The following is a 57,205-nucleotide window of genomic DNA, read 5'->3' as shown; positions in this document are numbered from 1 at the left end:
CGCCGGTGGCGCCAACAACAACAACACCAATGTGTTCGACCTGGGTGTCGACTACAGCATCTCAGACAGCCTGCGCCTGGTCAGCAGCGTGTTGCAATCGCGTTATGAGTTCGTCGGCAGCAGCACCAAGGGCCGCTTGACGCAATTCAACCTGGGGCTGGATTATGCATTCTCGAAACGTACCGATCTGTACAGCTACGTAGCCAATCTGCGGGCCTCGGACATGTACAACCCGGGCATCACCGGCGGCGCGCCCGGTGCGGATAACTCGCAAACAGCGTTCACAGTCGGCTTGCGCCACAAGTTCTAAGCTGATGTAGCACAGCGCGGGCCGGGCTGGCACAAGCAGTTCCGGCCTGCGCATCAAAAAAAAGCCGATTATTCTACAAAACGGTAGACGGAGATCAGCATGACGGGCAACACGAGTAACACGGACGACCAAAAACAAGATGCACATGGCAAAAGCAGGATGCTGCATCCGGTTGCGATGATGCTGTTGATCATGCTGGTTGCCATCGGCCTGACCTATATCCTGGATTCGGGACAATTCCAGCGCCACGCCAAGCTGGTGATCCCCGGCACCTACCAACTGATCGCCAAAGAGCGCGACCTGGCAGCGTTGCTTGCCGCCAGTCCGGGAACCAGCAGCGCCGAACGTGCCTATCCCGCCAGCCTGTTCTCGGCGATGGCGGCGATTCCGGCCGGCCTGGCCAAGAGCGCGCCGCTGGTATTCATGATCATGTTCATCGGCGGCATGTTCGGCGTGCTGCGCAAGAGCGGCGCACTGGATGCCGGTATCGACCGGCTACTGGTGCGCACCGGCGGCAACGTCTATCTGCTGACGCCGGTCTTGATGCTGGCGATTGCCGCCGGCAGCACGTTCCTCGGTTTGATCTCGGAATACCTGGTGATCATCCCGATGATGCTGATCCTGGCGCAGCGTCTTGGTCTCGGCCCGTTGTACGCCACCGCATTAGTGGCGATCGCTGCAAAAATCGGCTATCTGGCCTCGGTCACCAATCCGCTGGCGCTGGTGATCGCCCAGCCGATAGTGCAAGTACCTTTGTTGAGCGGCGCCGGCTTGCGGCTGTTTGTGTTTGTCTTGTTCCTGGCGATCGGTATCGCCTATTTGCTGCTGTATGTGAAGCGCACCGGTTACAGCGTTCCGGCTGAGTTGAGCAAGGACAGCCGCCTGTCGCTGTCGCATCGCTTTGTGCTGATGGTAGTTGGCGCCAGCGTCGTCGTGCTGGTGATTGGTACCAGCACCTGGAAATGGGGCGACATCCAGCTTGGCGCTTTCTACATTTTCGAAGGCATCATCATCGCCATCGTCGCCGGCATGTCGGTACGCACCGCATGCGATGCGTTTGTCGAAGGCATGAAGGGCATGATGCTGGCGGGTTTGCTGATCGGCCTGGCGAAAGCCATCGAGATCGTCCTGCATGACAGCCTGGTGCTGGACACCGTGATCTATCACCTGGCGTCTATCGTCGAAGGACGCAGCAAGATCTTTGCTGCAGAAGGCATGATCCTGGTGCAGATGCTGCTTGACGTGCTGATCCCGTCGACCTCCGGCAAAGCCGCGATCAGCATGCCGATCCTGGGCCCGATCGGCCATCTGTCCGGCGTCAGCGGCCAAAGCGTGGTGCTGGCATTTTTGTTCGGCAACGGCCTGACCAACATGATCACGCCGACTTCCGGCATGTTGCTGGCCTATCTGGCGACCGGCAAAGTCGGTTACGGCAGCTGGATCCGTTTCATTTTCCCGTTGTTCGCCATTTTTACGCTACTGGCGATGGCGGTCATGGCGTTTGGGGTATTTAGCGGCTATTGATAGCGGTTATTGATTGACCGCTGGCCGACCGGGCCGTTTTTCACAGAACACAGAAGTTTCAAGGATCACCATGATGCAAGACGCGTATTTTCTCACCGCACCCGATGACGACAAGCGAATTCCGTTGATATTCGATTCACCGCATAGCAGCCGCTTTTGCCCGTCCGACATGCAAGCCATCGCCCCGGAAGCGGCGTTGATGTCGGGCTGGGATGCCTATGTCGATGAGCTATGGAGCGGCGCATCGCAATTTGGCGCAAGCTTGCTGGCGGCGCGCGTGCACCGCAGCTATATCGATTTCAACCGCGCCCGTAGCGACATCGATCCGGAACTGCTCGACCAGCCCTGGCCTGAAGCGCTGAAGGTATCGGAAAAAAGCAAGGCCGGCATGGGTTTGATCCGGCGTTACGCCTTGCCCGGCGTGCAGATGTACGACCGCAAGCTGAGCATCGCCGAAGTACAGCATCGCATCAAACGCTATTACGATCCATACCATGCGCAACTGCAGCAACTGATCAGCGCCGCACACGCCCGCTTCGGCCAGGTTTGGCATATCGATTGCCATTCGATGAAATCGGTCGGCAATGCCATGAATATCGATAACGGCGCGCGCCGTCCGGATTTTGTGCTGGGCGACCGCGACGGCAGCGCCGCCGATCCGGCCTTCACCGAATGGGTCGCGCAGCAGTTGCAGGGGCAAGGTTACGTAGTCAAGATCAACGACCCCTATCGCGGCGCCGAACTGGTGCGCGCCTATAGCGATCCGCAACGCGGGCGATACAGTATCCAGATCGAAATCAACCGCGCTTTATACATGGATGAGCAAAGCCTGGAACGCAGCGCCGGGTTTGCCGCGCTTCAGCACAACCTGACGCAACTCGCCGGGCAGATGTCGAGGTATATTAGCGGCAAATTAACCTGAATAGAATCTGGATAGCATGGCCGACTATACCGTTGCCGCAGTAGATGAAGCATTGGCGCTGCTCTTGCTGGTCGCGCAAAGCCCGGGGCATGGCGTGACCGAACTGTCGGTCATGTCCGGCAATACCAAGGCGCGCACCTTCCGCTTGCTGTACACGCTGGAACAGCGCGGCCTGTTGCATCGCGAAGGCGACACGCCGACTTATCACCTGGGTTACAAAGCGCTGTACCTCGGCGTCGCCGCCCAGGAGCAGGTGAACCTGGTGCGGGTGGCGCGCAGCCATTTGCGCGATATCGGCGGCATCTGTAATGAAAACGTCCAGGTGCGGGTGCGGGATGGTTTGGAAACCGTGTGCGTGGCGCGTTGGGAATCGACCCAGGCGGTGCGGGTCCACACTGATGTCGGCAACCGGCGGCCGTTGTATGCGGGCGCCTCCGGCAAGGTGTTGCTGGCGCATGCGCCGCCGCAGGTTCAGCAAGCGCTGTTCGAAAGTGCACTGACCCGCATCACCGACAATACGATCATCGACCGCACATTGCTGGAACAGGAGCTGCAGCAAGTGCTGGCACAAGGTTACAGCGTTTCCTACGGTGAAAGATCCAGCGGCGCGGTGGCAATTGCGGCGCCGATCATGGATGCCGATGGCGTGGTGATTGCAGCTTTGGGCATCGCCGGCCCGGCCAGCCGCATCACGGCCGATAAACTGCAGGGTCTGATTGACCTGGTAGTGCAGCGTGCGGGCGATCTGTCGCTGGGTTTGGGGTATGCCTACCGCTAATCGGCCACGGTGACGTGTTCAGTTGTCTTCGGCAATATAGCGAGAAACCCCGCTCACCAAAGCGTCAAACACGATCCGGCAGCGCTCGCTGGAGCGCAAATCCTCATGCATCACGATCCAGGTTTCGAGTTCGCTTGTGACTGCTTGCGGCAGCACCGGCAACAACTCCGGATTGCGTTTGACCAGCGCCACCTGGCACATGCCGATGCCATAGCCGGCGCGTATCGCCGCCAGTTGTGCCAGCTGGTTGTCGGTAAATAGCGAGAACATATCGCGCGTCAGCGGCAGGCCGCGCTTTTGCATGTTGCGGATGTAACTGGTTTCCTGGTCGAAGCCGATCAGCGCATGGTTCTTCAGGTCGGCAATGCTGGCCGGCATGCCGTATTGCTCCAGATAACGCCGGTGCGCGTACAGGCCGAGCGGAATGGCGCCAACCCGGCGCGCGATCAGGGCGGCCTGGCTGGGCTGCACCATGCGGATCGCAATATCGGCGTCACGTTGCAACAGATCCTGGGTCCGGTTCGACAACACCAATTCAATCTTGATGGCGGGATGCGCCTCGCGCAGCGTTGTCAGGATCGGTGGCAAGACTTCTACCCCGACCACATCCGATACCGTAATGCGCACCGTGCCATGACTGCTGGCGCTGGCGTCGGTCGATGCTCGCCGCAGGGCATTGGCGGTGGCGCGCAGGTTTTCCGCAAACGGACGCAAGGTCAGCGCGGTATCGGTGGCCGCCAGCCCGGTTTGCGAACGCGTGAACAATTTGACGCCCAACGCCTGTTCCAGCGCCTCTACCTGACGGCCGACGGTGGGCTGCGTCAATCCCAGGCGCCGGGCGCCGCCGGACAGCGAGCCTTCTTCCATCACTGCCAGGAAAGCGCGGTACAGATCCCATCCAGGTTCTTGTGTGGTCATACAAATATGTATAGCGGCTATGTTGAGATAGCTAATTTTAAACTAAGGGCAGCACTGTTACGCTGGATTCCGTCGGGTTAATCAATCTACGGAGGTAATTTTCATGAAACAGAAAATAGCGCTGGTATTAGGAGCAACAGGCGGCATTGGCAATGCCATGGCAAGAACATTGATGCAACGCGGCTGGCAGGTGCGCGCCCTGCATCGGCGCGCCGATCAGATGGTAGCCAAGGACCGCAGCAGCAACCTCGGCCACGGCATCGTCTGGCGGCAGGGCGATGCGATGAATGAGCAGGACGTGGTCGCCGCCGCCGACGGTGCGGATCTCATCGTGCATGCGGTCAATCCGCCGGGATACCGCAACTGGGCGCAGCTGGTGATGCCGATGATAGAAAACAGCATCGCCGCAGCGCGTGTCAGCGGCGCCCGCATCGTCTTGCCTGGCACCGTCTATAACTACGGCCCTGACGTTTTGCCGACGTTGAGCGAGACCTCGCCGCAGAATCCAGCCACCCGCAAGGGCGCGATCCGGGTCCAAATGGAGCGGCGGCTGCAACTTGCCAGCCAAAGCGGAGTGCGTGCGCTGGTGGTGCGCGCCGGCGATTTTTTCGGGCCGCATATGGCCAATGCCTGGTTTTCGCAAGGACTGGTCAAGCCGGACCAGCCGGTCACTGCAGTCAGCTATCCCGGCAAACGCGGCATCGGCCACCAATGGGCTTATCTGCCGGATGTCGCCGAGACCATGATGCAATTGATCGAGCACGAAGACGCGCTGGCTGATTTCGATACCTTCCACATGAATGGCCACTGGGATGCCGACGGTACGCAAATGGTTGCCGCCATCGGCCGCGTGACAGGGCAGCCGGGCCTCAAGGCAAAAAGCTTTCCCTGGTGGCTGCTGCCGCTGGCTTCGCCCTTTGTACCGGTATTGCGTGAATTGCGCGAGGTCAGCTACCTATGGCGACAGCCGGTGCGGCTGGATAACCGCCGTCTGCTCAAATTGCTTGGCAGCGAGCCGCACACAGCGCTTGACGACGCCGTCAAGGCCACATTGACGGGCATCGGATGCCTAGGGCCTGTTAACCTATGATTTGGGAGATGCGTTCAAGCCAAAACGTGTGTTGGCAAGGCGCGTGGTGTAGCTGGGGCTAGTGCCCCAGCAAGCCATGCAACGCGGCCAGCGCACGTTTTGGCTTGAACCCTCCGGGAACGGCTGCAGGCGTCGCATGCCGTTGTTGCAACTCCTTGCCGTAGCACCGCTACGTCGCGTCGCTGCGCCTAGGCACGCAACGCCTGCCGCGCGTTCGCACTCCCGAATCATAGGTTAACAGGCCCTAAAGCATAACCGGCGAACAATAATATATTTTGCCGTGATCCAGCCTTAGCAAATCGTGTCGGGGGATAATGCGTACTGCAATTGATTCATAAACGGCCGCTATCGCAATTATTGTAATAATTGCAATATGCAGCCATCATTATTGGAAGTAACGCATTTTGAAGACGACAAGAACCAAACGCTGGAGCGGCAAGATGGACTCCCTGACGACGGCCTATTTGAAGGAAGTCATGGGCAAGATGGAAGTGTACGGCGACCGCGTGCAATTCGGACTGACCAGCCCGGGACCGTGCCCGTATTATCAGCTTACTAATAGCGCCGAAAAGAAAATGGCATTCGACAGCAATAGCCATTTATTGCATCCGAAGGAAGATGAGTTTGTCGGCCCCAACGCCACGCCGGTATTCACCCTCGAACAAATCAAGGCGGCGATTGCTGCCGGCGGTTTCCGGTCGGTTGGCGTCACGCGCGTCAGCTCCGCCGGCGGTCGCGTCGTCAGCCGTAGCGGTGGTACCCGCGGTGGTGCGGTAGCGATGAAAGCCAAGGATTTGATCGATGCCGCCCGCTACGACTATTTCCGTAATAATCGCCAGATGCTACCCGACGGCATAGGTGAGCATACGGCAGAAATCACCGAGCTGATGCTCAAAGGCAGTTCAGCCGAAGATGCATTCGGCGAAGTCGTCAAACGGCATTTCTGATTGCAATTGCTGGGTAGGGTGGGCAAGTTTTTTGCCCACGCGTGACCTCACACCACGTACAGACCTGGTGAGGCACCGGATGGGTCCGCTCTCCGGATATCACGGTAACGCGTGGGCAAAAAACTTGCCCACCCTACGTCTTTCTTGTTTTTACCGTTGTTTATCAGGCCACTTCGTAATACGCCAGGAACATATCCACCGCCGAATCCAGCACCTGCTTTTGCTGCGCTGCCGGTAACGGCGGCTGGCCCAGTGTAACCTGGGGCCAGAACGCAAAGGCTTTCAGCAGGCTTTGCAGCTGATGCGCCGCGATTGCGGGATCGGCCGGTTTCAGCTTGCCGGCTGCCTGGGCCGCGCTGATCCAGGTGCTGACGCCTTCTTCCCGCTCGCCCATTTTGGCGACCATGTCCTGAGTCCGCTCCGGCGAGTGGATGGCGGCAGCAATCGCAACCCGCGCCAGGTCGAGGAAATTGCTGTCGCTAAGCATGTCCATCTTGGTTTGCATCAGCGCACGCAACTGCGCGCGCAGCGGCTTATCATGACGATAGGCCAGGGCGCCTTGTTCCGCAGTGGCCTGCCACAGGCGCGCCAGGATTTCGGCGAACAATTCCTCCTTGCCGGGGAAATGGTTGTACACCGTGCGCTTTGAAACCTCCGCCCGCGCGGCGATCTTGTCCATGCTGGTGGTTTCAAAACCGTGGGCGCGGAATTCCGCAATCGCGGCCTGGATGATGGCCTCGCGTTTGCGGTCGGTAAGACGTTGGACTGTGGTCATGATCTGCTTCAGGATGACGGATAACTGAATTTTACACCAGGCAGTTTACTTCTGAATAAATAGAAACTACACTGTGCAGTGTACTAATTTGACCGTAATGCTGGCAACGGCGGTTGGCAACAGCGGTCGGCGGCGCAACAAGCACAACAGGCAATACAACAAGATCGGGACCTGCAATGAAAGTAATCCTATTTGGCGCCAGCGGCATGGTCGGACAAGGCGTGCTGCGCGAGTGCCAGCTTGATGCCGGCGTTGACACCGTGTTGGCAGTCGGCCGCAGCGCCGCCGCAAACGTGTCCGGCAAATTGCGCGAACTGGTGATCCCGGACCTGACGCAGATTGCGGCATGCGCCGGATCGTTGCAAGGTTACGACGCATGTTTCTTCTGCCTCGGCGTATCGGCGGCCGGCATGTCGGAAGCACGCTACAGCGAACTCACCTACGATCTCACACTGACCGTTGCCAAGGTGCTGGCGGCGCAGAATCCAGGCATGACCTTCATCTATGTCTCAGGCGCCGGCACCGATTCCAGCGAGCACGGCAGCAGCATGTGGGCCAGAGTCAAAGGCCGCACCGAAAACGCCTTGCTGCACCTGCCGATCAAGGCCGCCTTCATGTTCCGTCCCGGCGTCATCCAGCCGCTGCACGGCGCACGCTCCAAGACCCGCTCATACCGCCTGTTCTATCTGCTTGCCGCGCCGTTGCTGCCGCTGGTCCGGCGGCTGTTCCCGAAACACGTCACCACCACTGAACAGATGGGACGTGCCATGATCAAACTGGCGCGGCAGGGTGGTCCCAAGCAAGTGCTTGAAGCGGCGGACATCAACGCCGTCTAGCTTTTTGCGCCGGTAGTAAGCCTAAGCGCTCAAGCCAGGCCATTACGGCCATGCCGCAGAAAAGCCGGCCGCTGCCCCAGTCCTCCCGTTCGAACGGCAAGCCCAGTTCATCGCATGTCCAAAGCACTTTACGGACATTGATTGACGCTGCCTTGCCCAATATTTTCAACATGAAAATCCTCTTTTCCTATCGCTAAACCTGGTTTTTGTGCTAAAGATACGGCCGACTGCAAACGAAATTTTAAAAGCAATTTGTCTCAAACGCGCGTTTGCGGTAGTCTACATCGCCGATTCCAAGCAAATACGGTGCTAGAATTTGCAACTCACCACTTTTTTTGAGGATTTAACGAAATGAACAAAACCGAATTGATCGACGCCATTGCCACCGATTGCGAAATCTCGAAAGCCGCTGCACAGCGCGCTTTGGAATCCGTCGTAGACAACGTGATCAAGGCCGTGACTAAAGGTAATACTGTTCAGTTGATTGGATTTGGTTCGTTCTCTTCCGGCAAACGTGCTGCACGCGTCGGTCGCAATCCACGCACCGGCGAAGCAATCAAGATTGCTGCAGCCAAGACCGTCAAGTTCACAGCTGGTAAAGCATTCAAAGATGCAGTGAACAAAAAGAAGAAATGATGTAATGAAAGCCCCTTGAAGAAATTCAGGGGCTTTTTTTTCGTCGGAAGAATTCCTGACGCCCAATATCACTACCCGCCGTCACGGCCTGCCATGCCCGCCTCCACCCCACCTCGATCACCAGTTCGCAGCCACCTTGCCCAGACCACTAACCGCTCCACACCTGATTTGAGGTCCATGTCAGTTGCGGTTTAAGTATCCGTCGCGTAACATTAAATTCGCTGGCCGTCACCGCTTTGCTGCAAAGCCGCAAGCCGTCATGACTCCCGGTTCAAAGCTGCGTTTTGTCGTTTTTCGGAGCGATAATCGGAGCGATAATTGGATCGATAAGCACGGTTGAAGCGAGCATCTGACAAAAAATCCCTCTCGATAGACCTGCGATCGAGGGAGAAGTGATTAAATAAGTTCGAAACGGCTGCTAACGAAGCGGCCTGTACTTTTTACCGCATGGCGAAACTATGATCCGACAATGCCTTGGTTGCTTGATGCTTGCGGTGTGCGGCCTTGGCAGCGCATTTGCAGCCGGTCCCGACTGCTCGCGTCCCTTTACGCTCGCATTGCACGATCACGGTCTGCTTTATTCCGTCGACACCGATACCGGCATCGACAAGGATTTCGCCGACGAGCTGATCCGCCGCAGCGGCTGCAAAGTCAGCGTCAGCCTGATGTCGCGTGCCCGCATCTGGCAATTGATCGAGTCCGGCGCGCTCGATTTCAGCCTGTCCGGCATCACCAATGCCGAGCGCAACCGGTTCGCGGGCTTTGCCTGGTACTTCACCAACAAATACTATTTGTTGGTGCGCAAGGACTCCGGCATGCGCAAACTGTCCGATTTCGAACATAGCGACAGCTTTCAGCTTGGCGTCATCCGGAGTTTCCGTTACAGTGAATCCGCCAACCACCTGGTCGACAAGCTGACTGCCGCCAGCCGCGTCAACCAGGCCAATGGCCTGGCTCCGCTGTACCAGGCGCTGCTCCTCAGCCGGATTCAGGGCATGATCATAGAGCCCTTCGATTATCCGGCCCTGGAGGAAAAGAAGATCCGCGACATCACCACCGTCATCGAATTCAACGATCCCGCGATACCGCACGGACTCATCATGTCGAACAAGGCGCTGACGGCAGCCGAGCAGGATAAGTGGCGCGCATTGGTGAACGAGATGCGTGCAGACGGCACCGTCCGCCGTATCTTCGAGAAATACTTCAGCCCCGCCTTCGCCGCCCCCATGGTCGATTTCCAGGCGCCACCGTGAACTGGCCACGCCCGATCCTGCTACCCCTGCTTCCCTTGTTTGTCCTGGTCGCTGCGCTTGGCGTTACCTGGGCGGTCTGGGATCACGAACAACAAGCTTCGCAAAAAGAGCTGCTGTCCCAGTTCGACATTTCCCTGCGCGAGACTGTCAGCCGGGTTGAGCTGCGTATGGAGACCTACGAGCAGATGCTGCGCGGTGTGCAGAGTCTGTACACCGTCACCGGCGAGTTGGATCGCGACAGTTTTCGCGACTACGTCGGCTCGCTCAATCTGGATGCCAATTATTCCGGGATCCAGTCTATCGGCGTAGGCAAATGGGTGCCGGCGGCGAATAAAGATAGCCATGTCGTCGCCATGCACCGGATCGGCTTCACCGATTACTCGGTGCGACCGGATGGACAGCGCGAAAACTACGTTCCCATCATTCAACGTGAACCTTACGTCGGCCGCAATCGTGGCCCTCTTGGTTTCGACGCCTGGTCCGATCCCGTGCGGCGGAATGCCATGGAGAAGGCGCGCGACTCAGGCAGTCCTGCGATTTCCGGGAAGGTCCGGCTGGTCGTCGATATCGAGGCAGATGCGCGGCCCGGCTTCATCATGTACCTGCCAATTTATACCCGGGGCCAGCCGCATGACAGTGTCGCCGAACGTCGCGCCCACCTGGCCGGCTGGATCTACGCATCTTTCCATATGAGCGACGTGATGGCCAGCCTTTACGGCGAGCTGCCGCCCGGCCTGGCCTTTGCCATTTACGACGGCGTCGCACCATCCGTCACAACGCTTACCTACCTCTCGCCCTCTGAACCCGGGCGGAGCCTGCCGGCTGTCATTTCGGCTAATGAGTATCTGGTCATCGCCGGGCACAACTGGACGCTTTCCATGAGCGCCACGGACGACTTCAGAGGACGCTTCAGGCGTAACGCCCAGTTGCCTATTGCGCTCACCGGCATCGGCCTCAGCCTGCTGTTGGCGCTGCTCTCCTGGTTATTGGTGACCGGCCGCAGCCGCGCCATGCAACTGGCCGCCACCATGACCACTGAGTTACGCGAGAGCGAGGAGAAATTCCGCGCAATCGCGGACTGCATGGTCAACTGGGAAGTCTGGTGGGGGCTGGATGGCATGCCGCGCTGGATCAATCCGTCCGTCAAGGAATACACCGGCTATACGGTGGCAGAGTGCATGGCAATGCCCGACCTGGCCGCCACACTGATTCATCCTGACGATATGCCTCGCGTGGGGCCCGAATTCCAGAAAGCGCTACAGGGGCTGCGTGGCGACGATCTGGAATTTCGCAGCGTGCGCAAGGATGGTTCGGTGTTCTGGCTATCCATTTCCTGGGCCCCGATTTGCGATGCCAAGGGCGCTTTCACCGGCTTTCGCACCAGTGGCCGCGACATCACCGAGCGCAAACAGGCCGAGGCTGAACTGCGTATCGCGGCGGTCGCTTTCGATTCGCGCGAAGGCATGATGGTCACCGATGCAGAGTGCAGGATCCTGCGCATCAACAGTGCTTTCACCGACAGCACCGGTTACACGGCGGCGGAGGTTGTCGGCCAGACCCCGCGCATGCTGCAATCGGGCCGCCACGACCCGGCTTTTTATCGCGAGATGTGGGATGCCATTCACAACAGCGGCGGCTGGCAGGGAGAGATATGGGATCGCCGCAAGAATGGCGAAGTGTATCCGAAATGGCTGACGATCTCGGCCGTGACGGGAGACGACGGGGTTGTCACCCACTATATCGGCACCCATCACGACATCACCGAGCGCAAGATTTCGGAAGAAAGAATCAAGGAACTGGCTTTCTTCGATGCTCTTACCCATTTGCCCAACCGCACCCTGCTGCTGGATCGCCTGACGCAGGCGCTTACGGTGAGCGCCCGTAATGAGACCTGCGGCGCGCTGCTATTCGTCGACCTCGATCATTTCAAGACCCTGAACGATACTCTCGGCCATGACCAGGGTGATCTGCTGTTGCTGCAAGCGGCGCAACGTCTTGCTGCCAGCGTGCGTGAAGTCGATACGGTGGCGCGGGTAGGCGGCGACGAGTTCGTGGTTGTGTTGGGAAGCTTGAGTGAAAGTCCGCAAGAGGCTGCCAGCCAGACCGAAGCCGTAGGTGAAAAAATCCTTGCCGTACTCAGCGGCGGGTATCAGCTCGACGATATCGAATACCGTTGCACCGCAAGTATCGGCGCCACCTTGTTCCGGGGACATCAGACATCGATTGACGAACTCCTGAAACAGGCCGACCTCGCCATGTACAAGGCCAAGGAAACCGGGCGCAACGCGCTGCGCTTTTTCGATCCTGCGATGCAGACTGTGGTGCTGGCGCGCGCCACGCTGGAGGTGGGACTGCGCAAGGCGATCGAGGATAAGCAGTTCTTGCTGCATTACCAGGCCCAGGTAGTCGACGGCGGCCGCGTCACGGGTGTCGAGGCGTTGGTGCGCTGGCAGCATCCGCAGCGCGGCATAGTGTTTCCTGCCGATTTCATTCCCATGGCTGAAGAAACCGGATTGATTCTTCCACTGGGCAACTGGGTGCTGGAAACCGCTTGCAGCCAACTGGCGGCATGGGCAACCCGCCCGGAAATGACCCATCTCACAGTGGCCGTGAATATCAGCGCGCAGCAGTTCCGCGAACCTGATTTTGTCGACAAGGTACTGGCGGTAATCAGCCAGACCGGCGCCAATCCGAGCCGGCTGAAACTGGAGCTGACGGAAAGCCTGTTGGTGGACAACATGCAAGACATCATCCAAAAAATGGTTGCGCTCAAAATCAACGGTGTGTTTTTTTCGCTGGACGATTTCGGCACCGGATATTCCTCGCTGGCTTATTTGAAGCGCTTGCCGCTGGACCAGTTGAAGATCGACCATTCGTTCGTGCGCGACATCCTGTTCGATGCCAACGACGCAGCCATCGCCAGGACCATCCTGGCGTTAGCCAAGAGCCTTGGCCTGGAGGTCATCGCCGAAGGAGTCGAGACTATGGCGCAGCGGGATTTCCTGGCGAGTGCCGGATGCCACGCCTATCAGGGTAATTATTTTTGCCGGCCGCTGCCGATCGAGGGTTTTGAAGAGTTCGCGCGTGAGGCCGGATTGCTGCCGATGGCCGCCAGCATGCGCGCGCAAGAGGGGACGGCATGACCGTAAATTTCATTGACACCCTTCCACCACTCGCGCTATGGTCGGCGACGCATAAATTCTTTTCCTCCCTGCATTCTCCCGCAATAAAAGGATTCCATGAACGATACGCCACTGACTTTTTCCCGCCGTGAGATGCTGCTGAGCGCACTGTCCGCCGCCGCTGTTGTTACGCTACCCCGCATCGCCTTGGCCCAGACTCAGATTCAGACCAAAGAAACACTTCCTGCCGACGTCCGTTTTTCAACCTTGCTGGCCGACTTTGCAGAAGAAATCCTGCGCCTGTCGCCGACCTCGGCTACTTCGCTGGGACTCGATTCCGGCGCCCGCCTCGCGCTCAAATCGCGTCTGCCGGATGCTTCACCTGCCGGCCGGGCTGCGTGGGCTGAACAGGTGAAATCGATGCTGGCCCGCATGGCGACGCTGGACCGCGCCAAGCTTAGCGCGAACGCACAAATCCGTTACGACAGCGTGCGTTATGCGGCGAACGAAGGGGTGGACGGCCTGCGTTTTTCGTATGGTGGCGCGGCCAGCGGTTTCTATGGCGGCACGCAACCATTCCCGGTCACCCAACAGGATGGCGCGGTGCTTTCCGTGCCCGAGTTTCTCGACTCGCAGCACAAAATCGCCAACGCTGCCGATGCCGAAGCCTATCTTGAACGCATGACAGCGATGGCCCGTGTGCTCGACCAGGAAAGCGCGCGCATCGCCGAGCAGGCCGCCAAAGGCATCATGCCGCCCGACTTCATTGCACACGCCGCGCTCAACCAGCTGCGGAATTATCGCAAAACCCCGGCCGCGACGCAGAAGTTGGTCACCTCGATTGCCGGACGCACCAAAAAACTCGGCATCGCCGGTGATTGGGAAACACGCGCGACCAAGCTGGTCAATACGCTGGTATATCCGGCGCTCGACCGCCAGATCGACACCTTCGCCAAGGCTACCGCCAAAGCCACCGATATCGCCGGCGTGCACCGCCTGCCCGATGGCGCGGCGTATTACGAATGGGCGCTGAAGCTGGGCACGACGACCACCCGCAGCGCCGCAGAAATCCACGCGATCGGATTAGAGCAGAACAAGATGCTGCAAGCCCGCATCGACGCCATCCTCAAAGCGCAAGGGATCACCCAGGGCACGGTCGGCGAACGTCTGCTGGCTCTGTCGAAAGATCCCAAACGCTTCTATGCCGACAATGACCGGGGGCGCGAGCAACTGATCGCCTATTGCAATGAGCGGGTTGCCATAGTCCGCGCGCTGATGCCGAAAATTTCGCATCTGGGCCTGAAAGCGCCTTTGGTGATCAAGCGCGTGCCGCCCGATATCGAAGCCGGCGCCGCGCTCGGTTATATGAATTTTGCTGCGCTGGATGGATCGCGGCCGGCGATTTATTACATCAACCTGAAATCGACCACGCTGTGGCCGAAGTCCGAAATCGCCACGCTGACCGCGCACGAAGGTATCCCCGGTCATACCTGGCAGGGCGCGTATCTGGCCGAACACCATGCCGATATGCCATTGATTACTTCAATGATGGGTTTCAACGCTTTCATCGAAGGCTGGGCACTGTATGCCGAGCAGCTGGTCGATGAATTCGGCGTGTATGCGGATGATCCGTTCAGTCAGATCGGCTATCTCCAGGCGCAGCAGTTCCGCGCCTGCCGCCTTGTTGTCGATACCGGCCTGCATGCGATGAAATGGACACGGCAGCAGGCAATCCGTTTTATGGTCGAAAACAGCGGGCGCGGCGTTGCCGCCATGACCAGCGAAGTCGACCGCTACTGCGCGTCGCCGGGACAGGCCTGCGGCTACAAGATGGGGCACAACGAAATCCTGCGCCAGCGCGAACGGGCGAAAGTGGCGTTGGGCGGCCGGTTCGATCTGGCAGGTTTCAATGATGCTTTGGTGAAAAGCGGCGGCGTGCCGTTGGCGGTGCTGCCGACGGTGGTTGACGGTTACATTGCCGGGGTGCGAGCGATATAGGTGCATCGGCGTCAATCACCGTCAAGAGAAGATCTGCGCAGCGATAGGAAAATGAAAAATGAAATATGAAAAAACCGCTAGCCGGTAATCAAGAACGGCGGGATACGCACCGATCATCACGATTGCTGCCGCCCCGGCCGTCATCGGCGGCCATGTCGCCCGAAGATGCCGTTGTCAAAAAACAGGCGCGAGAACAGAAGGACGCGCGGGTTCGCGGCGTCACGTCAATACAGGAAATGCGTGAGGCGATCAAGCGTGCGGGTCGCGACCTGCCTGTCATTTCCGCAGTACCACGCCTGGACATGCTCGATGCTGCTGCATTCCGCATGCGTGCAGCAAAAGGCCTGCCATTCGTCATCACCGGGCTCGTCGGCAAGTGGCCACTGTCCGCTCTTACGCCACAAGCGCTGCGCGACCGCTTTGGCGAACTGCACGTGCGGGCGAGGGTTGGCGACTATATCAATACCGCTTTCGCGCCTGACCGGGCGATGCAGGATATGTCTCTGTTGGCGTACCTTGAGCTCGTCGCAAATGACACGCAGGAGCTGCCGCCATATCTGGGCAATCTCGAATTACGTGAATTGAATACGTTGTGCCACTGGCCCGCCTATTTTAATAAAATGGGGCCGCCGCGCTTTTGGCTTGGCCCGGCAGGAACGGTGACGCCGCTGCATTGCGACTATGACGATAATATTTTTGCGCAGATCTGGGGCACCAAGCGTATTTTCCTGTCGCCGCCTCACCACGACGAATTCCTTTACCCTCGCGAGGCGAACGCCATCTTGTTCGGCTCTCCGTTTAACCCGGAGGCGCCGGATTTCGAGAAATTTCCGCTTGCCCGCCAGGCAGCAATGATCGAATGCATCATGCAACCAGGTGAGCTCCTGTATGTGCCGGCGGGGTGGTATCACCAGGTTCGTTCGCTGACCTTTTCGCTTTCGGCGAACCGATGGGCCAGGGCGTTGCCGTTGGCATTGAACGGGGATGCTTCGCTGAAGGCTGGCTAGGTTGACGGAATCCGGCTGTTTTCGGCCAGAAACGGTCACTCCGAGTAAATCATGCACCACCAGTGGATAAGGAAATTAAGGAAATGGCGAACCCTGGTTCGCCATTTTCATTTAATAACGTTCGAGCCAGTGCGCGTACGGTGCCGGTAGCGTCCACGAAGCACGCTCAACGCCCAGCTCTTTTGCAGCGGCATAGGTCCAATGAGGATTGACCAAATGGCTTCTTCCCACCATGACGACGTCGAGTTGCCGCTCTTTGACTACGCGCTCGGCAATCTCCGGTGTGCCGAAGCCCCATGCCGAAGATACAGGCACATCCGCTTCGCGACGAACGCGTTCAGTAATCGCCCCCAAGAAAGCCGGCCCCCACGGAATCGAGGTTTCAGCAATTGTAAAACCGATGCTGACACTAATCATGTCCATGCCAGCGGCTTTGAAATCGCGCACAAGGCCAATCGACTCGAGCAGTGTTTCCTCGTCACGTCCATCGTATTCAATAACGCCAAAGCGTACAGTTAGCGGCAGATTTTCTGGCCAAACTTCACGCACTGCCTTCAACGTCTCGAGCAGGAAGCGTGCGCGGTTCTCGACGCTACCGCCATAGATGTCATCACGATGATTCGAATGTGCGGAAAAGAAGGTCTGTGCCAGATAGCCATGCGCGAAATGGAGTTCCAGCCATTCAAACCCGACATCACGCGCCCGCTTGGCTGCATCAACAAAATTCTGACGCACGCGAGCGATGTCATCCAATGTCATCGCACGGGGGAGTTTGGGCAAGCCTTTTCCATACGCAACTGCTGAAGGAGCAATCGTCTGCCAACCACGCTCATCGTTCTCAGCGATATGGTCGTCTCCTTCCCAAGGCCGGTTGGCGCTCGCCTTTCTGCCCGCGTGGGCAATTTGAATTCCAGGTACTGACCCCGCTGCCTTGATGGCCTGCACAACAGGAACAAACGCTTGTGCCAAATCATCGTTCCAGATGCCGGTACAACCCGGTGTGATGCGTCCTTCCGGAGAAATGGCAGTTGCTTCAACGACAACAAGTCCGGCACCGCCACGCGCCATATTTGTGTAGTGCGACTGATGCCAGTCATTGATTAGTCCATCGACCGCCATGTATTGGCACATTGGCGGGACAGCAATACGATTGCGCAGGGTAACGCCTTTAAGCTTGAATGGTTGAAACAGGGCAGACATGGATGACCTTTACGAAAGTGGAGTATTTATTCGTTAGTTCGAAGATATACGAACAATAGAATAATTATAATCCAAAGTGTATGATGGTGCTCATGCGCCCATTCAAACATCCTGCCGCTAGTGAGTTTTCCCTCGAACGTGTGCTGTACGCGTTGAGCGATTCCATTCGGCTCGACATCGTTCGACATCTTGCTCGCGTTGAGGCAGCAACCTGCGGTGAGCTGGACGGAGGACGTCCCAAGTCCACTGTCTCTCACCATTTCAAGGTGCTGCGTGAAGCTGGATTGGTGTTCACGGAGAGCAGCGGCACGAATCATATGAATACACTACGACGTGCGGACGTTGAAAGTCGCTTTCCAGGCTTGTTGTCGGCGATATTGGCACAGCAAACTTCTTGAGGGCCTTTGCCATACAAAAGGCGAATGTCTGAAGATGGAAGTAGATGGTTGAATCCACGGTCGAATTCGGGCTTTCGCGAATGACCGAGTCCGGCCAACTCCTGTCATTCGCGTGCCCTTCGAATCTGATTTTGTTTTGGTAAATTTTTTGTGGCGGCAGATACCAGCTATATTGACGTCACGGTTAAGGTTTGACGGGCGCGACGGTCAATTCACATCAGCATGCAGATGCTGTAACTAATATTAAGAGAGGAGACTGGCGTGAACAAAGGGAGTGGTCATTTAGCTTTTCTGGTCGGAGCAGGGATTGCTGTTTTTGGTGCATTAATTCACTGGGTGGCACCATTTTTAGGACCCGATTGGTATGCCTTCCTTCATGCACCAAAGTGGGTTGTTGATTCCGCACGTAACGGAACAATGGCTGCGCCAGTTGGTGCGGTGGTGATTGGGTTTTTGATGTTCACTTGCGCATCGTATGCATTTTCTGGAGCAGGACTGATTCGGCGGCTGCCATTTGTGAAGACAGGATTAGCAGTAATCTCGACAATTTGCTTGCTCAGAAGCCTACTGTTGGTTCCGTATTTGGTAACGGTGCCGAAAATGTTGAGTGCATTCGATATTGTTGGCTCGTTAGTTTGGTTTGTGGCGGGAGTGATGTTCTCAGTCGGTGCCTTTAAAAACTGGCACCTTCTTAGCCGCAATATCGGCTACCGGTCCAGCCCTTGAGCTTGCGCGTTGAATGACCGGTTGCAGGACTTGCGAATGTCGCTTGTGGGTCGTTTACTGCCTGTCGCAACGCGCACCAGCACCTGCAATAGGGTAGACGGCAGGCCGCAACCTGCCCGTCGAATGCTTGTGCATGCACTCCGTAGTCCGTGTGTAGGGTCAGTCAGATTTCGCGATAAAGCCGACGAAATTTGACTCTGCCCCTAATGCCGTTAAGTCAAGGTTACCGGTTATAGCGCTTGGCAGGTCATTCCCGCGAACGCGGGAATCCATTTTATCCACCATACTCTGCAACATGGATCCCCGCGTTCGCAGGGATGACGGAGTGACCGCATTGGTCCATCTAAAGAATACCGTTCGTGGCTTAACTTAACGGCATTGGACTCTGCCCCTAATTAAATCTGACCCTAACTAACTGCGCGGGGTTGTTTTTGACGTTGTCGCTAGGTGAGGCAGACGGCTTCGACATTATTACCGTCCGGGTCGATCAGGAATGCGCCGTAATAAGTCGGACTGTAGTCGGTGCGCAGGCCCGGTTTGCCGTTGTCGCGTCCTCCTGCCTTTAAGCCGGCCGCATGAAAACCGTCGACCTGCTTGTGCCCCGAAGCGCTAAAAGCGACATGGGTGGTTCCGGCCGGCGTATCGGCAGATGCATACAACCAAAGTGCCGGCTGGTCCGGTGGCCCGAAGCCGGCATAATCGTCACCCTGCGACACCAGGACATGCCCCAGGTCTTTCAACGCTGCCTGGTAGAAACGCACGCTGGCATCCAGGTTCTTCACTTTCAATCCGATATGGTCGAACATGATGATCTCCTTGTCATTGCATCCACATAGGTATGGATACGTCAGGTAGCCATCATTTCAGATCGAATCCAATTTTTCTTGGAAAATCTTGCGCTCGCCACGGGCGGCGCGCTGGAAATATTTTGGCGACACGCCTGCGGCACGGTGGAAGGTGCGCACAAAGTTGGACAAATCGTTGAATCCTACGTCGTAAGCAGTGTCCGTGACGGAGCAGCCATCGGCCAGCAAGCGGGCGGCATGGCGTAACCGCGAACGCAGCAGGTACTGGTGTGGCGTGACGTTTAGCGCGCGGCTGAAGAGCCGCAGGAAATGAAAAGGACTCATGCCGGCTTCGATGGCAATCCGTTCGAGGTCGATATCCTCATGCGCATGCGCGGTGATCCACATTGCCGCATTGACCGCGCGGCGACGGTCTTGAGTTGTTGTCGACAATATCGCCGGCTGCTTGCCGGAGGCAAGCGCAACGAAACGTGCTGCCAGCAGCAATCCGATTTCATCCAGCCCGACGTCGCTGCGCCCCTCCGCCGCGGCTTGCCCCAGCTCACCCAGCATGCCGAGAGCGGCCAGCGGCGGCAAGGCGCCGGTGCGCCATGTCGATTCCCGGGCGCCGAGCGATTCGACACATTGCGGCGTAAATTGAAAAGACAAACACTCATCACCGCAAACATGGTGCTCATGCGTGCAGCAGAATTCATCGCCGGCGTATCCGATCATCACCGATCCAGGCACCAGTTCATGCTGCTTGCCACGATAGCGCAAGCCAAAGCTGCCACGTCGCACATAGGAAACCGAATGATTGCGATGCAACTCGGCGATCGGCTTGTCGGCCGGGCTGGCGTCGCAACGATAATCGATCACGGTGATCGATGCGGTTTGCGAAAGAATGATGGTATTCACCTAGCTTAGTTTATACCGATTAAAAATTTGGACAACTTGTCGGGGGCATTGAATTTAATCCTCTCATTGACTTCAAGTTAAGTTGAAGTTTTACACTGCTATCCGGTCATCTAAACCTATTCCACAACGTAACCGGAGCGAACCGATGTCGACTACCCATGTCATTGAAAACAACAAGTTACTCGTCCGAAGACTGTATGAAGATTGCATCAACCGGGGCAACCTGGCGTTATTGACAGAGCTGATCTCCGACGAATTTGTCGGCAGTCCCGGCGCGCAGGGCGCAGCTGAATTTGGCAAAGGCATCGCCGCGGTGCGCAACGGCTTTCCTGATGTGCAATTCGAAGTTGAAGATTTGATCGCCGAGGGTGACCGCGTCGCGGTCAGGTGGACGTTTCGGGGAACCCATGGCGGACCGTTTGCAGGGAGGGCGGCAAGCCATGTCCCGGTGACGCTGCGCATGCGCATGACCATGAGCGATCCTGAAGCCGCATGCGAATGCGCACAAATGGGTCTCGGGATTGCCTGGGTCAGCATGCCGAACGCCCTGCCGTTCCTGCAAAACAAAACCTTGATACGTGTTTTACCGGATTGGTATGTCGATGGCGGCACATTGTCGCTTTACTTCGCGGCCCAAAAACTGTTGCCAGCCAAGACCTGGGTATTTGTCGACTATGTGGTGGAGCATTTCCGGACGCAGGAACTGGCCAGGCATTTTTCGGCGTTCTAAAATATTTTAGCGATCCGCGTTATCCAACAGTTCCGTCAATACATCCGCTGCATTCGCAATCTGCGCCCCGCGCGCCACCATATCCACCAAAAATTCCCGATACTGCCGTTCGAACCCGCTCACCGGACTCATGCAATCCGTCACCAGCACCAGCTTTGCCATATGCTGTGGGCCCAAAATATGCTGCGGGCCGAAATAGTCGGCGATGTGTTCGGTGGTAGCTTTCACGCAATGGCTGCCGGCTTCGCCGGTGATGTAGATAAGGTCGGCCGTTGCCAGGCTGCTTAGAAAGGACTGGTTCGACTGCGTCAGCACATCATCGGGATCGGGGACTTCGGCCTGTACCGCGGAATAGTGCTCGGTCCACGGATTGCTGCCTTTGCTGATCTTGTTGACGCTGCGCAGGGTGTCTTCTTCCCAGCGGTTGTAGGCGCGCCGTACATCGGCGTGGACATTGTGGCCCCATGAGCCGATCTCGCAATGGACCGGCCACACCATCAACTGATAACGCCCCGCCGCTTCCAGTTGATCCAGGTAGTGCAGCACCCGCGGCAGTGCTGCCGGCATGCGTGGCAGATAACTGCCGGTGCGTACATCTGCTGCCGAAATCTGCGTAAACGGCGTGACCTCGCCACCCGTCGCGCTTATCCAGAATCCGGGGTGGGCGATATCGAGCCGGTGATGCGAATCGAGTGTGATGCTGATGTCGCTGATGCCTGCGCCGCCACGATTGATCAGGTCCGCCACGCGCAGCATGTCGCCGTGGGCGCCAGCTACTGGTAGCGCGGGTTTTGACTTGCCGGCATCGGCCGGATCGGCCGGCAGGTAGTCGGCAGGCAGATCACAAAAATCGTTTTGCGGATCGATGATCAACAGGTGTAGATTGCGGCGCATCCGTTTCTCCTTGCTGCCTGCCCGATGGTGGTTTTTTGCTTAAAGCGCTGCCAGCATGGTTTTCAGTGCGTCCTGTGTTGCCGGATCGCTCAAACCCAGATTGCCTTTGGTTTCCAGCAAATGGGCGCGGGAGGCTGCTGGCCAGCCGAAGGCGTCGTCGTCAAGCGCCAGCCAGCTGGTCGGCTTGCGGCGTTCGACATCGCGCAAGATCTGCATGCCGCGCGGCATGGTGTCGAATTCCGCCGGCGTCAGTTTGGGGTGATGGAAGGTGGAGCCGATTACGCGTTCGCGTAGGCTCTCGGTGAGTTCCTGCCGGGTGGCGTCGAAACCCAGCGCCCTGACCCAGCTGGTGGAGAGGACGATTTTGACGTCTGGATAGGGGGCCAGCAGTTCCTCCAGAATCGGCATCCATTCAAAGAATGACCGGTCCGGCGTCGCAATGTAGAGGCCGCGCTTGCGGTTGCGGATGACTTTGTCGTCGTGCAACACGCCGTTGTAGTCCAGATAGAGAATTTTCATAAAGTGTCGAACTAAGTGTCGAATTAAGGGGCGTATTAAGCGTTAATTATCAAGGTTGAATCGAGATATCCGTCTCGAATTGGAGCAAAAGCTTGCAAATCAGGTATTTGCAGGAGTGGTGCCATTAGACCACCAAGTTTACTCCAAGGGAATCGCCAGGCCTGCCGACCGGCAAAACGGCGCACCGCCAGCAGGCTTAAACCACTGCAGATATACTCGAAAACCGCAAGCTGAACAAGGAAGTCGCTGTGATCCCAATTTCAATTCTGGACCTGGTCCGTATCCGCCAAGGTAGCGATGCGCGCACCGCGCTCGACCATGCGCGCGATCTGGCGTTGCACGCCGAGGGCTGGAACTATCGCCGTTTCTGGATGGCAGAACATCACAACATGCGCGGCATCGCCAGCGCCGCTACGTCGGTGGCGATAGGCCATGTGGCGGCCGGCACCAGCACCATACGGGTGGGCGCCGGCGGCGTCATGTTGCCGAACCATTCGCCGCTGGTGATTGCCGAGCAGTTCGGCACGCTGGCCTCGCTGTTTCCCGGCCGTATCGATCTCGGCCTGGGGCGCGCACCCGGCACCGACCAGATCACCACACGGGCGCTGCGGCGCGATCCGGCCAGCGCCGAGTCGTTTCCGCAAGACGTGCTGGAACTGCAAGCTTTCCTGGCGCCTGCCGCGCCGGACCAGCGCATTGTCGCCGTGCCGGGCCACGGCACCAACGTGCCGCTGTGGATCCTGGGATCGAGTACTTTCGGCTCGCGCCTGGCCGCCGAGCTTGGCCTGCCGTACGCCTTCGCTTCACATTTCGCCCCGGATTCGCTGGAGATGGCGCTGCAGCTGTATCGCGCCCAATTCAGACCGTCCGCGCAGCAGGCCAGGCCGCATGCGATGGTGGGCGTCAACATCGTCGCCGCCGATACCGATGCCGAGGCGCGCCGCCTGGCGACTACCCAGCAAATGTCGTTCACCGACATGCACCGTGGCGTGCGCGGCCTGAGCAAGCCGCCTATCGACGATATCGAAACCTATTGGTCGCCGCTGGAAAAGGCGCAGGCTTCGCACATGCTGGCGTGTTCGATCATCGGCTCGCCGGAAACCGTGCGCGAGGGACTGGAAAGATTCCTGTTGCGCACCGGCGCCGATGAATTGATGATTGTTTCGGATGTGTTCGAGCACAAGGCTCGCTTGCACTCCTATGAAATCATCGCTGACGTTGCGCGTAGCGTGGAACCGCTGCAGATGTCGATTTAGCGTGCTGTTTTCCTATTTGCCTTCGCCCTGCCAGCTCTTGGAAAGCACGTCTGTCCTGGGGCGCGATGTCTGGGTAAAGCGTGACGATTTATTGCACGCGGAGGTATCGGGGAATAAATTCCGCAAACTCAAATATCCGCTGCTTGCCTTGCAACAGCGGAGGCCGACGTTGGTGACCATGGGCGGCCCGTGGTCCAATCATTTGCACGCGCTGGCCCATGCCGGTGCTTTGGGCGGCTGGCCGACCATAGGATTGGTGCGCGGTGCGGCGGGAGTGGAAAGCGCCACGCTGGACGATTGCCGCCGTCTGGGCATGCAAATCCAGTTTGTATCGCGCGACGACTATCGCCAGTTGCGTGACGACCCGCAAGCCTGGCGCCGGCATATAGCCGTTGCCGACGACAGCCATCTCTGGCTGCCCGAAGGCGGCAGCGCGCCGGCAGCTTTGCGCGGCGTCGCCGAACTGGTCGGCGAGCTGCCCTTCATTCCGGAAGTGATCATGGTCGCCTGCGGCACCGGCGCCACCTTGGCCGGCATCCTGGCGGGTTTGCAGGGGCGGGGGCGCGTGATCGGCATCGTGGTTCTCAAGAACGCCGGCTATTTGCATCAGGAGATTGCCCGCTTGCTGCAAGAGGCGGGTTATCCAGCCTACCAAAATTACGAACTGATCACGGATGCACATCATGGTGGTTATGGCAAAGCCCCGCCAGAGTTGCGCCAGTTCTGCCGTGAGTTTTCACAAGAATTCGAGGTTCAGATAGAACCGGTCTACACCGGCAAGCTATTCCATGCCCTCAGAAACATGCAGCAGGCACATGCTTTCCGCGCAGATGAGCGCGTGCTCGCTGTGCATACCGGAGGGATGCAAGGAGCGCGCGGATTTGTCGATTGAAAACCAGCCTGGCCATGTCATCCGTGCTGACTCTGCTAAGTAATTAATGCTGCTTAATTGCTTTGATTAGACAGTGGCCATGTCGTCCCCGCGAACGCGGGGATCCATTTTAAGTGTGCAAGATGGATTCCCGCGTTCGCGGGAATGACGGGGTCGCCTAGACGGGGTCGCCTAGACGGGGTCGCCAATGACGAAATTAAATTTATTACCCATGATTACCTATCTGCATTCAATAAATCGCATCCTGGCGAGCAGGTCCGCGTGGCGGCATGGCATCGAGATAACCGATGTCGCGCAGCAGATGGTCGCTCAGTTCATGCGCATTCAGCACATATTTTGGCTGCGCCTCCGCTGCTGGTGTAGCGGTCAGGCGTTGCTGCCACCAGCCGGCAGCGTTCCTGGCTGCTTGTAAAACGCCGCCCAGCAAGCTTTGCGAACGTGGCAATGTTGTAACGATTTGGTCCGGTGTCGATACGCAGTTCATGGCAACCTCACAAGTTGGTTATCGGGAATGTTTCGGGAATGTTTGAAGCACTTTCAATACTGGTCAGAATATCCAACCAAGCGCACTTAGGGAAACGACTTGTTCTAACCATATTGGTAAGTTATGCTTACCAGCATGAGCCGACTTCCACTTCATACCCTCCCCGTCTTTCGTACCGCTGCACGCCTGCAGAATTTGCGCGCCACTGCGGTAGAAATGCATTTGACCCATAGCGCCGTCAGCCAGCAGATCGGCGTGCTGGAACAGCAGCTCGGTTTTGCCTTGTTTGAGCGGCGCGGCCGGCGCATTGTGTTGAATGAGGCAGGCCAGGCGCTGCTCTGCAGTGTCGAGTCGGCGCTGGCGCAGTTGGACGTTGGCGTGCTGGCCGCCGCCGCGACGGCAATCGGTACTGCGCAACGGCTGCGGCTGACGGTGATGCCGTCTTTTTTGCAGCGCTGGCTGCTGCCGCGCATGCAGCGCTGGCGCGAGCGCCATCCCGACATTGCTATAGAGCTGCACTCGTCGCAGCAATTGATCGATTTGCAGCGCGACGGTTTTCACGCGGCGCTGCGGCAAGGGCGCGGCGGCTGGCCCGGGTTGAGCGACGAACGTCTGTTTGACAGCCCGTTGGTGGTAGTGGCATCGCCGGCCACCGCGCGCCGCTTGCAGGGCAGTGGTGCTGCTGCCCTGATGCACGAAGCGCTGCTGGGCGACGCCGACTTATGGGATCGCTGGTTCAGTGAAGCCGGCCTGACGGTAAGGACCAATCCGGTAGCTAGCTTCAACGACGCCGGCCTGATGCTGCAAGCCGCCGAGCAAGGCCTGGGGATAGCAATGGGGCGCGAGTTCATGGTGGCCGAGGCCTTGCGCGATGGTTTGCTGGTGCAACTCTCAGAACAACGGCTGGCGCCGGACGCCGATTTCGCTTCTTACTTTCTGGTATATCCGCCTGCTCTGCGCGACTGGGCGCCGCTGCAAGCTTTGCGCAACTGGCTGCATGACGAAGTGCGCGCATTGCAGGAACCGCATGCGCCGCCAGCCGCCATCGTCGCGTCGGTGGACGTGCCTGCGCCGAAAAAGGCATCTGCACGCAAGAAAGCACCGTAGAGGCGCTAAAAGCGGCAAGTGTGCGCTGTTTGCGGCCGGATTTTTTGCTGGAGCTGGTTTCAAGCAACTTATTGTGCTGAATCCGGGGTGTGCCGGTCACATCGTTGCAAACGGTGGTTAGAATTGCAGCTGACGCCGATTTCCCCATATCCATGCTGCCGCCCGACCACATAAAACGCCTTTCCTGTCCCAAGTGCCTGCGTCCGCAGCGCACCTGCATTTGCCATTGGATTACGCCGACAGAGAACGCCGTCGAAGTGCTGATCATGCAGCACCCTTTGGAAGTCGGCAATGCAAAAGGCAGCGTTCGTTTGCTCGAGCTGAGTTTGCAGCGCAGTGAAGTGATCGTCGGCGAGGTCTTTGCGGAGCCGGCCATGCAGGCGTTGCTCCAAACGCCGGGAGCTAAATACACCATTCTGCTGTACCCGGACAGTCCTGAAGACAAAGGCCTGAACCTGGCAACGCCACCGCAGCTGGACCCGGCGCTTTTGCGCGATCCTGCGCAAGTGCGTTTGATTGTGCTGGACGGCACCTGGCGCAAGAGCCGGAAAATGCTTTATCTCAATCCCTTGCTGCAGCAATTGCCGCGGTTGTCGCTGAGCAACACGCCGACATCGCGCTACATGATCCGCAAAGCCCATAGCCCGGGGCAACTATCCACGCTGGAAGCAACTTGTTATGCATTGATGCAACTTGAGCAAAACGAGGGAAAGTACCAGCCTCTGCTGACAGCGTTCAGTGGTTTTGTCGCGCAGCAGGCAGCGTATCGTTGATATGAAGTCGATGTCAGCTGAGATTTATCCAAAATTGCGAAAAATATAAACACCAAAAATCGCCAACTAAACGCCAGTGACAACCGACTGCGCCCGAAGTCAGCCGCGATTTTTTGGATAGCAAGAACCAGAATGTCTTACGTGAGCAAGATCTGCAACGGATTCTGACAACAGCCCGCCAGCGTAAAAGCGTGGACAAATATGCCTACCTTGCCAGCGTCGCCGAGATTGCGGAGAACGATTACAACCTCAACATCCCACGTTATGTCGACACCTTCGAGGAAGAAGCCGAAATCGACATGCAGGCCGTGCGCGCCGAGCGCGAACAGCTCAAGGCCGAACTAGCGCAGTTAGAGGTAAAAATGGCGGGCTATCTAAAGGAGCTGGGTTATGAGTGAGCCAATGGAGGATGCTCAGTCAAATCGCGGCGAACTAGTGCTGTATGCAACGGAAGACGGACAGGCGCAGTTTTATCTGCACGCCGAAGGCGGTACTGTATGGCTGACGCAAGCAGAACTTGCCACCCTGTTCCAGACCACGACGCAAAACATTACGCAGCATGTCAAGGCGATCTACCTGGAAGGACAGCTTGCTGAAGAGGCAACTTGTAAGTATTACTTACAAGTTCAGCCAGAAGGCCAGCGCCAGGTCAAACGCACTGTCAAATCTTATAATCTCGATCTGATCCTTGCAGTCGGCTATCGCGTGCGCTCGCCGCGTGGCACCCAGTTCCGGCAGTGGGCCACCACCCATCTCAAGGAATATCTGGTCAAGGGCTTTGTCATTGATGATGCCAGGCTTAAGGAACCGGATGGTTGGGATTATTTCGATGAACTGCTGCAGCGCATCCGCGACATTCGCGTATTGAACCCGCAATTGGTGAAAGCGCCGCGACTTTGCATCGATTACGTGATTTTCCATGAGTTGTGTCACCTCAAAGAACATAATCACAGTCCCCAGTATTACCGTCTACTGCAAAGAGTTTTACCAGATTGGGAGCAACGAAAGATGGAATTGGACAGATTGGCGGAGATGTTGCTGAATCGTTGATGAGGTAGATTGCGCCATTTATCTGGCCGAATTCTGGTTTGATAAATTTGTTTTTCGGCAACTTGTGGCATTCACGCCATCGACTTCCTGTTGGCACTCGTGTATCCTCTTCGGACCCTTCTTAAGCGTTTGTATCTGCTCAGCAACATTCAGCGATGCTCGGCAATAAACGCTTACCCTGCAAGTATTCATTCCATCTGTAACAAGACGGCGATCGCTGACAAATAGCGATTATTCGCCAACGCCAACGTGTGAGGACGCATGAAGGATTATTACGCCGTTCTCGGCATAGATAGTGATGCAACGGCTAGCGCGCTGAAAAACGCCTATCGCAAGAAAGCCTCAGAGTTTCACCCTGACAGAAATACAGCGCCTGATGCGCCCGCGCGATTCCGCGACATCCAGGAAGCCTATGATCTTTTGTCGGATGCGGTGAAACGCCAGGAATACGACGAAAACCGACGGCGCAGTTTGCTGGAAAACCCGCTTGAAACTGCCCGACAGATCTGGACTACTTATATGAACAAGGTTTTGCAATGATGCTTTCCGCTTTTTTTGAAGACATGACCAAGGCTTACCAGGCTGAACTGGAAGACTTGCAAAGCGATTCAGAGGGTAACGACATCCTGACGTCGCGCCTGAAAAGCAAGCGCTCGCAGTTTGCATTGATGATGCCGATGATCGAAACCGACCCGGAAATGGTGGCGGTGGCTTTCCACGGCGGTATCGACTTTACCAATCCGCAAACGCTCACCATGTTGCTGGGTGATGAGCCGGATGACTTCCCGTCATGGACCGATGTCGCCGATGCCGTGCAGTTTGAATCGTGGGCGCAAAAGCTGGCCGACATCGCGTTGCAGGAACCGGGCGGCGAGCGTTTCCTGATCACCACGGTTTGCCTCGAATACCTGTACGAGAAGAGTAACGGCAGTTATCAAGGCGTTTATAACCAGTCGGCCCATGGCGAGTCCGACGATGCGGTGGAAGGGGTCGAGAACGACGACGATGACGACGGCCGCGATCTCGAGGTAGAAGGCGCCGACTGGCTCTCCGAGCAAGGCTTCGAACGCCTGGGCTAAGCAATCTTTATCGTCATTCCCGCGAAGGCGGGAATCCATGTAGACCTGAAAATGGGTCCCCGCGTTCGCGAGGACGACAAGAACGTAGAAATAATTTCAGAATTTTTTGCACAGTGATTCCATGACAAACGCGCTAGTAGTAAAAGCAGCAAACCTGATCCGCAACGGTGATATCGCCGGCGCCGAATTCGCTTTGGTCAGCCTGGCTGAGACCGAGGGCGATTACGCCCTGGTGGCCGCGCTCGACACGCTGCCGCCGAAAGATCTGCTGGCTGTCATCCGCGAATACGACACGTCGAAAGAGTCGGTGGTCAACTTGCTGGTGACGCCGGAGCAATTCGCGCGCGCGGTGGTCATGGAACGACTGTATGGCGACCATAGCCATGTGCGCCTGCGCGGCATGGTGAATGCGGTGCTGTTCCGCGACGACAGCCACACCGGCGAATTCCTCGAAGCGATCGGCGATGTCGACGGTGGCTGCGAAGCGTTGATCGATTACCTGTCGGACCGCGACGAAGAGGTGGTGCATTTCGTTACCTACGATACGTTCAACGTCAATCGCACCGAAGAAGGCGATGCAGTCGACAAATCAGAAGTCAGCGATCGCGACTGGAAAGAACTGACCTGGCTGCTCAAGCACGAGCACGCCGATATGTTCGAACAGATCTGGCCGGTGCTGAAAAAGAGGCTGAAAGAACGCTTGCGGCGCGAAGCGGAGTTGGAATTGCTGGAGCAGAAAAAGCTCGATCAGCTGGACCGCCCGGCAACGCGCCCTGCAACTGCCGCGCAACCGGCGCCCGCTGCCGGTCCTGGCGAAGAATCCGCGCTTTAATTGCTCAAGATAACCGTTCCAGAAATTCACGTATCTCATGTCCGACAAACACCGGAATATCGAACTAGTCGACAAGCGCTCTTTCTTTGAAAAGACGCTTGATTTCGGCCTCAAACGCCATATCCTGGATCAGGAAAAATGCCGCGCGATGATAGAAGATGCGGCAAAGGGTACGGTGCAGGTCGCGGCATTCTTCGGCACCAGCCATCTCCATACCGATCTTGAAAATGCGCGGCAACGCATTGTCAACCTGATCAGCCTGTATCTGGAACAGACGTACAACGGCGATTTGCAAAAATCGGCAGAGTCTCTGCGCGACAATACATTTCTGTCGCATTCGCGCGGCGGCAACGAAATGCTCAAGGCACTGCATGCGCTGCCTGACTCTACCGTGTTCGGCGATACCAAGGGCCAGGCGTTGAAAGAGTTCCAGGACGAGCGTACGCTGAACAAGCCGTTTTCTCTGAACGCCTATCGGAAAGAGCGCAAGGCGCGCGAGGAATGCGCGGCCGTGGTTGCGGCGGCGCTTTGGTTTGCCGACGACATGGGCCTGGAGCACTCGGCGCTCGATTTCACAGGCGCCGAAACGGTCATCCGTACGGCGCTGCTGGTGCGCCTCGCTGGCGGCGGAGAGTTCCCTAACCGGCTTGGTTTTGCCAAATTGCTGGCGACGATACGCAGCAATGCGGCTAACAGCACGGCTGCCGGAAAACTGAAGATTTCCAAAAAACTGCTGGACGACGTGCCGTTGGAATATCGCGACGTTGCAGAAAAAATCCGGCGTGAAATCGAGAAACGTGATGCGCTGACAGATCCTGCGGTGACGCTCGACAGCTTGCTCAACCTGGTCGAGCTGCGTTACTTCGTGCAGGAAAGCAGCCTGGAAGACGTGGACGGATTTGACGCCCTGGTCTCGAAGGAGTGGCACAAGGTTACCAAGGGCAAGGAAGATCCCTACTCGCGCCTGACAATTTTCATGTGTATCGCGGCCGCTGCAAAACCCAAGACAAGCGTATCGGAAACCGAGGCGCGGGCCATGATCCGGCAGATCCGCCAGCATGGCTTCGATAGCGCGGCGGTTGCCGCTTTCATCAACAGCGCAGCGCCGTTCGAGATCAAGGACAATCTGCTGTCTTTGTGGGAAGACGAATTCCTGCCGGAAGCGCAGGAATATCTGACCGACGATGACGATCTCAAATACACGCGCGCCTTGAAGTTCTTGAAAGAGAATTGCAATATCAAGGTAAAAGCGGCTGGCAAGGTACAAGAGTAGTTTGCCTTCAGCCGACTACAAGTCGGCTGTTTTACCTCCACAATCTTACAAACTTGACGCCAGTTCCGCACCTTCGCGTATCGCCCGCTTGGCATCCAGTTCACTGGCAAACGAAGCCCCGCCGATCAGGTGATAACGCAAACCGGCTTGCTGCGTTCTGGTTTTGACCGGCTCGCCCGGCTTACCCGGCGCAATGGCGGCGGCCGGAATCAATTCGTGCAAGGACTCTTGTCCGGCACAGATCACCACGTTATCCACCTCCAGCACGCGGCTGGCGCCACCCACGCTGATATGTAAACCTTGATCATCGATCCGTTGATAATCGACACCAGCCAACATCTGCACACCGCTACGCTGCATCACGCTCCGATGGACCCAGCCTGAGGTTTTGCCAAGCCCCGCGCCAACCTTGCTTGGCTTGCGCTGCAGCAGGTGGATTTCCCGCACTGGCGCTGTCGCCACCGCCGGCTTCAAACCGCCGGCCTGTGCGGCCAGCGGATCGACACCCCATTCATCCATCCAGTGTGCAATCGGCACTGGCAACGGCACGTGTGCATCGTGCAGCAGGAATTCACACAGATCGAAGCCGATGCCGCCGGCGCCGATCACCGCTACCCGTTTGCCGACCGGCGCCTTGCGTTGCAACACATCCAGATAGGACAGCACCATGGGATGCTCGATGCCGGGAATGCGCAAATTGCGCGGCGTCACGCCAGTCGCTACGATCACGTCATCGAAACCCAGCGCTTCCAGCTGCGCCCGGTTGACACGCTGATTCAGTTGCAGTTCGACACCGGTACGCTTGAGCCGATGCTGGAAGTAGCGGATGGTCTCGCGGAATTCTTCCTTGCCGGGAATCTGCATGGCGATATTGAACTGGCCGCCGATCTGCGCGGCAGCCTCGAACAGCGTCACCTGGTGGCCGCGTTCGGCAGCCACAGTTGCCGCCGACAGGCCGGCCGGGCCGGCGCCGATCACCGCTACCCGCCGCGCCTTCACGGTACGGCGATAGACCAGTTCGGTTTCATGGCAAGCTTGCGGGTTGACCAGGCAACTGGCACGCTGGTTCTTGAAAGTATGATCGAGACAAGCCTGGTTGCAGGCGATGCAGGTATTGATTTCATCGGCGCGATTCTGCTGCGCTTTCAGCACGAATTCGGGATCGGCCAGGAACGGCCGCGCCATCGACACCATGTCGGCGTCGCCCTCGGCCAGGATCTGTTCGGCCACTTCCGGCGTATTGATGCGATTTGAGGCAATCACCGGGATCTTGACGGCGCGCTTGAGTCTGGCCGTCGCTTCACGAAACGCGCCGCGCGGCACTGAGGTAACGATGGTCGGTATGCGTGCTTCATGCCAGCCGACGCCGGTATTGATCAAGGTCACCCCCGCCTGTTCCAGCGCCTGGGCCACGGCGATGACCTCGGCGCCGGTATTGCCGCCTTCTACCAGATCCAGCAACGACAGGCGGTACATGATGATAAAACGCTCGCCCACCGCGGCGCGCATGCGCTGCACGATTTCCACCGCCAGCCGCATCCGGTTTTCAATGCTGCCGCCCCAACGGTCCTGCCGGCGATTGGTGCGTGGCGACAGGAACTGGTTCAGCAGATAACCTTCGCTGCCCATGATTTCGACGCCGTCATAGTTGGCGCGCTGTGCTAGCGTGGCGCTGCGCACGTAGGCTGCGATGGTGGACTGGATGCCGCGCTCGCTCAATGCGCGCGGCTTGAACGGAGAAATCGGCGATTTGATGGCCGAGGCTGACACCACGAACGGCTGGTAGCCGTAGCGTCCGGCATGCAGGATCTGCATCACGATCTTGCCGTCTTCCTCGTGCACGGCGCTGGTCAGGCGTTTATGGTTGTGAATATCGCCGATGCTGTTCATGGTGCCGCCGAACGGCAGCAGCCAACCTTGCCTGCTCGGCGAAATGCCACCCGTCACGATCAGCCCGACGCCGCCCTTGGCGCGCGCCCGGAAATACTCCGCCAGCTTGGCATAGTGAAAGAAGCGATCTTCCAGGCCGGTGTGCATGGAGCCCATCACCACGCGATTTTTCAAGGTGGTAAAACCAAGGTCAAGTGGAGCGAGCAGATGTGGGTAAACGGGATGGGACATGGTTTTTTCCAGGAGGCCGTAGTGATGAAATGTCAGCGCAAAAATCAGATACTGGCCGGAATTTACCTGAAAAGCGCCGCCAGATCGCCGAAACAGCCTTGTTTTGGCGGCGATTAGAGCCACTAACCTATTTCGTACCGACCCTTGCCGGTCGGCGCGAGCCCAATAATGCGGCCAGGTCGATCGCATCCGCCATGGCACGGTAACCGCGGTCGCCGGGATGCAGATGATCGCCGGAATCATAGGCCGGCAGGAAGCGCCGCGGATGCCGGGGATCTCTCACCGCGGCGTCGAAATCGATTACTGCATCGAATTCGCCGCTGCTGCGTATCCATTGATTCACCGTTTGCCGGGTCTGGTCCTTGGCTTCGGAATAATAGCTTTTCAGGTCGGTGTTTTCCAATGCGCCCTCGAATGGGGTCAAAGTAGCGCCGACGATGCGCACATGACGCAAGTGCGCACGCGCTATCAATTGCCGATATGCGGCGATCAATCGATCAGCGGGCAACGCCGGATCGTCTGGCGTGAAGCTGCTGCTCGGCCAGCCGATGTCATTGATGCCCATCAGCAGAATTACCGTGTCCACATCGGGTTGATTCAGCACATCCCGATCGAAGCGGGCCAAGGCGTTGACGCCCATTTTGTCGCTCAATACCCTGGCGCCGGAAATACCGGCGTTGATCACGCCGATCTGTTGCCTGGAGTCGGCCTTGAGCAGCCGCTGCGCCAGCAGGTCGGGCCAGCGCCGGTTGCTGTTCGATGTGGAGCCGGCGCCGTCGGTGATCGAATCGCCAAACGCCGCCACCACTCGCGATGCGGCCGGCGCTTCAACCAGAATCGTGCTGAGGAACACGCGCGCTTCCACGGTCTGGTCGGTTTTGATCAAAGGAGCCGCCGTCAGATTGCCAGGTGCGATATAAGCGGTCTGCTTGCCGTCCCAGTGGAAGGTGGCGAGCGGCGTCGTCTGCGGCAGGAAGATGCTGACCGCGACCTGGGCGAGCGGCGCCAGTGCCAGGTCAATCGGATCGCTGACAACCGGCGCGCCCGGTGCGATCGTTACTTCGCTGTGGCCGCCGAAGGTAAGGACACGATCCGAGCCGGCGACGATTTCCGAGCCATTGCCGGACAATGCGGCTCGCGCAATATGTGCCGCGCCTATCGTCAGCGGCGTCGTGCCGTATTCGTTGGACAACACCACCCGGGCACGCTTGCCGCCGATGCTGAGCCGGACGATCTGGCGCACGGTTTGGTTCGACAAGGTAGCCGGGATATTGGTCGGCAAGGCGAAACCGTCCTCCCAGGCCGGTTGCGGGCTGGCAGTCCAGCTGGCGCTCCAGTGCGGTGCGGCACGGCCGGTTTCGGCGGCTTGCGTGGTCGTGGCCGGTATAGTCAGGAACGACAGCAGAGTTAGTGCTGCGGCGAATTTCGGATAGCTCATTGGAAAGCGCATGAAGTCACTCCTTTGGTTGATTAAGTATGCAGTACAAGCAATTGCAGGCAAGTACAAACAACTACGAACAAGGCATCGATGCAAACAAGATATATTCTTCCCAATGCGCATGGTAGAGGCCATAATTGACTATCACTTATTCCAAAATCGAATGATATGGATCAAATCAGGGCAATCCGCAGCTTCGTGCGGGCAGTTGAGCTCGGCAGCCTGTCGGCGGTAGCGCGCGAAGAGCACAGCACGCAGCCGACCGTCAGCAAAACCATCGCTGCGCTGGAGAAGGACATGGGGGTGCGTTTGCTGGAGCGCAGCACCACCGGCCTGACCACCACCGAACAGGGCAAGCGGTTTTACGCGCGCGCCAAGCGGGTGCTGGAAGAATTCAACGAAGCAGTCAGCGACGCTCGCGGTTTAACCGAAAAGCCCACCGGTCTGCTGCGCGTCAACGCGCCGCTCGGCCTCGGCCAATTGCGGCTCAACGGGCTGGTGCTGGAATTCCTGGCGTTATATCCGGAGATCGAGGTAGAGCTGACATTGAATGACCGCTTTGTCGATCTGGTGGAGGACGGCGTCGACGTGGCATTACGGCTAGCGGGCGAGCTGCCGCCCAACATGATCGCGCGCAAGATCGCCAGCGCCGAGCGTTATCTGGTGGCGGCGCCGGCTTATCTGGCGCGCCACCCGGAGATCAGGCGTCCCGAGGATCTGGCAAGTCATCGCTATATTGGTTTCGCGCGGCCGGCCAATGGCGAGGTGAGTCAAATAAGCGGCCCTGGCGGCACGATCGAGGTCGCCACCCGCAGCCGGTATCAGGTCAACAGTTCGTTAGCAATACGCGAGAGCTTCTTGATGGGCGCCGGTCTTGGCATATGCCCATCCTGGCTGGTCCACGACCTGCTCGAATTGGGCCGGTTGCAGCGCGTTCTTCCTGAATGGAGCGCGTCGGGGCAGGACGCCTCGTTGCTGTACCCGTCGCGTCGCTATCAATCCCTGCGCGCTACGGTTTTCATGCAATTCATGGCGGAGCGGATTCCAAAGTTGCCGGGGTTTTCAGTACCGATATTCGGCCGTTAACTGCAAATCAGATCCAGGATCTTATTTCTTGGCGCTGGTTGCAACCGCGCGCTTGGCTTGCTTGAACACCGGCCCCCACAAAGGATGGCCCTGTTCGCCGGGCGCCAGGTCGAAATTGGGATCGAGCTTCAGCGCTTTTTCAAATTGCTGTTTGCACAGCTTCTTCCTGGACGTCACGCAATAACTGAAAGCCATGGTTTTCAGGGCTTCAGTCTGGAACGCGATGTCTGCCGACCAGATTTCCGGCGCGTTGGCGAGGCGCTTGATGGCGGCGCTGTAATTTCCCTTGTTGTACAAGGCAATGCCATCGTTCAACGCGGCCGGCGGCGCCACCGGTTCAGGAGCAACCGTAGCCGCCACCGGTGCAGGCGCACTTGGCGTCGGGATGGCCGCTTCCGGTTTTGTAAGGTTGAGGCTGTCGCAGCCGCCGAGTAAAAAGGTTGCAGCCAGCATGGCGGCGCTGCTGATACGGTAGAAAGAGTGAGTCATGATGAATTCCTGGCTAAGCACCATTTATTGGGACGAAAAATCGTAATCGATATTGCGTGATTTTTTCGGCGAGATGTCGATGTCGAAAACGCGATCCGGAAAACTCGGATTGATCACTTTTATCTGATGTTTGCCTTCCGGCAGAACCAGTTTTTTCAGTGGCGGACTGACACCCTTCATGCTGCCGTCAACCAGCACCTTGCCCCAAGGCTTGATGGTCAGCATGACGACGCCGGTCGGCTCGACTGCTTTTACCTCCGCGGCCTTGGCGTCAGCTGCTTTGGTTACAACCGTTGTGCTCTTCTCAGTAACCTTGCCCTTGCTTTCCAGCTCCGCCAATCTGGCCCGAGGCTGTTCTGCGGGGGGCGTTGCAAGCTTCGGCGTCGCCAACACGGCTGGCGCGACTTTAGCCGGCGTCACAGGTACGCGTGCCGAAGCAACGGCCGGGGCGGTTGCCGGCAACTGCGTCGGCATCTGCGCCGGCTTAAGCCACCAGAAGGCGCCCAGCCCAAGCCCGGTTACCGCAGCGACCAGCCACCAGCCCGGCGCTCGCAGCGGTTTATCCAGCAGGCTGGCCTGCGGGGCCGGAGCCTTGTTGCGCTTACGCTTGCCGCTGGTAACTACCGGCGCTTCGCCCGGTTTGCGATCAGGCGGGCGGAATGCGACCGGGCTGCTGGTATCGTTGTCGGGCATCGGCATCGGCACCGACAGTTCCAGATCCAGCAACTTGCGAAACTCTTCTATCGATTGCGGCCGGTCTTCCGGCTTCACGGCCAGGCCCTTGTCGATGGCGGCCAGGAATTCTTTGCTGAATCCGCCGTACTTACCTTCTTGGCCATCCTGCAAAGGTTCGATCGGGTCCTTGATCATGCGCGCGACCGAAGTCGGCGGCGCAGTCTTGACGATCGCAAAATAGATGACCGCCGACAGCGAATAGATATCGGTCCACGGCCCCTGCTTCATCATGGCGTCGTCGGCATACTGTTCGATGGGCGCGTAACCCGGCTTCAGGATGACCGTCAGCGAATGGGTCATGTCGCCGATAATCTGGCGCGCCGCACCGAAATCCAGCAAGACCGCTTCGCCGCTCTTCTGGATCATGATGTTGTCGGGCGAGATATCGCGATGCAGTATCTGTACCCGGTACATGGCGTCGAGCGCTTCCAGCATCGGTTTCAGCATGCTTTTCAGCCAGGCTTCGGTAACCTGTGCGGGCGAGTTCTGGACCACGCTTTTGAGGGTCCGGCCTTCGTAATAACGCATCGCCATATAGGCAGTATTATTTTGCTCCCAGAACCGGTACACCTTGATCAGCGCCGGGTGATCGAATTGCGCCAGCAGGCGCGCTTCCTTGATGAAACTCTTGAGGCCGATGGTGAAAGTCTCGCGGTGCCGCTGCGAGCGCACCACGACCTTCTTGTCCGGCCCGCGCCCGGCAAAGGCGCCCGGCATGTATTCCTTGATGGCCACCATGCGGCGCAGCGATCTGTCGAAGGCGAAGTAGACGATGCCGAAACCGCCTTCGCCAATGACGCCGATGATTTCAAAATCGGCCAGGCGGGTGCCCTTAGGCAAGCAGTTCTCGACAGCTGTTGCTGATATTTCTTGCTGATCAATCGGCTTGACGTTTGGCATAGGCAGTTGGGTCGACTTTAGTAATATTATTCTGGACAGCGATCAACACTAGTTGCTGGTCGAAGGCGCTGCTGGTCGAGGATCGGCTACACGGATTGTAAACGCAGTACAGTTATCAAGTGGAACGTTAGACGGAGCGTTGGACGCGCGGCCGTTCTTTTCTACCAGCGCGTGCATGCTGTCGAGCCAGTCTTGCGCAGAATCGGCCTGGATTGCCGCCTGCTCCATTTCTGCTTCGCTGATCCATTCCCAGAAACCGTCGGTGCAGATCAGGAAAGCGTCATCGCCCTGCAATTCGGTCACGTTCTGGGTCACCGTGGCGGGCGCGCTGCCCTCCACGCCGACTGCGGCCGACAGGATGCTGCGCCGTGGATGCCGGCGCAATTGATCGGCTGAACAATGGCCGGCGTCGACCAATTGCTGGATCAGGCTGTGATCCCTGGTTGCGCTTAGCAGCTTCCCCTGACGGAACAGATAGAGGCGAGTATCGCCCATATGGGCCCATAGCGCGCAACGGTTTTTTTGATCGATCAACAACATCGCCACCGTCGAACTCATGTCTTTCAAACGTGGAATCTGAGCTTGACGCCGCTGCAGTTGCGCCACCGCGTGCTCGATATAAGATTGCAATGCGCGCGGACTGAAAGAAGCTTCTTCCACGAACATTTCCATGATCGAATGGACCACGACATTCGAGGCGATCTCGCCACCATACTCGCCGCCGACACCGTCAGCGACAATGACGCAGGCCAGGTCATCGTGCAGCACGCTGCCCCAGGAATCCTGATTAACCTGCCGCCCGCCTGCATGACTTAGTTGCGCCAAACTCAGGACAACCGGAACCGCCGTGTCGCTGAGTAAGGACGGTTCAGGCATGCTGGGTCTCTTTCCTCAATTTCTCGACTTTTCTTTCGTAGGCTTGCAAAAACGCTTTGCCAAACAAAGTCTGGAAATCGTCCTGCGTAGCTTCGGCAACAATCCGTTGGAAGCGCTCGTTATAGGCATCCCATAACTTTGCTTTACGGCTCGCCGGCAGCAACGCATCCAGCATGCCGCCTTTTTTCAAACGTTTCTCCATCACTTCGGGATTGAAGCGCTGCAGCGTCTCGTTCATGGTTGCGCGCATGCCGGAAACCACGCCCGCCTGGTGCGCTTGCAAATCCTGGTAAGCGTCCTGCATGGCTTCAGTGGCGCCCATGAAGCCGGGCATCTTCTTGCGCAGCATCTGGATCAGCACGGTCTGGCTGTCGGCAAAGAATTTCAGGGGATTATTGTTGCGCACGACTACCTTGGTCACATCCGCGTGCGCTTCGCGTTTCACCAGCGCGCGCGTGGCGTTCAGGTCGATCGTACCCTGCACGGCAGTCGCCAATAGCTTGCCGACGGTTTCCATCAACTCTGGCGTCAATTCGTGCGCTAACGTTTCGGGCGGTAAGCCTGCGCCTTTCATGAAGGCCTGAACCAATGCGTCGCTGGATGCGGATGGCTCGGCGGCCGGACTGTCGGCGTCGCTCGCGCTGGTTGCAGCAGGAGTTGCAGCAAGATTCGCAGCAAGATTCGCAGCAGGCGCTGGATTGACGGCTGGCCGTTGCACAGTATTCACGGGGCGCAGTGGCGCAGCCGATGATTGCGACGACGTCGACAGGGAAGCGTTGGCGGTCGCCGCCAATTCCAGGTTCAACTGCGCCAGCGCCGCCAGGCGGGTCTCGGATACGCTCAATAAAGGTTTGCTGCCAAGTTTACTGCCGCTTGCCCAGGGCGCTGGATTGGTCGATGGCTGGCCTGGCTGATTGATCATGTCAGGGGTATCTTTCATTAAGTTGAGCTGCGCTTCGGCGCGCAATAAATACAGGCCGATCTGGATTTCATCGCCAATCTGTAAATCGTACTCACGCTCGGCGTCGATCTCATGTCCATTCAACAAGATCGGATTGGCGCGGCTAAGGTTGGTGATGGTTTGGCGGACGCCGTCGCTTTTGATCGCTGCCTGGGTCCGCGACACAAAATTCCTGGGGTCGGCCAGGACGAAATAATTCTCTTCGCTGCGACCGAGAGTTTTTGGCTCACGGCCGAATACGGCTGACAAAGGCGCTTCGGGCGGCACGTTGTTGTAAGAAACAACACTAATTTTTATCATTGGATGAGCTACGCAAAAGTTTGCGCAAATTACCTGAGGGAATCATTGTATGCTTGGCAGCAAGTTCCATGCCCAAGTAATACCAGCTGAAAATCGGTTGGAGAAGTGCGGAACACCTGGTAATTCTGCGAGGTATGAGCAACAAAACTGCCGTCTCTTGTCATTCGTGGTGACATTTTCCGTCAGCAACAGAGCAGGACAGACCAGATCAGCGCGTTGCGTGTAATTTTGGAAATGGCGAGGGGAGCAACGGGGGGAAAATAATGAAGGAAATCACAAGATGCCGCGACGCCCGTGCCAGGAGGCGTCGCTCTATTGTCACTCAGGCCATATGGATGCCATTCAGGATTGGCGCAACATGGTCTTGATGCCGCGAATCGCCTGGCGGATCCGGGCTTCGTTTTCGATCAATGCGAACCGCACGTACTCATCGCCGTATTCACCGAAACCGATCCCCGGCGACACGCAAACCTTGGCCTTCTCCAGCAGTTGCTTGGAAAATTCCAGTGATCCCAGGTGGCGGTACGCTTCCGGTATGCCGGCCCAGATATACATCGACGCCTTCGGAATATCCACCATCCATCCAGCCTCATGCAAGCCTTTCACCAGCACGTCGCGCCGGCTCTGGTATTTTTTACAGATATCCTCGACGCATTGCTGATCGCCCTCCAGCGCTGCGATCGCCGCCACCTGAACCGGCGTGAAGCTGCCATAGTCGTGGTAACTCTTGATACGCGCCAGGGCTGCCACCAGTTCCTTGTTGCCGACCATGAAGCCGATGCGCCAGCCGGCCATGTTATAGCTTTTGGACAGGGTAAAGAATTCCACCGCCACGTCGCGCGCGCCAGGCACTTGCATGATCGACGGGGCTTTCCAGCCGTCGAATACGATATCGGCGTAGGCCAGGTCGTGCACCACCAGGATGTTGTGTTCCTTCGCCAGCTTGACTACCTGCTCGAAAAATTCCAGTTCGACGCATTGCGCAGTCGGGTTGGACGGGAAGCCCAGCACCATCATTTTCGGCTTCGGATAACTTTCCCGTATCGCCCGTTCCAGCTCGGCAAAGAAATCCACGCCCGGGCTCATCCGCACCGAACGGATATCGGCGCCGGCAATCACCGCGCCGTAGATGTGGATCGGATAACTGGGATTCGGCACCAGCACCGTATCGCCGCGATCTAGCGTCGCCAGCATCAGATGCGCCAGGCCTTCCTTGGAACCGATGGTGACGATCGCTTCGGTATCCGGGTTGAATTCAACGTCGTAGCGCTTCTTGTACCAATGCGTAATCGCCCGCCGCAGCCGGGGAATGCCTTTGGAGGCTGAATAGCCATGGGTGTCAGGGCGCTGCGATACTTCGATCAGCTTTTCGACAATGTGCGGCGGCGTGGCGCCGTCGGGATTACCCATCGACATGTCGACAATATCTTCGCCACGGCGGCGCGCCGCCATCTTCAGTTCGGCGGTGATATTAAAAACGTAGGGAGGAAGGCGATCGATGCGCGAAAATCTGCGCGGAGTTGGGGATTCAGACATGTTTTTCTTTCACGTTAGCGCCCGGAACCGTCCGAGCGACGTTGGAACGGTTTTGCCATTGGCATGGCATGTTCCAGCACCGATTCTAGTGAACATCGGGCGAGTGCGCAATGGCGCCGAGCCTCCCGCTGGACGTCATGGCGATACTTGCTTATGATCTTTGTTCTCCGACTCCCACAAGGAAACGATTCCATGACAACCAGCCAACCCGCTGTGCAGCAAACCGACATCCCGCAATTACTGGGCCTGTACCCGCCTGTGGAGCCGTATAAATCCGGCTTGCTGGACGTCGGCGACGGTCACCAGGTGTATTGGGAATTGTGCGGCAATCCGAACGGCAAGCCCGCGGTATTCCTGCATGGCGGCCCGGGCGGTGGTTGCAATGCCGATCATCGCCGTCTGTTCAATCCGGAAAAATATTGCATCATGCTGTTCGATCAGCGCGGTTGCGGGCGTTCGACGCCGCACGCTAACCTGGAAGCCAACACTACCTGGCATCTGGTGGCTGATATCGAGCGGCTGCGCGAAATGGCAGGGGTTGAAAAATGGCTGGTGTTCGGCGGCTCCTGGGGCAGCACCCTGGCCCTGGCTTACGCCGAAAAACATCCGCAGCATGTCAGCGAACTGGTGCTGCGCGGGATATTCACCGGAACGCATGAAGAGGTGCAATGGTATTACCAGGACGGCGCCTCGCGCCAGTTTCCAGATAAGTGGGAAGATTTCCTGGCGCCGATTCCGCCGGGGGAACGCGACAATATGGTCGAAGCATATAGCCGCCGCCTGACCGGCGCCGATGAAATCGCCAAGCTGGCAGCGGCAAAGGCATGGAGCGTGTGGGAAGGCAGCACCGTCAAGCTGATACCCGATCCGGCCCTGGCGGAAGCGCACGACGAGCCGGAATTTGCGATCGCCTTTGCGCGTATCGAAAATCATTATTTCACCCACGGCTGCTTTTTTGAAGACGGCCAGTTGCTGCGTGATGTAGGGCAGTTGCGGAACATCCCCGGCGTCATCGTGCAAGGTCGCTACGATGTCTGCTGTACGCCGAAAACCGCATGGGCCTTGCATAAGGCCTGGCCTGAAGCGGAACTGCACATGGTTGCCGATGCCGGGCACGCGTATAGCGAACCGGGGATCTTGCATCAACTGATCCGTGCCACGGACAAGTTCGCCGGCTGACAGGAAACCATGATTTGGCCGGAGGGTACGCACCCTCCGGATGAGTGGGCTGCGATTACTGACAATTCAAGAGGCTCGGCATGCCACGACCACTTCGCCTGCTGTCTGTATTCATTGCTCTGGCTGCATCTGGAGCGATGGCGCCGGCTTGCGGTGAAACCTTGAAGAACTGGTTCAGCGATCCTTTCATCCAGGTGCGCAGCGCTGTGCCGGATTGCCCGTTGCCGCTGGGGCCCCTGGTGAGCGAAGTAGAAATGCGCAAGGAGTCGCATTGGCGCACCGAACGCGGCACCAGCTGCTGGCTTGCCGGGCAGTGCAACAAACCGAACTCTTATCTTTACGATGCGCCCATTTCCCGATCGGTACAGGCGCATTTCGCTGCCGAGCCGGGTTTCGCCCGCAACAGCAGCCTGTGGCTGACGTTTCAACGCCGCTTTGTCTGGGTTGAGGGTTGCAGCGCGGATCAGTCGGTCGATGCGACGGCGCTGGAAGCCTTTGTCCGTGCCGAGCCGGACGTCGAGCGGGTGATCGTTAACCTGCGCACGCCGGGCGACAGCAAGGCACCCTACCCGCTGGCGCCGGCGCCATGAATTTCCTGGTGATTTCCCGGTATTTGCCGAGTGGTTTCCTGGTTGTTGCGTGCGGCGCCGGATTTGGCCGAGTAGCCGTCATCGAGGGTTTTCAGGAAAGCGATCAGGTCACCGATTTCCTCGTCATTCAGAGCGGGCGCAGCGCCTGCCTTGCGGTTCAAGGGAGCATCCAGGCTATCGATGTTGGCGCGGTAACGTGCAGGCAGATCGTCGAATTTGACAACCTTGCCTTTCACCTTCGGGTACCACCTGGCTGGATCAGTATCGCGCGTGACATAAAAATGCATCATGTCGTCAAGCGTGTGGAAGCGGCCGTTATGAAAAAACACTTCGCGCGTCGCCACATTGCGCAAGGTGGGTGATTTGAACATGCCGCAGAATTCCGCTTCCTGCGCCATGTCCTTGCGGGCCGGGCCGCAAAGACCGAGATCGGCATACTTCGCATTGCGATTCGCTGCGATCTCCGGGTTGCGCGGCACCCCCAGCGCCTGGAAACCAAAATCGGTGAACTGCGCCGGCCGCCCTCCCGGCCCGGGAGTATCGATGTGACACTTGGCGCAATTGCCCTTGTTCGGATTATTGAATAAACCGTAACCGCGCAATTCTGCGGGTGAAAAATCGGCGTTGCCAGCCATTGCGGCATCGAATTTGCTGGTGTAGGGATGAAAGCTCGGGTCTTCAGTCTGGAATGCTTCCAGCGCCAGTGTCGCCTTTTCCAGCGCCGTTGCCGGATGATCGAAAATGTCAGCGCCATAGATGCGCCGGAAATGCTCGGCATAATCTGCGTTTTGCAGTTTTGCGACCACTGCGGCCGGATCCGGATTGGCCATTTCATTGACATTGAGCAGCGGAATCAACGCCTGCTCATGCAGCGAATCGACCGCACCGTCGCGCGTGAAACCGCCGGTAGGGCCTTCGTCCTCGGTCTCGTCCGGGCCTGGCACATAGTAGTGGCGCGTGAACTTGGGAGTGAAGTCCAGATAGCGCAACGACGGCACGGCACGCGTGCCTTGCCGCTGCATGTCGGCGCCGCCCAATTGCACCGCCAGGCCGTTCGGCGGTCCGTAAGCATGATCGGGACTATGGCAGGTGGCGCAAGACATTTTGCCCGAAGCCGCCAGTGACGGATCGAAGAATATCTGCTTGCCCAAACTCGCCGCCGCGCTCAGCGCAGCCGGCGGCTCGGGATAACGCACCCACATCTTCAAAGACGGCTTCGGCGCGGCCGGAATTATGCTAGCCGCCGGCGCCACGGCATCCGCACGCGCAACCCGGGCCGGCGTTTCAGCGTCGTGACAACCGCCCAGCAGCACGGCAGCCACCAGCCCCGCACCGACAAGCCAGCGATGATTGCTATCCAAAACTTTCAATCCATTTCGATAAATCAATTGGGGTCAGAGTCAAATTAATTTAAGCATCTATTCGACTCTGACCCCAATTAATGGGGTTTAGTTATAAGGTTTAGAAACTGAACATGGCCATCAGGTCACCGATTGCGGTGGTGTTGACCGGACGGTATTGATCGGCGGCGACGCTGACCGGGTTGGGCAGGTTGTCGCGGCTACGTGGCGAGAGCGGTGTCAGGCGCCAGTTGCGTTCGATGAATTTCAATACCGACGAATGATCGTAGTAGGTGTGATCGATGAAGCCGGTGCGGGCGTACGGCGATACCACCAGGAACGGGATGCGCGGGCCGTCGCCGAAAAAATCGACATTCTGGATGTAGCCGGTATCGAAATGGCCGCCGCCTTCATCGGTGGTGACCAGGATCGCGGTATGGGCCCACAACGTCGGGTTGGCTTTGACCTTGGCGATCAGGTCTTGCAGAAATGCTTCGTAGCGGGCCGGCGCAGAATAGCCGGGATGGCCGCTGTCGAGGTTCTTCGGCACCACAAACGACACGGATGGCAACGTGCCTTGGGCGACGTCGTTATAGAACGTCGTCAGGCCGGCCAGGCTGGATTTCAGGTTGCTGTTCATGACATTGCTGGATGCCACCAGCGGGTCGCCGATAGCGTTGTATTGCGCGGCTTGCGCAATCGCTACCGGAAATCCGAAGGCGGCGGCATCGGCGGTTACATCCGCTATGTCACGGCCGCCGGTGTACCATTTCCAGGCGACGTTTTTCTTCGCCAGTCCTTCGGCGATGGTCGGTACGGTTTGCGGCGGATAATTGTAATTGTTGGGGCCGATCGGCTGTATCTTGCCGTTCATGTCGTAGCCAGGATTGTAATTGTTGACCAGGTAGTATTTGCCGGCGTCGCAATTGCTCTTGACCTTCTTGCCGGTCAGGAAATTCAGGATGGCGCCGACACCAGGCTGGCCCGCATCGGAACAGTTGACGTAGGAACCGCCCTGATAGCCGTCTTGCGTATAGAAATTCGCGGTTTGCGCCAGCGGATTCGGATTCTCGATCTGGTTCGCCGGAGGTACGCCAACTGCGCCGCCGGCATTGAAGTACGCCAGGTCGCCGGTAGCGATCGTGAAAAAGTTGGCGCCGGTGCCGCCCATGATGCCTTGATGGTAGTTATCGCTCAAGGCATATTGCTGCGCCAGCGATTTGAAGAAAGGGGCATCGCCGCTAGCCATGTTGAGGAAACCCATCAGCTCGCCACCTTGTCCCGGATTGCTGGGCGTGATGCCTTTGGTGTCGCCACCTTGGCCGACGGTGGCCGCGACCCAGGTGAACAGGTCCAGCTTGGCGTTGTCGCCGCCGGTTTGCTGCCACATCTGGAAGAAACGATGCACCGGATCGCCGGTCTGGGCACTGCTGGCGGTGCCGTAAGGGACATATTTGGTGAGCTGGAACGGCCCGCTCGGCAGATTCCCCGGGAAACGGGTATCCGGTACGCCGCCCGGATCCTGGAAGGTCGGCGGTTTGAGTTCGCCAATCGCAGTCGGCTGCGGCAATGCCGCGTAAACGCTGCCGCGGGTCGGGTTAAGCGTATAAACAGTCTGGGCTGTGCCCTGGTTTTGCAGCGCCAGGTTGAAGTTCGGACCGGGTGTGCCGTCGACGTTGATGATCCCTTGAGATAGCAGATTCTTCACGGTTTGACCTTGAGGCGGTTGATAAGCTCCGAATACCGCATCGAAGGTTTGGTTTTCGCCGACGATTACGATGACGTTCTGGATTGGCGTGATGGTCGGCCCATTGTTCAGCGCCACCACGGACTGGATCGCGGTGGCAGGCAATGCACTGCTGATGTTGCCGGTGACGGGAATCGTCAGGACCGCCCGATTGGCATCGGCGCCGACCGCGATCTGACCGGTATGTACGGTGAAGTGCGCCAGGTCGAACAGATTGTCGAGCGGGTCGCCGGCAGTGGCCTGGTATGCGGTGCTGCCTATCGGGTCGCTGGTTTCAGCTGCGGGAACGTTAAGCGCAGTAAACAAAGGTTGTAGTGGCAAGGAGACGTCGCTAACCGCCTGCGATATGCTGGCGGTACTGATTTTGGCGGCACTGATTTGCGCCGCGGTCGGGCTGCCGTTCGGAACCAGGCCGAGCACGCGCTGGGTGATCAGCGAGGTCAGGGGATTGAGATTGGCTCGCACAGTACTGCCTGCACTTGCTTGCGCCGCACCAGGATTGATGACCGCAGACAGCGTCGCGGGGCTGCCGTCGGCATCGTTGAATGGCGCCGTCAAAATGAAGGGTGCAGTACCCGCGAGCGCCAGCGTGAACTTGCCGTTGGCATCGGTGAGTGCCGTCTGGACGTTCTGGCCGTTGCCGTCGGTGATGGTGACGGTGACGCCAGCCAGTGCTTTACCGCTCGCCGCAACGCCGCTGACCGTGGCGCCGCCGGCGCCGGACAAACCACTGCCACCGCCACTGCAGCCGCTCAGATAGACTAGCGTTGCGCATGCCAGCGCCAAGGAACGAGGTTTCATGAAATTATCCTGTTGTCGGGATTTATCGGGATGATGGTTAGAGTCGTCCAAAAGTGCATGGGCGCCAAGTGCCGGCAGCATGCATGCAAATAATATTCCATTGTCATGAGGAAATATGACTTCCTGATGTCAGAATTTTTCAGTTCTCTAAAAACAACAAACCGTTTAGAGCGGGCCGTCCATTGTGCCGGATGAATTAGTGTGCTGCGTTCGAAAAAAAGTAAGTGATCGATAGCAATGCGCCAGATTGTGATTATTTATAAAATCTGTTATCTGTTAGCAACGACATGAAAAATGTACAAAAGTATGGATCCGTTGGGAACCGGCTGGGATAATTGCCGTGTTTTAGAAAAATGGCAATCCAAACACGTTTGGTAGATGCGAACAATTTGAATTCCGGAGAAAGCAGATGCAGATTAATTCCAAGACCCGGTTGCTGATCATGGCCGTCGCCTTAGCGCTGACCGGTACCGTGCAGGCGCAAGAACAAGTGGTCAAGATTGCCCACGTCGGCCCGATCACCGGCCCGGTCGCGCATGTCGGCAAGGACAATGAAAACGGTGCGCGCATGGCGATCGACGACCTGAACGCCAGGCATCTGACCATCGGCGGCAAGAAGATCCAGTTCGTTTTGCAAGCTGAAGACGACGGTAGCGATCCGAAACAAGCTACCAGTGTTGCCCAGAAGCTGGTTGACGCCAAAGTGGCGGCGGTTATCGGGCATCTGCAATCCGGCACCTCGATCCCTGCATCGAAAATCTATTTCGACGCCGGCATTCCGCAAATTTCACCTTCCGCGACCAGCGCCAGATATACCGAACAAGGTTTCAACACGACTTTCCGTGTGGTTGCCAACGATTCTCAGCTCGGTGCTGCGATGGGCCGTTATGCGGCAAAAACCTTGCACGCAAAACGCATCGCGGTGATTGACGACCGTACCGCCTACGGCCAGGGGCTGGCCAACGAGTTCCTCAAAGACGCCAAAGCCAACGGCGTAGAAATTGTATCCACCCAGTACACGAACGACAGAGCTACCGATTTCAGCGCCATCCTCACTGCCGTCAAGGCCAAGCAGCCAGACCTGATTTTCTTCGGCGGCATCGATGCCAGCGCCGGCACCATGTTGCGCCAGATGCGGCAACTTGGCATCACCGCCAACTTCATGGGCGGCGATGCGATCTGCACCGGAGCCCTGCCACGTCTGGCCGGCGAAGGTTTGATCGATGACAAGGTGTATTGTGCGATCGCCGGCGGAGTCGAAAATCCTGCGCCGCTTGATGCGTTCAAGGCTGCTTACAAGAAGAAATACAATGCCGGCATCGTCCAGTACGCGCCGTACACCTACGACGCCGTGATGATCATTGCCAAAGCCATGCAACAGGCTAATTCGGTCGATCCGAAAAAATATCTGCCGGCGCTGAGCAAGATCCAGTACACCGGCGTGACAGGCAAGATCGCCTTTGACGACAAAGGCGATATCAGGAACGGCACGCTGTCGATCTATACCTTCAGGAACGGCCAGCAGACCTTGCTGACGCTGACGAAGTAAGCAGGATAAGTAGCCGGATTTACGCTGAGGAAAAACGTTGGCACAAGCAGCAAGCCGTACCGGACGATTGTTCCTGCTGATGGATGCCTTGCGCAGCCATCGCCGGCCGGTTACGGCTGCCCGGCTGGCGGAGGATATGTCAGTCTCGGTGCGCACCATCTACCGAGACATGCAAACCTTGATCGAGTTGGGCGCGCCGATCGAGGGGGAGGCCGGTCTTGGCTATTTGCTGCGCTCCGGATTTTTCCTGCCGCCGCTGATGTTCAGTGAAGACGAGCTGGAAGCGTTGGTATTGGGTGCGCGCTGGGTGCAGCGGCAAGGTGACGACGGCTTGACGCAAGCTGCCGCCAACGCTCTCAGCAAGATCGCCACCGCTTCGCCCGCCGATTTGCGCGACAGCATGGCGAATATGGGTTTGTGGCCAGCCAGCTATCAACCGGAGCCGGCAGGCCAGTCGCCAAACCCGAACCGCACGCTCGCTCCGATTCGCGAAGCGATCCGGCGCCAGCACAAAATCAACATCAGTTATCGCGACGAACACGGCAGCGCCACCGAAAGATTGATCTGGCCGATTGCGATCGCGTTCTTCGAAGGCAAACGCCTGGTCATCGGCTGGTGTGAGCTGCGCGGCGGATTCCGCCATTTTCGTAACGACCGGATCAACGTATTGACGGTGACCAAGGTGCGCTATCCGCAGCAGCGCAGCATGCTGTTGCAGGCCTGGCGCCGTGAGAATTCCTTCGCGGAAGACCAGTAGAATCTGCTTGTCGAAATACTACTGACACAGACTGTCAGTGACCCCGGACTATGATGCAGGCATCGTATCAACCACCTCGGGAGTTCGTTGCCATGCTCATGCGCCTCTATCATCATCCGATTTCAACCAATGCCCGCCGCGCTGTCATGACGGCGCATCATCTCGGGTTGCCGCTCGAGCTGGTGCAGATTGATCTGTCCAGCGCCGACCAGCGCAAGCATCTGCTGGCGCTCAATCCGAACGAGAAAATCCCGGTGCTGGTGGATGGCGATTTCATCTTGTGGGAATCCTGCGCAATCATGCAATACCTGGCTGACAAGACTCCGGGCCAGACGATCTACCCGACCGAAATGCGGGCCAGGGCCGACGTCAACCGCTGGCTGTTCTGGTCGACGCAGCATTTCGCGCCGGCGATAGCGATTTTTTACTGGGAAAATTTCATCAAGGGACTGATTGGCGCAGGCCGGCCTGATCCGGTCGAATTGCAGCGCGGCCTTGTCGACCTGGAAACCTTTGCCGGCGTGTTGGATGGACATCTGGCGCAGCGGCAATGGGTGTCCGGAGCCGGAATGACCCTGGCCGACCTGGCGCTTGCAGCACCGCTGATGGCGGCTGAGCCGGGCTGCGTGCCTCTGGCGCAGTACGGCAACTTGCTAGCCTGGTTCAGCCGCGTGCAAGAACTTGATGCGTGGCGCCAGACTGCGCTGGAGGAAGAGCTGGCGACGGCTTGACCTGTAGGGTGACCCTACGAGTTCGGTTACGGGCGATACCCGTCATTCAAGGTTTTCAGGAAGGCGATGACGTCCTTGATTTCGCCATCCGTCAGCGCAGGCCGGTCGCCGGGTTTGCGATCGAAAGGCGCTTCGACATTGACGTTGCCACGATATTCCTTGGGCAAATCGTCATATTTGCGCACCGCGCCATCCTTATCGCGCGGATACCATTTCTGCGGCTGGGTATCGCGCTGCACATAGAATTTCATCACCTGTTCCAGGCTGGTGAACGCGCCGTTATGGAAAAACACCTGGCGCGTGGCGACGTTGCGCAAGGACGGCGTCTTGAACATGCCGCAATACTCCGCCTTGTCCTTGAGGTCGGTCCGATCGGGGCCGCACAAGCCCATATCGAAATATTTCGGATCGGCGTTGGCGGGGATATGCGGGTTGCGCGGCACGCCGATGGCGATCAGGCCGTAATCGGTAAATTGCGGAAACGCTCCGCTAGCCGTGATTTCGCTGATATGGCATGAGGCGCAATTGCCTTTGGCGGGATTGTTGAACAGACGCAAGCCGTTCAGTTCCTGTTTGCTGAGCTGGGTTTGCCGGCGCAAGAAGGCGTCGTACTTGCTGTTGTACGGATAGAACTCGGCCGGGCTTTCCTGGAATACTTCGAGCGCCATCAGCGCCCATTTGAAGGCCTGTTCCGGATTGTCGAAGATATCCTCGCCGAAGGTTGCGCGGAACTGCGCCGCATAGCTGGATTTTTTCAGCTTTGCCACTACCTCGCCTGCATTGGCATTACCCATCTCGTGCATCGACAACAGCGGAATCCGTGCCTGATCGTGGGTAGACGGCGCGCGGCCGTCCCAGTTGTGGCCGCCGGTGGGGCCGGCGTCGATGCTGTCGTCGCCGTCGTCATCGAAGAAATGTTCGGTGAAGGCGGGCACGTTCTGTATGTAACGCAATGATGGGACTGCGCGCGTGCCCAGCGTTTTCATTTCCTTGCCGCCCAGTTGCACTGCCAGGTTATTCGGCGGCCCGAACGCATGCTCGGGGCTATGGCAGGTAGCGCAAGACATCTTGCCCGAAGCCGAGAGCGACGGATCGGAAAACATGGTGCGGCCGAGCGCAGTCATGGCGGCTACTGTCGGCTGTTTTTTCAGCGTCGGCGCATAGGTTGCGCCAAGGTAGGCCGGGGCTGCCGCGGTTGCCGGGGTTGTCAGGGTTGTCAGCCTGTCAGGCGCCGCCGCCTCGGCTTCCGCCCGCTGCTGGCTGCAACCGTTCAGGAGTAGCGCGGTAAGCGTGGTTATACCGCCGAGGAGTGCAATGACAGCAGGTTTCATAGAAATGGCGGGATCCCAAGTGACGAGCGAGGTGCTGCGTCGAATGGAAGGCAAGACTAGCACCGCTCTGTGACAGAACGATGACACATTTTTTTATGGAAAATAAACAACGGCAAGTGGCCGCCATTTCATACAGCTGAAATATTCGAAGCATACGATTGCGCTTTTTAACGCCCAGGGAGGGCTTATGAAGCGGACGATAAAATGGCTGCCGGTAACGGTAGCGACGGTAACGCTGTCGGCAGGCTTGAGTGCTTGCGGCGGTGGCGGTGGCGGCTCGGTCGGCGATAGCGGCGCGGTGACCAGCGGCCAGGTAACCGGCAGCTATTATGAAAACGCACAGGTGTGTTTCGAAGACAAGATCAAGAAAGCGACATGCGATGTCACCTCCCCGGTGGTCAAGACTGCGGCCGACGGCTCGTATTCACTTAAAGGCCAGGGCGCAGTGGTGGCGACTATCGACACCAGCGTTACACGCCATGAAGTGCTGGGCGACAAAGGCAGCCCTGTAACGCAGAAACTGGTGTTCCGCGCCCCTTCCGGACGCAGCGCATTTGTCAGCGCGATCTCGACTGAGCTGGCCGCTGCGATGGACGCCAACGGCGGCGATTTCGCCGATGCCAGCAAGAAGCTGGCCACCAAGATCGGTACCGCTGAAGCCAACCTGCTGGCCGATATCAACAAGCTCGGCGCCGACGACCTGGCCAAGCTGAAGGCTGAAGCGGCGGAAGTCAACGACGCCATTGCAGATGCCGTGGGCCAAGGCGACAACGATGATTTCGGCCGGACCTTGAACGGCGCGCTGGCGAGAAAAAAAATCAAGAGCGTGGTGGTGATCTTTGCTGAAAACCGCGGCTTTGATAATCTGTACGGCCTGTTCCCTGGCGCTAACGGCATTCCAGGCGTCAATCCGACTTCTACTTCCAGCTACATTCCGCAAAAAGACTTCGATGGCAGCACCCTGCCCGTCTTGCCACCGACCTGGGGCGGCATGACCGCGGCCGGCCAGAGCACCGTCATCACCCAGGCGCAATCGGCCAATCTGCCGAACAAACCGTTCCAGATCGATGACGCCAGCAGCCCGGTCACCATGTCGTCGGCAGTGATTACCCGCGATCTGGTGCATCGTTTCTACAACAACCAGATGCAGATCAACGGCGGCAAGAATGATAAATTCACCGCTTACTCCGATGCCGGCGGCCTCAGCATGGGCTATTACGACGGCAGCAAGATGAAGCTGTGGAACATCGCCAAGCAATACACGCTGGCCGATAATTTTTTCATGGGCACCTTCGGCGGCTCGTTCCTGACCCATCAATACCTGATCTGCGCCTGCGCGCCGACTTATCCGAACGCCGATGCCGCTACGTCGCCTGCCAAGAACAATATCTCGGCCGTCAGTCTCGATGCCAGCGGCAACCTGATCGGGCTGACTCCGGGCACCGGCATGCCGACTTCGGTATTGAATGGTGCGCCGGTGTATCAAAAGGACAGCACCATCACGCCGAAAGATGCTTCCGGCATGTTCTATGCGGTCAACACCATGCAGCCGCCGTATCAGCCTAGCGGCAATGTCGCTGCCGCAGTGGCCGCGTATGCCGATCCAGGCAAGGCCACTACCCTGCCAACCCAGACCCAGACCACCATCGGCGATCAGCTGACAATCAAGGGTATCGACTGGGCCTGGTATGCCGGCGCCTGGAATGCCGCAATTGCTGATGCGCCGAATGCTACCCGTAGCGTCATCTATGGGGGCAAGGTTCAGTTCCAGCCGCATCACCAGCCGTTCAACTACTATAGCCGCTTCGATCCGGCTACTGCGACCGGCGCTACCGAACGTGCCAGCCATCTGAAGGATTTCGACGCCTCGTTTCTGCAGGATGCTGCAGCGGGCAAGTTGCCGGCAGTGGCGTTCTACAAACCGCAGGGTAACTTGAACCAGCATCCCGGTTATGCCAACGTGACCGACGGCGATGCGCATATCGCCGATGTGATCGCCAAGCTGCAAGCCAGCCCGCAATGGAAGCACATGCTGATCGTGGTGACTTACGATGAAAACGGCGGCTTCTGGGATCACGTGGCGCCGCCGAAAGGCGATCGCTGGGGTCCGGGCACGCGCTTGCCGGCTCTCCTGGTGTCGCCGTACGCGAAGAAAGGTTTCGTCGATCACACTCAGTACGATACCGCTTCCATCCTGCGTTTCATCACCAATCGCTATTCGTTGCCGGTACTGCCTGGCATCACCGCACGTGATAAAGCGCTGGTGGCGAACGGCGGCAAACCTATGGGTGATTTGACCGGGGCATTGACGCCGGTACCTCAAGAGTAATTCGAGTAGTCTGCCAGCAACGAAGAAAGCCGGCTGCCCTGGAAAAGGCAGCCGGCTTTCTTACATGCTTTTTACATGGTCCTTTACGTGTTTTACACGACTACCAGGAACCCATCGGCGCCAGCGCCGGCGACAGTTCCGCCTCGCTCCAGCGCAGCGGCAAGGAGGCTTCAACCCGTATCGCCTGCTCCACATGGAAACGCAGCAAACGCTCGGCGCCTTTGAAAGCTGCCACTTCAGCGCCATCCCAGATCAGCTCGGCAGTGACCGCCAGATATAACAGATCGCCGCTGACGAAATCGATAAACAGCAGACCTGCACGCGGATGCTCGACCAGGTTGCCGATGGTATTGAAGAAAAAATTGCCGACGAAATCAGGCACCGTCAGTGTCCTGGCGTCATCGATGCGGACAAAGCCGGGTTTGCCGCCACGGTGTGAAACGTCAACGCCTTGTTGACGCTCGGCGACCCCGGAGGCAGTTGCAGATTCATCCGCGGATTTACCCAAATACGCCGTCGCAATGAAGAAAGTATCTGCTGCAGCGATCAGTGCTTGCATCGCAGTGTCGAGTTGTTGCGCGCGATAAGTCGCCGGCACAACCGGCGCCGCTGCGTTGGCGTTCTCGATAAAGCCGGGCTGGCGCGCCTGGATATATTTCGGGCAGTTGCCGAAACTTTGGTCTACCTTCACCGTCCATCCTGCCGGGTTCAATTTCTCGACCTTGCCGTTCATGCGATTGCGGCGGCGCGTATGCGGTTCGATGCCCAGCAAGCCGACCGTCGCGTTGTCGGCCAGGTTCAGCTGCAGCGGGTCGGCCGGCAAAACCTGCGTTCGTATCTCCAGATGTTCCGGGTCCGGCGATGTCACGAAACCGGGTGCGCCGATCACTATCGACGCCCACGGCTGTTGTTGCCGATCGATACTGCCGACGATCAGGAACGGTAACTGCTGAAAGAATTCACGATGCTGGTCCGGCATGAAGCTGCGGATCACGTGACTGCGAGCCGCCATTTTTTCCAGCACGCCGACGCGCTGCTGCACTGCGCGTTCGCCGCTGTGGAAAGCGGTGTCTTCGGCGGCTGACATTTCAGGGTGGGACATGGTTCACCTCCTTGTGCACATCTTTGCGCGGTAGTGCGCTCTGACCCATGCGCGGATCAGAGCGCACGGACTCAGGCTGCCAGCGGCGGCCGGGTAGCCTGCATGGCGACAAAGCCCGGCAACGCTTCAATCCGCTCTAGCCATGCGCGGATCTCAGGATAGCTGTCCAGCATCACGCCGCCTTCCGGAGCATGCGCTATATAGCTGTAAGCCGCGACATCGGCGATGGTCACCTGGGTGCCGGCCAGAAACGCACGGCTGGCCAGGTCCTGTTCAAGAATCGTGAACAGCTGCGTGGCGATGGAACAAGCCGCAGCATGGTCCAGCGGCACTCCGAACAGGGTTATCAGGCGAGCACTGGCCGGACCCCGGTAGATTTCGCCGGATGCAAGCGATAGAAAGCGTTGTACGGTGGCCGCTCCCAAGGGATCGCGCGGCAGCCAGCTGGCTTCGCCATATTTGCTTGCCAAATAGACCAGGATTGCGGTCGAATCGGCGAGCGTAACGTCGCCGTCTTCAATCACCGGCACCTGGCCGAACGGGTTTTTGGCCAGGAATCCAGGTTTTTTGTGTTCCCCTGCGCGCAGATCGACATCGATCATTTCAAACGGCAAATCCAGTAAAGACAGAAACAGCTGCACCCTGTGGGCATGGCCGGACAATGCGGAACGATAAAGGCGAATCGGTTGGGCTGGGCGGACAATGGACATAGGGATCTCCTGTATGGCTTGAAAAGATGCACCGCACACGGTGCTCGAGGAAGCTGCTTATTCTGTACCGAACAATCGGTACAATACAAAAGCGAAGTTACCCTGTCAAGTAAAAACAGAAAATCCGGAAAAATTACTCGGCTGCCTGAGGGCCAAGCAAGATGGCAGGGAAGTTTTCTATCATCCGCAGGAACGGGCCGTTGCTGTCCAAAGCGCGCGATACGATCAGCGATCCCTGGATCGCCACCACGGCATTTTCCGCCCTCACCGCCGCCTCGACCTTATCGATGCCGGCCTCTTCAGCCACCGCCGCCAGCAACGCCATCAGCGCCCGCATGCGGCCGCCCAGGTGTTGCTGGAACAGCGAACCGGCTTCGCCGATAGTGAACACATCCATCAGGCAAGGCGCCATGCCGTTAGCGTAATATTCCGTCAACTTGCCGGCGAAACGCTGCAAGCGGATGGCAGATGTCTCGTGACTGCTAAGTGTCGACAGCACATGCTGGGTAAACCAGGTCCCGACCGCGCCCATCGCGGCGCTTGCCATATCTTCCTTGCCGTTTGGAAAATAATGGTAAAGGCTGGAGCGGCCCAGGCCGGTGGCTTCCGACAAGCGCGACAGGCTGCTGCCCTCATAGCCATAGCGGCGAAAGGCGGCCAGAATGCGTTCGACGACTTCATCGCGAGTAAGAGTGGCTACGGGCATGATTTTGTACCGGATGGTTGTACCGAATGTTCGTTGTTATCAATGTAGTGGCGAAAAAGCAAAACAGCAAGGTCCAATGCGCGATTTTGCCGATTCATCTCGCGCAGCCGGTGTGCATGCATAATAGTTGCTTAGCTAATTATATTTGCATAGAATAAAACCATGTTCGATCACTGCCTTTATTTCAACACCACTGCACTGGCGCGCATTGTGGAGCGCGAGTGGAATGCTGCGTACCAGCCATTTGACCTGACCGCGCCGCAGGGGTTTGTATTGCGCGCAGTGTTACGGCAACCCGGCCTGCTCAATAGCGAACTGGCGGCTATCTTCGGTATCGCGAGGCCGACTGCGACGCGCTTGCTGGATGCCCTGGATGCCAAAAAACTGATCGAGCGCCGGCCTTCCGCCGCAGACGGCCGTGAATGGAATATCTTCCCGACCGCGGCTGCGCTGGAGCTGGATGGGCCGATCAACGCCGTCAGCGCCGAACTGGACCGGCGCTTGCGCGGGCAGATCGGTGGCGACCACTTCGATGAATCGATCAGCGCCCTGCGCGGGATCAGGGAAAGCATCGGCTAACTCTTTGCTGCCATGACGCCTTGGTAGAATCATGTGTCGACAGGCTCTAATGCCGTTAAGTCAAGGTTACCGGTTATAGCGCTTGGCAGGTCATTCCCGCGAACGCGGGAATCCATTTTAACCACCATACTCTGCAACATGGATCCCCGCGTTCGCGCACTGCTGTCCGGAATAATTTTATTGACATTGTCATCAGAATAGTCCTGGCTGGAGTTGTGCTATTTGACTAGCTTCGCGTCTTCGTCGTCGATAGCTTGAATCCTCGGTCGCAGGCCGCTGA

The 57,205-nt window shown here is 58.0% G+C and carries 54 protein-coding genes and 1 pseudogene (1 of these 55 cut by a window edge); 33 read left to right on the top strand and 22 right to left on the bottom strand.

Going from position 1 to position 57,205, the window contains the following annotated elements; all coding sequences use genetic code 11:
- From KHU29_RS12845 to KHU29_RS12830, 4 genes are all read left to right on the top strand, one after another.
- On the top strand, positions 1-310 hold the 3' end of the coding sequence (locus tag KHU29_RS12845; RefSeq protein ID WP_211453193.1) for a porin. 902 nt of this gene lie to the left of the window's left edge; 310 of the gene's 1,212 nt are visible here — the last part of the coding sequence; its start codon lies beyond the left edge, outside the window; its stop codon occupies positions 308-310.
- Positions 311-409: 99 nt separating this feature from the next.
- Entirely contained in the window at positions 410-1,834 is a 1,425-nt protein-coding gene (locus KHU29_RS12840; RefSeq protein WP_211453192.1) for a YfcC family protein, read from the top strand.
- 70 nt (positions 1,835-1,904) lie between these two features.
- Complete coding sequence (locus KHU29_RS12835) at positions 1,905-2,756, top strand: N-formylglutamate amidohydrolase (protein WP_211453191.1); 852 nt, start codon at positions 1,905-1,907, stop codon at positions 2,754-2,756.
- Positions 2,757-2,772: 16 nt separating this feature from the next.
- On the top strand, positions 2,773-3,534 hold the full coding sequence (locus tag KHU29_RS12830; protein WP_211453190.1) for an IclR family transcriptional regulator: 762 nt from the start codon (positions 2,773-2,775) through the stop codon (positions 3,532-3,534).
- A gap of 18 nt (positions 3,535-3,552) precedes the next feature.
- Here the strand turns inward: KHU29_RS12830 and KHU29_RS12825 are convergent, their stop codons facing one another.
- A complete protein-coding gene (locus KHU29_RS12825) occupies positions 3,553-4,452 on the bottom strand; it encodes a LysR family transcriptional regulator (RefSeq protein ID WP_211453189.1) in 900 nt (299 codons plus the stop codon).
- A gap of 103 nt (positions 4,453-4,555) precedes the next feature.
- Between KHU29_RS12825 and KHU29_RS12820 the strand changes: the two genes are divergently transcribed.
- Together KHU29_RS12820 and KHU29_RS12815 are read left to right on the top strand one after the other, a co-directional pair.
- Positions 4,556-5,542 (top strand): SDR family NAD(P)-dependent oxidoreductase, encoded by a 987-nt coding sequence (locus KHU29_RS12820; RefSeq protein WP_211453188.1) that lies wholly within the window; start codon positions 4,556-4,558, stop codon positions 5,540-5,542.
- A 440-nt stretch (positions 5,543-5,982) separates the two neighbouring features.
- Positions 5,983-6,489 (top strand): hypothetical protein, encoded by a 507-nt coding sequence (locus KHU29_RS12815; protein ID WP_246541949.1) that lies wholly within the window; start codon positions 5,983-5,985, stop codon positions 6,487-6,489.
- 163 nt (positions 6,490-6,652) lie between these two features.
- Here KHU29_RS12815 and KHU29_RS12810 read toward each other — a convergent pair whose 3' ends face one another.
- Positions 6,653-7,264: a TetR/AcrR family transcriptional regulator gene (locus tag KHU29_RS12810; RefSeq protein WP_211453186.1), complete on the bottom strand. Its 612-nt coding sequence runs from the start codon at positions 7,262-7,264 to the stop codon at positions 6,653-6,655.
- 176 nt (positions 7,265-7,440) lie between these two features.
- On the opposite strand from KHU29_RS12810, the gene KHU29_RS12805 reads away from it, so the two are divergent.
- Positions 7,441-8,100, top strand: coding sequence for an NAD-dependent epimerase/dehydratase family protein (locus KHU29_RS12805; protein WP_211453185.1), 660 nt, complete (start codon positions 7,441-7,443; stop codon positions 8,098-8,100).
- A gap of 67 nt (positions 8,101-8,167) precedes the next feature.
- On the opposite strand, the pseudogene KHU29_RS12800 reads toward KHU29_RS12805, so the two are convergent.
- Positions 8,168-8,272 (bottom strand): annotated as a pseudogene (locus KHU29_RS12800) (thioredoxin domain-containing protein); the annotation flags it as partial.
- A 179-nt stretch (positions 8,273-8,451) separates the two neighbouring features.
- On the opposite strand from KHU29_RS12800, the gene KHU29_RS12795 reads away from it, so the two are divergent.
- The 5 genes from KHU29_RS12795 to KHU29_RS12775 all read left to right on the top strand — a co-directional run bounded on the left by KHU29_RS12795 (position 8,452) and on the right by KHU29_RS12775 (position 16,116).
- Positions 8,452-8,736 (top strand): HU family DNA-binding protein, encoded by a 285-nt coding sequence (locus KHU29_RS12795; RefSeq protein WP_092359892.1) that lies wholly within the window; start codon positions 8,452-8,454, stop codon positions 8,734-8,736.
- 458 nt (positions 8,737-9,194) lie between these two features.
- Positions 9,195-9,989 carry a substrate-binding periplasmic protein gene (locus KHU29_RS12790; protein ID WP_211453184.1) on the top strand — a complete coding sequence of 265 codons (795 nt, stop codon included), beginning with the start codon at positions 9,195-9,197 and terminating at the stop codon, positions 9,987-9,989.
- Entirely contained in the window at positions 9,986-13,132 is a 3,147-nt protein-coding gene (locus KHU29_RS12785; RefSeq protein WP_211453183.1) for a bifunctional diguanylate cyclase/phosphodiesterase, read from the top strand. Before KHU29_RS12790 ends, KHU29_RS12785 begins: the two co-directional genes overlap by 4 nt.
- Before the next feature lie 96 nt (positions 13,133-13,228).
- Positions 13,229-15,109 (top strand): DUF885 domain-containing protein, encoded by a 1,881-nt coding sequence (locus tag KHU29_RS12780; protein WP_211453182.1) that lies wholly within the window; start codon positions 13,229-13,231, stop codon positions 15,107-15,109.
- A 65-nt stretch (positions 15,110-15,174) separates the two neighbouring features.
- Entirely contained in the window at positions 15,175-16,116 is a 942-nt protein-coding gene (locus KHU29_RS12775; protein ID WP_211453181.1) for a cupin-like domain-containing protein, read from the top strand.
- Between the two features lie 111 nt (positions 16,117-16,227).
- Here KHU29_RS12775 and KHU29_RS12770 read toward each other — a convergent pair whose 3' ends face one another.
- A complete protein-coding gene (locus KHU29_RS12770) occupies positions 16,228-17,316 on the bottom strand; it encodes an NADH:flavin oxidoreductase/NADH oxidase (RefSeq protein WP_211453180.1) in 1,089 nt (362 codons plus the stop codon).
- A gap of 92 nt (positions 17,317-17,408) precedes the next feature.
- Between KHU29_RS12770 and KHU29_RS12765 the strand changes: the two genes are divergently transcribed.
- Both KHU29_RS12765 and KHU29_RS12760 read left to right on the top strand, forming a co-directional pair.
- On the top strand, positions 17,409-17,714 hold the full coding sequence (locus KHU29_RS12765; RefSeq protein WP_211453179.1) for an ArsR/SmtB family transcription factor: 306 nt from the start codon (positions 17,409-17,411) through the stop codon (positions 17,712-17,714).
- A 261-nt stretch (positions 17,715-17,975) separates the two neighbouring features.
- On the top strand, positions 17,976-18,440 hold the full coding sequence (locus KHU29_RS12760; RefSeq protein ID WP_211453178.1) for a hypothetical protein: 465 nt from the start codon (positions 17,976-17,978) through the stop codon (positions 18,438-18,440).
- 443 nt (positions 18,441-18,883) lie between these two features.
- Here KHU29_RS12760 and KHU29_RS12755 read toward each other — a convergent pair whose 3' ends face one another.
- Together KHU29_RS12755 and KHU29_RS22455 are read right to left on the bottom strand one after the other, a co-directional pair.
- Positions 18,884-19,246, bottom strand: a complete 363-nt coding sequence (locus tag KHU29_RS12755; protein WP_211453177.1) for a VOC family protein — start codon at positions 19,244-19,246, stop codon at positions 18,884-18,886.
- 57 nt (positions 19,247-19,303) lie between these two features.
- Entirely contained in the window at positions 19,304-20,143 is an 840-nt protein-coding gene (locus KHU29_RS22455; protein WP_211453176.1) for an AraC family transcriptional regulator, read from the bottom strand.
- A 145-nt stretch (positions 20,144-20,288) separates the two neighbouring features.
- On the opposite strand from KHU29_RS22455, the gene KHU29_RS12745 reads away from it, so the two are divergent.
- The gene (locus KHU29_RS12745) at positions 20,289-20,873 is read left to right on the top strand and encodes an ester cyclase (protein ID WP_211453175.1); all 585 of its coding nucleotides are present in this window, start codon (positions 20,289-20,291) and stop codon (positions 20,871-20,873) included.
- Positions 20,874-20,879: 6 nt separating this feature from the next.
- Here the strand turns inward: KHU29_RS12745 and KHU29_RS12740 are convergent, their stop codons facing one another.
- Both KHU29_RS12740 and KHU29_RS12735 read right to left on the bottom strand, forming a co-directional pair.
- Positions 20,880-21,767, bottom strand: coding sequence for a cysteine hydrolase family protein (locus KHU29_RS12740; RefSeq protein WP_211453174.1), 888 nt, complete (start codon positions 21,765-21,767; stop codon positions 20,880-20,882).
- 39 nt (positions 21,768-21,806) lie between these two features.
- A complete protein-coding gene (locus KHU29_RS12735) occupies positions 21,807-22,286 on the bottom strand; it encodes an HAD domain-containing protein (protein WP_211453173.1) in 480 nt (159 codons plus the stop codon).
- 248 nt (positions 22,287-22,534) lie between these two features.
- Here KHU29_RS12735 and KHU29_RS12730 point away from each other — a divergent pair, with 248 nt between their 5' ends.
- Positions 22,535-23,542: an LLM class flavin-dependent oxidoreductase gene (locus KHU29_RS12730; protein ID WP_211453172.1), complete on the top strand. Its 1,008-nt coding sequence runs from the start codon at positions 22,535-22,537 to the stop codon at positions 23,540-23,542.
- Entirely contained in the window at positions 23,454-24,434 is a 981-nt protein-coding gene (locus KHU29_RS12725; RefSeq protein ID WP_343216053.1) for a 1-aminocyclopropane-1-carboxylate deaminase/D-cysteine desulfhydrase, read from the top strand. Before KHU29_RS12730 ends, KHU29_RS12725 begins: the two co-directional genes overlap by 89 nt.
- Before the next feature lie 229 nt (positions 24,435-24,663).
- On the opposite strand, the gene KHU29_RS12720 is transcribed toward KHU29_RS12725, so the two are convergent.
- On the bottom strand, positions 24,664-24,918 hold the full coding sequence (locus KHU29_RS12720) for a hypothetical protein (protein WP_211453170.1): 255 nt from the start codon (positions 24,916-24,918) through the stop codon (positions 24,664-24,666).
- Positions 24,919-25,041: 123 nt separating this feature from the next.
- On the opposite strand from KHU29_RS12720, the gene KHU29_RS12715 reads away from it, so the two are divergent.
- The 8 genes from KHU29_RS12715 to KHU29_RS12680 all read left to right on the top strand — a co-directional run bounded on the left by KHU29_RS12715 (position 25,042) and on the right by KHU29_RS12680 (position 31,032).
- Positions 25,042-26,025, top strand: coding sequence for a LysR substrate-binding domain-containing protein (locus KHU29_RS12715; protein WP_246541946.1), 984 nt, complete (start codon positions 25,042-25,044; stop codon positions 26,023-26,025).
- Positions 26,026-26,177: 152 nt separating this feature from the next.
- Positions 26,178-26,798 (top strand): tRNA-uridine aminocarboxypropyltransferase, encoded by a 621-nt coding sequence (locus tag KHU29_RS12710; RefSeq protein WP_211453239.1) that lies wholly within the window; start codon positions 26,178-26,180, stop codon positions 26,796-26,798.
- 113 nt (positions 26,799-26,911) lie between these two features.
- Positions 26,912-27,196 carry an N-6 DNA methylase gene (locus tag KHU29_RS12705; RefSeq protein WP_246541944.1) on the top strand — a complete coding sequence of 95 codons (285 nt, stop codon included), beginning with the start codon at positions 26,912-26,914 and terminating at the stop codon, positions 27,194-27,196.
- Complete coding sequence (gene rhuM, locus KHU29_RS12700) at positions 27,189-27,848, top strand: RhuM family protein (protein ID WP_211453169.1); 660 nt, start codon at positions 27,189-27,191, stop codon at positions 27,846-27,848. Before KHU29_RS12705 ends, rhuM begins: the two co-directional genes overlap by 8 nt.
- 261 nt (positions 27,849-28,109) lie before the next feature.
- Complete coding sequence (locus KHU29_RS12695; protein WP_211453168.1) at positions 28,110-28,388, top strand: DnaJ domain-containing protein; 279 nt, start codon at positions 28,110-28,112, stop codon at positions 28,386-28,388.
- Complete coding sequence (locus KHU29_RS12690) at positions 28,385-28,927, top strand: hypothetical protein (protein WP_092433476.1); 543 nt, start codon at positions 28,385-28,387, stop codon at positions 28,925-28,927. Before KHU29_RS12695 ends, KHU29_RS12690 begins: the two co-directional genes overlap by 4 nt.
- A gap of 121 nt (positions 28,928-29,048) precedes the next feature.
- Positions 29,049-29,759: a hypothetical protein gene (locus KHU29_RS12685; RefSeq protein ID WP_211453167.1), complete on the top strand. Its 711-nt coding sequence runs from the start codon at positions 29,049-29,051 to the stop codon at positions 29,757-29,759.
- Between the two features lie 37 nt (positions 29,760-29,796).
- On the top strand, positions 29,797-31,032 hold the full coding sequence (locus tag KHU29_RS12680) for a hypothetical protein (protein ID WP_211453166.1): 1,236 nt from the start codon (positions 29,797-29,799) through the stop codon (positions 31,030-31,032).
- A 45-nt stretch (positions 31,033-31,077) separates the two neighbouring features.
- On the opposite strand, the gene KHU29_RS12675 is transcribed toward KHU29_RS12680, so the two are convergent.
- Together KHU29_RS12675 and KHU29_RS12670 are read right to left on the bottom strand one after the other, a co-directional pair.
- Positions 31,078-33,153, bottom strand: coding sequence for an NADPH-dependent 2,4-dienoyl-CoA reductase (locus tag KHU29_RS12675; protein ID WP_211453165.1), 2,076 nt, complete (start codon positions 33,151-33,153; stop codon positions 31,078-31,080).
- A 127-nt stretch (positions 33,154-33,280) separates the two neighbouring features.
- Positions 33,281-34,603, bottom strand: a complete 1,323-nt coding sequence (locus KHU29_RS12670; RefSeq protein WP_246541938.1) for an SGNH/GDSL hydrolase family protein — start codon at positions 34,601-34,603, stop codon at positions 33,281-33,283.
- Positions 34,604-34,759: 156 nt separating this feature from the next.
- On the opposite strand from KHU29_RS12670, the gene KHU29_RS12665 reads away from it, so the two are divergent.
- Entirely contained in the window at positions 34,760-35,677 is a 918-nt protein-coding gene (locus KHU29_RS12665) for a LysR family transcriptional regulator (RefSeq protein ID WP_211453164.1), read from the top strand.
- Between the two features lie 21 nt (positions 35,678-35,698).
- On the opposite strand, the gene KHU29_RS12660 is transcribed toward KHU29_RS12665, so the two are convergent.
- From KHU29_RS12660 to alaC, 5 genes are all read right to left on the bottom strand, one after another.
- Complete coding sequence (locus KHU29_RS12660; protein ID WP_211453163.1) at positions 35,699-36,166, bottom strand: TssQ family T6SS-associated lipoprotein; 468 nt, start codon at positions 36,164-36,166, stop codon at positions 35,699-35,701.
- A 24-nt stretch (positions 36,167-36,190) separates the two neighbouring features.
- Entirely contained in the window at positions 36,191-37,741 is a 1,551-nt protein-coding gene (locus KHU29_RS12655) for a serine/threonine protein kinase (protein WP_246541935.1), read from the bottom strand.
- 108 nt (positions 37,742-37,849) lie between these two features.
- Positions 37,850-38,677 (bottom strand): PP2C family protein-serine/threonine phosphatase, encoded by an 828-nt coding sequence (locus tag KHU29_RS12650; RefSeq protein ID WP_211453161.1) that lies wholly within the window; start codon positions 38,675-38,677, stop codon positions 37,850-37,852.
- Positions 38,670-39,938 carry a type VI secretion system-associated FHA domain protein TagH gene (tagH, locus tag KHU29_RS12645; protein ID WP_211453160.1) on the bottom strand — a complete coding sequence of 423 codons (1,269 nt, stop codon included), beginning with the start codon at positions 39,936-39,938 and terminating at the stop codon, positions 38,670-38,672. The genes KHU29_RS12650 and tagH overlap by 8 nt, the downstream gene beginning before the upstream one ends.
- Before the next feature lie 342 nt (positions 39,939-40,280).
- The gene (gene alaC, locus KHU29_RS12640) at positions 40,281-41,474 is read right to left on the bottom strand and encodes an alanine transaminase (protein WP_211453159.1); all 1,194 of its coding nucleotides are present in this window, start codon (positions 41,472-41,474) and stop codon (positions 40,281-40,283) included.
- A gap of 192 nt (positions 41,475-41,666) precedes the next feature.
- On the opposite strand from alaC, the gene pip reads away from it, so the two are divergent.
- Both pip and KHU29_RS12630 read left to right on the top strand, forming a co-directional pair.
- Positions 41,667-42,653, top strand: coding sequence for a prolyl aminopeptidase (gene pip, locus KHU29_RS12635; protein ID WP_211453158.1), 987 nt, complete (start codon positions 41,667-41,669; stop codon positions 42,651-42,653).
- Between the two features lie 80 nt (positions 42,654-42,733).
- The gene (locus KHU29_RS12630; RefSeq protein ID WP_211453157.1) at positions 42,734-43,243 is read left to right on the top strand and encodes a BON domain-containing protein; all 510 of its coding nucleotides are present in this window, start codon (positions 42,734-42,736) and stop codon (positions 43,241-43,243) included.
- On the opposite strand, the gene KHU29_RS12625 is transcribed toward KHU29_RS12630, so the two are convergent.
- Entirely contained in the window at positions 43,219-44,613 is a 1,395-nt protein-coding gene (locus KHU29_RS12625) for a cytochrome-c peroxidase (protein ID WP_246541932.1), read from the bottom strand. The genes KHU29_RS12630 and KHU29_RS12625 overlap by 25 nt on opposite strands.
- Positions 44,614-44,704: 91 nt before the next feature.
- Positions 44,705-47,131 (bottom strand): alkaline phosphatase family protein, encoded by a 2,427-nt coding sequence (locus tag KHU29_RS12620; protein WP_211453156.1) that lies wholly within the window; start codon positions 47,129-47,131, stop codon positions 44,705-44,707.
- A gap of 409 nt (positions 47,132-47,540) precedes the next feature.
- On the opposite strand from KHU29_RS12620, the gene KHU29_RS12615 reads away from it, so the two are divergent.
- From KHU29_RS12615 to KHU29_RS12605, 3 genes are all read left to right on the top strand, one after another.
- Positions 47,541-48,680 (top strand): branched-chain amino acid ABC transporter substrate-binding protein, encoded by a 1,140-nt coding sequence (locus tag KHU29_RS12615; RefSeq protein WP_211453155.1) that lies wholly within the window; start codon positions 47,541-47,543, stop codon positions 48,678-48,680.
- 37 nt (positions 48,681-48,717) lie between these two features.
- Positions 48,718-49,437 (top strand): helix-turn-helix transcriptional regulator, encoded by a 720-nt coding sequence (locus KHU29_RS12610; protein ID WP_246541929.1) that lies wholly within the window; start codon positions 48,718-48,720, stop codon positions 49,435-49,437.
- Between the two features lie 92 nt (positions 49,438-49,529).
- The gene (locus KHU29_RS12605; protein WP_246541926.1) at positions 49,530-50,168 is read left to right on the top strand and encodes a glutathione S-transferase family protein; all 639 of its coding nucleotides are present in this window, start codon (positions 49,530-49,532) and stop codon (positions 50,166-50,168) included.
- 26 nt (positions 50,169-50,194) lie between these two features.
- Here the strand turns inward: KHU29_RS12605 and KHU29_RS12600 are convergent, their stop codons facing one another.
- Positions 50,195-51,499, bottom strand: a complete 1,305-nt coding sequence (locus tag KHU29_RS12600) for a cytochrome-c peroxidase (RefSeq protein WP_211453154.1) — start codon at positions 51,497-51,499, stop codon at positions 50,195-50,197.
- A gap of 187 nt (positions 51,500-51,686) precedes the next feature.
- Here KHU29_RS12600 and acpA point away from each other — a divergent pair, with 187 nt between their 5' ends.
- The gene (gene acpA / locus KHU29_RS12595; RefSeq protein WP_211453153.1) at positions 51,687-53,828 is read left to right on the top strand and encodes an acid phosphatase; all 2,142 of its coding nucleotides are present in this window, start codon (positions 51,687-51,689) and stop codon (positions 53,826-53,828) included.
- Positions 53,829-53,928: 100 nt separating this feature from the next.
- On the opposite strand, the gene KHU29_RS12590 is transcribed toward acpA, so the two are convergent.
- From KHU29_RS12590 to KHU29_RS12580, 3 genes are all read right to left on the bottom strand, one after another.
- A complete protein-coding gene (locus tag KHU29_RS12590) occupies positions 53,929-54,930 on the bottom strand; it encodes a pyridoxamine 5'-phosphate oxidase family protein (protein WP_246541923.1) in 1,002 nt (333 codons plus the stop codon).
- Positions 54,931-55,001: 71 nt separating this feature from the next.
- Complete coding sequence (locus tag KHU29_RS12585) at positions 55,002-55,640, bottom strand: glutathione S-transferase family protein (protein WP_211453152.1); 639 nt, start codon at positions 55,638-55,640, stop codon at positions 55,002-55,004.
- Positions 55,641-55,773: 133 nt separating this feature from the next.
- On the bottom strand, positions 55,774-56,346 hold the full coding sequence (locus KHU29_RS12580; RefSeq protein ID WP_211453151.1) for a TetR/AcrR family transcriptional regulator: 573 nt from the start codon (positions 56,344-56,346) through the stop codon (positions 55,774-55,776).
- A 162-nt stretch (positions 56,347-56,508) separates the two neighbouring features.
- Here KHU29_RS12580 and KHU29_RS12575 point away from each other — a divergent pair, with 162 nt between their 5' ends.
- The gene (locus KHU29_RS12575; RefSeq protein WP_211453150.1) at positions 56,509-56,925 is read left to right on the top strand and encodes a MarR family winged helix-turn-helix transcriptional regulator; all 417 of its coding nucleotides are present in this window, start codon (positions 56,509-56,511) and stop codon (positions 56,923-56,925) included.
- Positions 56,926-57,205 lie beyond the last annotated feature (280 nt).

Origin of the sequence: Collimonas antrihumi (genome assembly GCF_018304965.1) — a bacterium.
Lineage (GTDB): Bacteria > Pseudomonadota > Gammaproteobacteria > Burkholderiales > Burkholderiaceae_D > Collimonas > Collimonas antrihumi.
The sequence above is the reverse complement of the archived record's forward strand: the minus strand, read 5'-3'. Positions and strand labels throughout refer to the sequence as shown.

Coding starts and splice junctions, on each gene's coding strand:
- alaC (WP_211453159.1), bottom strand. CDS start 41,474: ATGTCTGAATCCCCAACTCCGCGCAGATTTTCGCGCATCGATCGCCTT.
- KHU29_RS12695 (WP_211453168.1), top strand. CDS start 28,110: ATGAAGGATTATTACGCCGTTCTCGGCATAGATAGTGATGCAACGGCT.
- KHU29_RS12805 (WP_211453185.1), top strand. CDS start 7,441: ATGAAAGTAATCCTATTTGGCGCCAGCGGCATGGTCGGACAAGGCGTG.
- KHU29_RS12590 (WP_246541923.1), bottom strand. CDS start 54,930: ATGTCCCACCCTGAAATGTCAGCCGCCGAAGACACCGCTTTCCACAGC.
- KHU29_RS12630 (WP_211453157.1), top strand. CDS start 42,734: ATGCCACGACCACTTCGCCTGCTGTCTGTATTCATTGCTCTGGCTGCA.
- KHU29_RS12605 (WP_246541926.1), top strand. CDS start 49,530: ATGCTCATGCGCCTCTATCATCATCCGATTTCAACCAATGCCCGCCGC.
- KHU29_RS12670 (WP_246541938.1), bottom strand. CDS start 34,603: ATGCGCTTTCCAATGAGCTATCCGAAATTCGCCGCAGCACTAACTCTG.
- KHU29_RS12820 (WP_211453188.1), top strand. CDS start 4,556: ATGAAACAGAAAATAGCGCTGGTATTAGGAGCAACAGGCGGCATTGGC.
- KHU29_RS12830 (WP_211453190.1), top strand. CDS start 2,773: ATGGCCGACTATACCGTTGCCGCAGTAGATGAAGCATTGGCGCTGCTC.
- KHU29_RS12650 (WP_211453161.1), bottom strand. CDS start 38,677: ATGCCTGAACCGTCCTTACTCAGCGACACGGCGGTTCCGGTTGTCCTG.
- KHU29_RS12615 (WP_211453155.1), top strand. CDS start 47,541: ATGCAGATTAATTCCAAGACCCGGTTGCTGATCATGGCCGTCGCCTTA.
- KHU29_RS12680 (WP_211453166.1), top strand. CDS start 29,797: ATGTCCGACAAACACCGGAATATCGAACTAGTCGACAAGCGCTCTTTC.
- KHU29_RS12770 (WP_211453180.1), bottom strand. CDS start 17,316: ATGTCTGCCCTGTTTCAACCATTCAAGCTTAAAGGCGTTACCCTGCGC.
- KHU29_RS12600 (WP_211453154.1), bottom strand. CDS start 51,499: ATGAAACCTGCTGTCATTGCACTCCTCGGCGGTATAACCACGCTTACC.
- pip (WP_211453158.1), top strand. CDS start 41,667: ATGACAACCAGCCAACCCGCTGTGCAGCAAACCGACATCCCGCAATTA.
- KHU29_RS12740 (WP_211453174.1), bottom strand. CDS start 21,767: ATGCGCCGCAATCTACACCTGTTGATCATCGATCCGCAAAACGATTTT.
- KHU29_RS12775 (WP_211453181.1), top strand. CDS start 15,175: ATGAAAAAACCGCTAGCCGGTAATCAAGAACGGCGGGATACGCACCGA.
- KHU29_RS12675 (WP_211453165.1), bottom strand. CDS start 33,153: ATGTCCCATCCCGTTTACCCACATCTGCTCGCTCCACTTGACCTTGGT.
- KHU29_RS12575 (WP_211453150.1), top strand. CDS start 56,509: ATGTTCGATCACTGCCTTTATTTCAACACCACTGCACTGGCGCGCATT.
- KHU29_RS12745 (WP_211453175.1), top strand. CDS start 20,289: ATGTCGACTACCCATGTCATTGAAAACAACAAGTTACTCGTCCGAAGA.
- KHU29_RS12660 (WP_211453163.1), bottom strand. CDS start 36,166: ATGACTCACTCTTTCTACCGTATCAGCAGCGCCGCCATGCTGGCTGCA.
- KHU29_RS12685 (WP_211453167.1), top strand. CDS start 29,049: ATGACAAACGCGCTAGTAGTAAAAGCAGCAAACCTGATCCGCAACGGT.
- tagH (WP_211453160.1), bottom strand. CDS start 39,938: ATGATAAAAATTAGTGTTGTTTCTTACAACAACGTGCCGCCCGAAGCG.
- KHU29_RS12580 (WP_211453151.1), bottom strand. CDS start 56,346: ATGCCCGTAGCCACTCTTACTCGCGATGAAGTCGTCGAACGCATTCTG.
- KHU29_RS12720 (WP_211453170.1), bottom strand. CDS start 24,918: ATGAACTGCGTATCGACACCGGACCAAATCGTTACAACATTGCCACGT.
- KHU29_RS12765 (WP_211453179.1), top strand. CDS start 17,409: ATGCGCCCATTCAAACATCCTGCCGCTAGTGAGTTTTCCCTCGAACGT.
- acpA (WP_211453153.1), top strand. CDS start 51,687: ATGAAGCGGACGATAAAATGGCTGCCGGTAACGGTAGCGACGGTAACG.
- KHU29_RS12715 (WP_246541946.1), top strand. CDS start 25,042: ATGCTTACCAGCATGAGCCGACTTCCACTTCATACCCTCCCCGTCTTT.
- KHU29_RS12790 (WP_211453184.1), top strand. CDS start 9,195: ATGATCCGACAATGCCTTGGTTGCTTGATGCTTGCGGTGTGCGGCCTT.
- KHU29_RS12620 (WP_211453156.1), bottom strand. CDS start 47,131: ATGAAACCTCGTTCCTTGGCGCTGGCATGCGCAACGCTAGTCTATCTG.
- KHU29_RS12795 (WP_092359892.1), top strand. CDS start 8,452: ATGAACAAAACCGAATTGATCGACGCCATTGCCACCGATTGCGAAATC.
- KHU29_RS12725 (WP_343216053.1), top strand. CDS start 23,454: ATGTGTTCGAGCACAAGGCTCGCTTGCACTCCTATGAAATCATCGCTG.
- KHU29_RS12585 (WP_211453152.1), bottom strand. CDS start 55,640: ATGTCCATTGTCCGCCCAGCCCAACCGATTCGCCTTTATCGTTCCGCA.
- KHU29_RS12840 (WP_211453192.1), top strand. CDS start 410: ATGACGGGCAACACGAGTAACACGGACGACCAAAAACAAGATGCACAT.
- KHU29_RS12815 (WP_246541949.1), top strand. CDS start 5,983: ATGGACTCCCTGACGACGGCCTATTTGAAGGAAGTCATGGGCAAGATG.
- KHU29_RS12825 (WP_211453189.1), bottom strand. CDS start 4,452: ATGACCACACAAGAACCTGGATGGGATCTGTACCGCGCTTTCCTGGCA.
- KHU29_RS12810 (WP_211453186.1), bottom strand. CDS start 7,264: ATGACCACAGTCCAACGTCTTACCGACCGCAAACGCGAGGCCATCATC.
- KHU29_RS12755 (WP_211453177.1), bottom strand. CDS start 19,246: ATGTTCGACCATATCGGATTGAAAGTGAAGAACCTGGATGCCAGCGTG.
- KHU29_RS12665 (WP_211453164.1), top strand. CDS start 34,760: ATGGATCAAATCAGGGCAATCCGCAGCTTCGTGCGGGCAGTTGAGCTC.
- KHU29_RS12780 (WP_211453182.1), top strand. CDS start 13,229: ATGAACGATACGCCACTGACTTTTTCCCGCCGTGAGATGCTGCTGAGC.
- KHU29_RS12735 (WP_211453173.1), bottom strand. CDS start 22,286: ATGAAAATTCTCTATCTGGACTACAACGGCGTGTTGCACGACGACAAA.
- KHU29_RS12835 (WP_211453191.1), top strand. CDS start 1,905: ATGATGCAAGACGCGTATTTTCTCACCGCACCCGATGACGACAAGCGA.
- rhuM (WP_211453169.1), top strand. CDS start 27,189: ATGAGTGAGCCAATGGAGGATGCTCAGTCAAATCGCGGCGAACTAGTG.
- KHU29_RS12710 (WP_211453239.1), top strand. CDS start 26,178: ATGCTGCCGCCCGACCACATAAAACGCCTTTCCTGTCCCAAGTGCCTG.
- KHU29_RS12690 (WP_092433476.1), top strand. CDS start 28,385: ATGATGCTTTCCGCTTTTTTTGAAGACATGACCAAGGCTTACCAGGCT.